The following is a 57,671-nucleotide window of genomic DNA, read 5'->3' as shown; positions in this document are numbered from 1 at the left end:
AGCAAAATATTCAAACCAACCTCACTTTATTATTCTCTTTTGCCCAAGCTGCAGCCTGCGCTGATGCTGGAGTATTTTTGATCTCGCCTTTTGTTGGTCGCATTTATGACTGGTATAAACAAGCTCAAAAGCGTGACTATACAGCAGCAGAAGATCCAGGTGTGCAATCAGTATCGCGAATCTATCGTTACTACAAAGGTAATAACTACCCTACCATCGTCATGGGTGCGAGTTTTCGTAACCTAGGGCAGATCGAAGCATTGGCCGGTTGTGATCGTTTAACCATCAGCCCTGAACTTTTAGCACAGCTCAATCAAGATACGTCCTCACTGGAACGCCAACTCCATGCGAATGAGTCAGGAGAAAAGCCTCTAATCATGAATGAAAACAGCTTTCGCTGGGCTCACAATGAAGATGCCATGGCCACGGAAAAACTCGCTGAGGGTATCCGCTCTTTTGCGCAAGACCAAGAGAAATTGGAAAGACTCTTCAGTTAAACCGCTAACAATCTAATAAAATCGCGCTATTTAAAAAACAGCTTAACAGCGCGATTTTTACGAATGAATCAAGCCTGCGCACTTTGATTTTGTAAAGCACTCACCAAGTCACGAAACTCATTGCGATTGGAGTCATTTAAGCTCATTAGGATTTGATGCGCTTCTAAAACACGCTCCTTAACCACATCCTCAGACTGATCCTGCTTAGGCAAGTCATTCAAGCATTCAGGACAAGGGGCCGGTGTATGCACCAAGTTAAAAACCTGATTAAATCCCATAGAATCCAGCACTCGATTCACATCTGGATTGATACTAGCCAAAGTGGGCAGCATGCCAAATTTGCGCTTGGATAAAATTGATAGCTTAGCTAATAACCCTAAAGTGGTGCTGTCAATGCTAATCACTTCAGTTAAATCAATCACTATGGATTTTAACAAGTTTGCTTTAATAATTTTTGTAATGGTTTCATTAAGCGCCGAACAAAAAGTTAAACGCACATCACCACTGCATTTTAAAACAAATGTATCATTGTATTCAGCGTATTGAATTTGACCATCACTCATGCAAGGTTCCTACTTAGCACCAGTATGGCGATATCATCAGGCATATTAATGCAGTTAGCTAGCCCTAGACAATCGATCATCTTTTTATAATCACCACATACAGCGCTTACCAAGCTTGGTAAAGCAGCTTCACTGTCGACCAACCCCTCTTCGGGTAGCACATCAAACACACCGTCAGAAAACAAACTTAAACTAAACGCATGGGGTAAAGGCATTTGTTCATCATTGTACTGCCCATCCTCAAACAACCCTACGGGCTGCCCCTCTCCGAATAAAAACTGTGCTTTACCTTCACTGTACAATACAGGTAAAGGCAAATGCCCTCCAACACTCCACCGCAAGAGATTATGCTGAAGATCGATAATCCCACAGATTAACGTGATATGACGCTCCGCATGATACGTCAACAATCGTTGATTAATATGCCTGAGAATCGCTGCTGGAGTCACATCAATCGGTACAGGCTGAGCATAGAGATACTCTCGCGTAATACTCTTGAGTAGCATGCTTAATAAGGCCGCTGAAGTACCACTACCTGCAACATCTGCTAGGTAAAAAAAGATGCGCCCATTATCTAAAACAAAGTAGTCTAGCGAATCCCCTGACAAATGTAAGGCAGGCAGAAAATAGCTTTCAAATTTAATCCCTTGATATTGCCAAGGACTAACTGGGCGAATTTGATCTTGCATCACTCGCCCAGCAAGCTGGTCTTTAAGTAATACTGTATTGTGTTTCTGCAACAACTGTAACGCTTCAGCGGCTGACTTTGGGTGAGCTTGCTGTGACATAAAAATTTATTCGCAATAAGTTCCTAGGCGCAAAAGGTACTCTCATCATCCTAGTGATTCAAGCACAGCTCTGTCAGACAATAGTTTGTAAATATGTCTACGCGCACTTTTGAAGATTTTTCTTGCAGGTCTATAAACAAAATAGGGCTGAAGATTTTACAACCTTCAGCCCATGGTATACGGATAAAACAACCGCTTAAAAGTCATCCACAACTTCGCCGTCACGCACTTTAAACTCGCGATTTTGCAAATATGCATTACGTACAAAACGGTATTTATCACCAATCACTAAACGCTCTGCTGATAATAATTTTGCCCGTGCGTCCACTATCTCGAGCGCAAACATACTGTTACGCACTGGAACATCGCTGATGTAACGGTATGGTCTAGAAAAATGATCCGGATATATTGCAGCAGTATCACGCACCGTGCTTGGCCCTAGAAATGGCAAGACCATATAAGGCCCGCTGTTAATGCCCCACGCCCCTAATGTTTGACCAAAGTCTTCATCATTACGCTGCAACCCCATCTTGGTTGCCACATCAAAGAAACCAAACAAACCAAAAGTGGTATTAAACAGAAAGCGTGCAGTATCAATTCCCGCATCATGCATTTTAAATTGTAAAAGGTTATTAGTAAGGTTACGAGCTTCGCCTAAGTTACGAAGCACATTGTGTACACCATCTTCTACTACATCTGGCGTAACTTTTTGATACCCTTTAGCGATGGGTTTTAATGCCCAGCGATCAAGCACATCATTAAAGCGGAAAACACGGCGGTTAAACGCTTCCCATGGGTCTTCCTCAACACCATAGTCGTCCCACTGCTCATCGTAGTTGTCGTATTCAGCATCTTGCGCAACAGCATAGGTTGGCAAAGCTAAGCAGCCAGCGACCAGTACACTGCCAAGCATGAAGCGCACAGACTTACTTTTAATATGCTGCATCATGTTCTCCAGTCTAAAACAAACAGCACTCTTAATATAATAAGTGCTGTTTTCTTGAGTAACGTTAAGATGCTTATTGGATCATTATTGATCCGCAAAGCGCCAACCGGTTTTGCCTTGACCGTCTTCTAATACGATGCCCATAGCAGTTAATTCGTCACGAATACGGTCTGATTCAGCCCAATCTTTATTTTTTCGAGCGGTGATCCGTTCTGCAATTAAAGCTTCTACTTGTTCAGTATCAATCCGCCCTTCTGAACCCGCCTGTAAAAACGCATCAGCTTCTAATTGCAAAATGCCTAATACGCCGCCCAACTCTTTCATACGTGCAGCTAAAGCTGCTGCTGCTACAGAATTACTTACCTTAAGACGATTCACTTCACGAGCCATTTCAAATAGCACTGAGCAGGCTTCTGGCGCGTTAAAATCATCGTTCATAGCCTTGTTAAAGCGCTCTACATAAGCATCGCCGCCTGCTGCAACAGCTGTTTCAACACCCTTTAAGGTTAAGTAGAAACGCTCAAGAGCCGAACGGGCTTCGCGCAAGTTATCTTCCGAGTAGTTAATCGGACTACGGTAATGACTTGATACCAATAAATAACGCACCACCTCTGGGTGATATTTTTCTAACACATCGCGAATAGTAAAGAAGTTCCCTAAAGATTTGGACATCTTTTCGCCATCTACACGTACTGCACCGGCATGCATCCAAGTCGTAGCATACTTCTGCCCAGTTGCAGCTTCACTTTGTGCAATTTCATTTTCATGATGAGGAAAAATCAAATCTGGGCCACCACCATGAATATCAAAGCTATCACCTAAGCAACAAGTGGACATTACTGAGCACTCAATGTGCCAACCTGGGCGACCCTTACCCCATGGCGATTCCCAACTAGGCTCACCTGGCTTTGCAGCTTTCCAAAGTACGAAATCTAAAGGGTCTTCTTTAGCTTCATCTACTTCAATACGTGCACCAATCTTTAAATCACTGATTTTACGACGCGATAATTTGCCGTACTCAGCAAACTTAGCAACACGATAGTACACATCACCATTTTCAGCAGCGTAAGCATAACCTTTATCTATTAAGGTCTGAATCATCTTAAACATGCCATCGATGTGCTCGGTCGCACGTGGCTCTTGGTCTGGACGCAACACGTTTAAACGACTTTCGTCCTCATGCATTGCGGCAATCATTCGTCCGACTAACACTTCAAACGGTTCATCATTTTCTTCTGCACGACGGATGATTTTGTCGTCAATATCGGTGATATTACGCACATAAGTAACCTCATAACCACTATGGCGTAACCAACGAACCACTACATCAAACGCCACCATCACACGGGCATGCCCAATATGACAAAAATCGTAGACAGTCATGCCGCACACATACATGCGTACATGATTACCTACTAAAGGCTTCAGTGGCTCTTTCTGTTTAGTCAAAGTGTTATAAATCGTTAAACTCATGCTTTCCCCCAAGAATCACGCAGGGTTACTGTACGGTTAAACACCAATGCATCAGGCTTACTGTCCACACTGTCTAAGCAGAAATAACCTTCACGCTCAAACTGAAAGCTATCACCCACCCTTGCTTGCAACAATGAAGGCTCAGCACGACAACCTTTTAACACCACTAAAGACTCAGGGTTGATGTTATCAAGGAAAGACTCACTGTTTTCACCGTCTTCGTCTTTATCTGGATTAGCCGTTTTAAACAAACGATCATACAGGCGTACTTCACACTCAACACTTTGTGCCACTGGCACCCAGTGAATAACACCTTTAACCTTACGACCTTCAGGATTCTTACCTAAAGTGTCTGGATCGTACGAGCAGTGCAGCTCAATAATGTTGCCCTGTTCATCACGAATTGCTTCATCTGCACGAATTACATAGCTGCCACGCAAACGCACTTCAGTTCCAGGCATAAGGCGACGGTAACCTTTTGGTGGGTTTTCTTCGTAATCACTAGCATCAATATAAATTTCACGCGAAAACGGCAAAGAACGAAAGCCCATATCACGTTTCGGGTGACGTGGTAATTGCAATGTTTGTTCTTGCTCTTCTGGGTAGTTGGTGATCACAACCTTCAAAGGTTTAAGCACACACATAGCACGACTTGCATTCTGATCTAAGTCTTCACGAATGCAAAACTCCAACATGCTCAGATCCACAATACCACCCGCACGATTCACACCTATCATATCGCAGAAATTACGGATAGATGCGGGAGTAAAGCCGCGACGACGGAAGCCACTGATCGTGGACATACGTGGATCATCCCAGCCACTAACGTGATTTTCATCTACCAACTGCTTGAGTTTACGCTTACTAGTCACTGTGTAATTTAAGTTCAAGCGGGCGAACTCATACTGTCGCGGCTGAGCAGGTACTGGTAATTGTTCTAAGAACCACTCGTACAAAGGTCGGTGATCTTCAAACTCTAAGGTGCAGATCGAGTGAGTGATTTTTTCAATTGCATCAGATTGACCATGCGTAAAGTCATAGCTCGGGTAGATGCACCACTTATCACCAGTCTGATGATGATGGGCATGACGGATACGATACAAAATAGGATCACGTAGATTCATGTTCGGTGATGCCATGTCAATCTTAGCTCTTAAAGCACGAGTTCCATCAGGGAACTCACCAGCACGCATACGGGTAAATAAGTCCAAGTTTTCACTGACACTACGCTCACGGAAAGGGCTATTTTGACCAGGTTCAGTCAAGCTACCACGGTACTCACGCGCTTGTTCTGGCGATAAATCACAAACATAGGCTTTACCCTGTTCAATCAAGTAAACGGCCCACTCATATAACTGCTCAAAATAATCCGAAGCGTAACGTACAGGGCCGTCCCATTGGAAACCTAACCAATTGACATCATGTTTAATGGCATCGATGTATTCCTGTTCTTCTTTAGCAGGGTTGGTGTCATCAAAGCGCAAATGACATACACCATTATATTCTTTAGCTAAACCAAAATTAAGACAAATGGATTTAGCATGACCAATGTGCAAATAACCATTGGGTTCAGGAGGGAAACGCGTAACAATACTGCTGTGCTTGCCTGACTGCAAATCAGCTTCAACAATAGGACGAAGAAAGTTCGCAGCGACATTTACGTTAGATTCAGACATGCTCATGGGCTCTTAAATACTCAATTACTGGCTAATATGGGTAGGCTGGCTCAAATAAAGTGCTTATCATACCCGAACCTGCCACCTCTCTGACAGGTCTATGACTTTTTAGCTTCTATGGATCGATTTAATGATTAAATTACATACAAACTACGGTGTTATTACTCTAAAGATGTTTGCGGATAAAGCGCCCGAGACTGTTGCCAACTTTGTTCAGTATGTGAAAGATGGACACTATGACAACACTATCTTTCACCGTGTGATCAGCAATTTCATGATCCAAGGGGGCGGCTTTGACACCGATATGAATCAAAAAAGCACCCGTACAGAAATCAAAAACGAAGCCAATAACGGTTTATCCAACAAAAGAGGCACTGTAGCTATGGCTCGGACTATGGAGCCTCACTCTGCCTCAGCACAGTTTTTTATTAATGTGCAAGACAACGATTTCCTAGACCATACCGCGCCGACTATTCAAGGCTGGGGTTACGCTGTATTCGCTGAAGTTATTGAGGGTATGGAGGTTGTGGATGCTATCAAAGCTGTCACTACAACCAGCAAAAACGGCCATCAAGATGTCCCTCAAGACGCTGTCATCATTGAAAAAGCCGAGATCATCGAGTGATTCTACTGATTTCTGATCTGCATCTGCACGAGGAGCGCCCGGATATTACCGGCGCGTTCCTCGCGTTTCTTGAACAATATGCCCAGCAAGCACAAGCTTTATATATTTTAGGTGATTTTTTTGAAGTATGGATTGGCGATGATGCCATGACCCCATTTCAACACTCAATTGCTGCTGCACTGCATCAAGTTGCAACACAAGGTACCCAAATTTATCTGATGCATGGTAACCGTGATTTTTTAATTGGCAAAAAATTCTGTCAACTGGCTCAATGCAAATTACTTCAAGATCCAAGTTTGGTGAGCCTAGCAGGCGAGCAAGTCCTTCTAATGCATGGTGACAGCCTATGCACCAGTGATCACAGTTATATTCGTTTGCGCAAAGTGCTGCGTAACCCGTTAGTTTTATTTGTTTTACGCCACCTGCCTTTACGCACTCGACAACGCTTAGCTGGTGACTTAAGACAAAAAAGCAAAACCAGTACACGCATGAAAGCCATGAATATTACTGATGTGAACCCCGAAGCCGTTGAGCAAGTGATGCAACAACATCAAGTGCGCACTTTAATCCACGGTCATACTCACCGCCCTGCTGTACACAATCTCACTGACAATAAACGGCGTATTGTCCTCGGTGACTGGGAAAATCAAGGCTGGTTTCTCCAAGTCACTCAAGCAGATTTTGCGTTAAAAACGCTGTCTTTCCCTAAGAGTAAATTCAAGTCCGTATTGTCTGAACCTGACGCTTAGAGCCTTTTCGCGGCTGCGGGATGCCACTATGGAATCGAAACTCAGCATCTTCTGTTAGAATTGCTTCTTTCTCTATTTGCGCAAAAAAAGCCACTCGTTCATCAATGGGCTTTTTCGCATAGCGCTTAGCCATATCTAAGTAGCCTTCAAAATGACGCGATTCTGCTTTCAATAATGAAGTATAAAAACGGCTAAGCTCCTCATCAAGAAAAGGTGCGATACGATAAAAGCGCTCACAAGATCGCGCCTCAATAAATGCCAATACGATTAAAGTATCAATCAATTTATCTGGCTCTTGCGCAGCAATATGTTTCTGTAAGCGCTTTGCATAATTGGATGGACTGAGCTGACGGTAGCGCATACCTCGCTTTTTCATTAATGCCGTCACTTGCTCAAAATGACGCAGCTCTTCTCGCGCCAAACGAGACAAGTACTGCTGCATGTCTTCACGCTCAGCATATCGAAACATGAGACTTAATGCCGTGCCTGCGGCTTTCTTTTCACAGTTCGCATGATCAAGCAAGAGCTCTTCAGGATGCCCAAGTGCACAATCAATCCAACTTTGTGGTGTCTGACACTGTAAAAAAGCTTCAACTTCAGGTATTAACATAGATACACACTAGAGACAGTCATAAATGTGCGGCCATTATACGGAGCAACTGCAGAACAGCTAGCCTTAGAATTGATAAGTATCAACACTCTATAGTAAGCACACTGGCATCCTTGTGACTTAAAATCTCTATACTCGAAACAACAGGGAGAGACACATGCAAGCTATTGGTAGCATTTTGGTCGTTATGAACCCCAGCCAGTCAGAAGAGCTCGCTCTTAAACGTGCCAAGTTAATTGCTGGAGTTACACAGTCACGCTTACACCTTTTAGTATGTGATAAGCGTGGCGAGCATGGCCAATACTTAGAGCGAGTTAGTCAAGAATTAACAGAGGATGGCTACGAAGTCACGAGTCAGCAAGCTTGGCATGAGTCTTTCTACGAAACCATTATTAAAGTGCAACAGGCTGAAGGCTGCGGCTTAGTAATCAAACAGCACTTTCCCGAAAACCCTTTCAAGCGAGCTTTATTGACACCCGATGACTGGAAGTTATTACGCTACTGCCCATCCCCAGTACTGATCGCCAAAACCAAACGCCCTTGGACTGAAGGGACTGTCTTAGTAGCTGTCGATGTCGGCAACAGTAGCTCAGAGCATAAGGCACTCCACGCCAACCTAATCAGTAGCGCCTATGAAGTAGCCAGCATTGCCAAAGCAACGATGCATATTTTTAGCGCCCACCCTTCTCCAATGCTTTCAGCCTCTGACCCAACCTTCCAATTGCGTGAAACTATTGAAGCGCGCTACCGTGAGCAATGTGTCAATTTTGTTAAGGAATTTGAGCTAGAAGATGAGCAAATGCACATCAAAGAAGGCCCAGCAGATATATTGATTCCGGAAATGGCAAAGCAACTTGATGCGGTCGTCACTGTCATTGGCACAGTTGCACGCACAGGTATTTCAGGCGCACTAATCGGTAACACCGCTGAAGTAGTATTGGATGCAGTTGAAACAGACGTACTGATTCTTAAGCCACAATCAGTGGTCCAACATTTAGAAAAACAGCTTGAAAAGTAAAATCATCGAAACCACCTTTACTGCACCGCCATGCAAATCCTACTTGCATGGCAGTGATCAGTACTGAATTCATAGCATGTCTAGTCATAAAAGTGCTGAAAATTCATGCTAGCCCATGGTCTAACATGTAAAACTCTAGCTAAAATGCTTATTGCCCTTAACTTTAGCGCGCTTGTGGCATAGAATAAGCGCGCCATTTTAGGCAACCATGTCCAACTATGGAGGCTGTTTTCAAAGCGTAATGGGCTACAGCCCTCGGCGCTGCAGCGTAAATAGCAATGAAAATCAAACATTGCTTTGTTTATGTGAACTTTGAAAACAGCTTCCAGATAAGCGCCCCTTCCTGTTTAGGGGCCAATGATGAGGATAAAATACTGTGCTTGAAGCCTACCGCAAACACGTAGCAGAACGCGCTGAACAGGGCATCGTCCCTCAGCCTCTCGATAGCGAACAAACCTCTGGTTTAGTTGAGCTACTGAAAAACCCACCTGCAGGCGAAGAAGAGTTCCTACTGGACCTCATCACGAACCGCGTACCAGCGGGTGTTGACGAAGCCGCTTATGTTAAAGCTGCTTTCTTGTCTGCAATTGCTAAAGGTGAAGCCACTTCACCACTGATTGACAAAGCACACGCCGTTAAGTTGCTAGGCACCATGCAAGGTGGCTACAACATCGAAACTCTAGTTGGTCTATTAGATAACACTGAGTTAGCTGAGTTGGCCGCTACTGAACTCAAGCACACCCTGCTGATGTTTGATGCGTTCCACGATGTTGCTGAGAAAGCTAAAGCAGGCAATGCTAACGCTAAAGCTGTAATGCAGTCTTGGGCCGAAGGCGAGTGGTTTAAAAACCGTCCTGCACTCGAAGAAAAAATCACTTTAAGCGTATTTAAAGTACCTGGTGAAACCAACACCGACGACCTGTCCCCTGCTCCAGATGCATGGTCACGTCCTGACATTCCTTTGCATGCATTAGCCATGTTAAAAATGGAGCGGGATGGCATCAACCCAGACGTTCCTGGTTCAATTGGTCCAATCAAGCAAATGGAAGAGCTGAAAGCAAAAGGCTACCCTGTTGCTTATGTTGGTGACGTTGTTGGTACAGGCTCTTCACGTAAGTCAGCAACCAACTCTGTATTATGGTTCTTCGGTGATGACATCCCGAACGTCCCTAACAAGCGTGCTGGTGGTTTCTGCTTTGGTACTAAAATTGCTCCAATCTTCTACAACACCATGGAAGATGCAGGCGCACTACCAATCGAGTTCGATTGCACCGACTTAAACATGGGCGATGTTATTGACGTTTACCCATACAAAGGTGAAGTACGTCGCCACGGTTCTGATGAACTGGTTACGACTTTTGAATTAAAAACTGACGTTCTGCTTGATGAAGTTCGTGCCGGCGGCCGTATTCCATTGATCATTGGTCGCGGCTTAACTGAAAAAGCTCGTGCAGAATTAGGCATGGGCCCATCAGACTTATTCAAAAAGCCTGTTCCACCTGCAGGTAGTAACAAAGGCTTTACGCTTGCGCAGAAAATGGTTGGTCGCGCATGTGGCTTAGAAGAGGGTCAAGGTGTACGCCCTGGCACTTATTGTGAGCCGAAGATGACCACCGTTGGCTCACAGGACACTACAGGTCCTATGACCCGTGATGAGCTAAAAGACTTAGCATGCTTAGGTTTCTCAGCAGACCTCGTCATGCAGTCATTCTGCCACACTGCAGCCTACCCTAAGCCAATTGACGAAATCACGCACCACACTCTGCCTGACTTCATCATGAACCGTGGCGGTGTCTCACTGCGTCCTGGCGATGGTATCATCCATAGCTGGTTGAACCGCATGTTACTGCCTGATACCGTTGGTACTGGTGGTGACTCTCATACCCGATTCCCATTGGGTATCTCTTTCCCTGCAGGTTCAGGCTTGGTTGCTTTCGCAGCAGCTACTGGTGTTATGCCGCTGGATATGCCTGAGTCAGTACTGGTTCGCTTTAAGGGTAAAATGAAGCCAGGAATCACTTTACGTGATCTTGTTCACGCGATCCCTTACTATGCAATCAAAGAAGGTCTGTTAACTGTCGAGAAGAAAGGTAAGAAAAACATCTTCTCCGGCCGTATTCTAGAAATTGAAGGCCTTAACGATCTAACCGTTGAGCAGGCGTTCGAGCTATCTGACGCATCTGCAGAGCGTTCTGCTGCTGGTTGCACCATCAAGCTGCCTGAAGATGTGATTGCCGAGTACCTACGCTCGAACATCACTATGCTGCGTTGGATGATCAGTGAAGGCTATGGTGATGCTCGTACAATCGAGCGCCGTGCACAAGCGATGGAAGCATGGCTAGAAAATCCTGAGCTACTAGAAGCTGACGCTGATGCTGAGTACGCTGCTGTCATTGAAATCGACTTAGCTGAAATCAACGAGCCAATCCTGTGCGCGCCAAACGACCCAGACGATGCACGCCTTCTCTCTGAAGTTCAAGGCCGTAAGATTGATGAAGTTTTCATCGGCTCATGCATGACTAACATCGGTCACTTCCGTGCAGCGGGTAAATTATTACAGAAAGTTGATACTAAGATGCCAACTCGTCTGTGGTTAGCTCCACCAACCCGTATGGATCAGTACCAGTTAACTGAGGAAGGTTACTACGATATCTACGAAAAAGCTGGCGCTCGCATGGAAATGCCAGGCTGCTCATTGTGCATGGGTAACCAAGCTCGTGTTGAAACAGGTACTACTGTAGTCTCTACTTCTACGCGTAACTTCCCTAACCGTTTAGGTGATAACACTGACGTGTTCTTAGCATCTGCTGAGCTTGCGGCTGTTGCCTCAATCATTGGTAAGTTACCAACAGTTGAAGAGTACCTTGAGTACGCAAAAGACATCGACAGCATGGCTGCCGACGTTTATCGCTACTTGAGCTTTGACCAAATGGCTAATTACACAGAAGCTGCCGCAAACGCGTCAATTCCTGTGCTAGAAGTTTAATTTAGAGTCAACGCACTAAAAAATGCCCCACCATATGTGGGGCATTTTTGTTTCTACATAACTTCATTCCTCCCTCCAGACCACCTCCCAGTTGTTCTATTACCTTAGAGTCTCGTACACTCAATGAACAATACAAAAGAGATCTCTAGAGTCATGCCGACACAACACAAAGCCCAACAAGAACTTATGATGGCGTGGCGCGCGCAAGCTCGTGACCGACCCTGGCTGAGCTTAAGCTTTGCCACCATCATCTTGATCATCACCGGACTTTTAGTCGTGTCCACCTATAAAGGTGTTCACCTCCAGCACTTCTATTATGCCCTCAGTGGTGGGTTCGCAGGATTGATTGCCACTACTCTAGGTGCAGCGGTAATTTTCTTTACCCGTACAAGCAGCCTACGTACGCAAGATAGCCTGTTGGGATTCGCTGCAGGAATGATGCTCGCGGCCAGCGCCTTTTCTTTAATTTTACCGGGTATAGAAACAGCGCAAGAAATACTTGATCAACGCTTTTTAGCGGCAGGTATTGTCGCCACAGGTTTAGGCCTAGGCACTATCATGATGTTAGGCTTAGACTATTTTACACCGCATGGCTCAACCAATGAGGTTTTGTGTGGGGCTGAATGTCAACGACTCAGCGGAGTTTGGCTGTTTGTTTTTGCCATAGCACTACACAATTTACCAGAAGGCATGGCCATTGGCATTTCCTTCACTCATGGTGAATTAAAAATTGGCTTACCCTTAACTCTAGCTATTGTAATTCAAGATATTCCTGAAGGCTTTGCTGTTGCTCTAGCCTTGCGAAGCGCGGGATTAACATCAAGAAAAGCTTTTTTAATTGGCGGCACATCAGGCTTGCTCGAACCACTAGGGGCAGTACTAGGTTTTACTATATCAAACAGTATTGTCTTAGCTTACCCCTTAAGTATGGGTTTAGCCGCAGGCGCGATGATTTTTGTTGTCTGCCATGAAGTAATTCCAGAAACTCATCGCAATAACCATCAAGCCGTAGCTACTACAGGCTTAATGCTTGGTTTTGCAATGATGATGTTTCTAGATACAGCACTGGGCTAAGAATAAGGTTACTTACTCTTGTTTCGAATGATTTTAAGTTTATGGGTAAACTCCGTACTGATGCCTTTATGGTTCATCGTATCAATCGTTATGTTCCAGTTAGCCGTACTGGGCACTTTAATACGCGCAGGAAAATCCTCAAAAGCACCACCGTAATAGGTATGGCGTCCACCATTTTTATAGCTTCGGAAATTACGATCATTCATAAGACGGATATTGCATGTTTTCGAGCAATGAATCACAACAGTGTCGTCTTCATTTAAAAACTCGCGATGATGTACAAACTTCATAATACTTATCACAGTTAAATTATTTGGGCGTAATATAGCATGTTAGCTCTAATGAATTACATGGCAAACCTGCTCATCCCTTCTATTCTTTGGCTACAAACTGAATGATAAAGAACATGCACACATTTCACTCCATGCAGCACGCCTGGCTGCCGAGTAATTTTGACCACGGCATTCTGTATTTATGGTGATTGCTCTTTTAGGAAACTATTTATTCACTTTCTAAGAGTTATGACGCCATGTCTGCTACAAAAGCACATCCTGATTCACTGCTGTTAAATATTATCGCATCACGTATTGGTTATTTTATTGTTGGTATAGGCTTATCTGTCTGGGCACCCTTGGTACCTTATGTTCGGTTAAAAACACCAATGAACGATGCCACTTTTGGCTTAATGCTGCTATGTATTGGTATCGGTTCGCTCACTTGCATGCCGACCTCTGCTGCCCTGACCAATCGCTGTAGCATACGGCATTGCTTAGTGGTCATTACATTAATTTTACTCAGTGCTTTATTAACTGTAGCCACAGCTACATCCCTTTGGATACTCGGATTTGCGTTATTTTTATTTGGTGGTTCGATGGGTGTACTCGATGTTATTTTAAACGTCCAAGGTTTAAGCATTGAGCACCGCGCTAACCGCAGCATGATGTCGAATTTTCACGGCATGTTTAGCTTGGGTACTATTGTTGGCTCAATCTTAATGACCGCCCTACTCATGCTTGGGCTATCAGCTTTGCTCAGCACTTTATGTGTCATAAGTCTGATGCTCATACTTTCACTGTTTGCCTTTAAAGGTTATTTAGATGAGCGCACCTTACGCAGTCAAGATACATTTATCTGGCCTAACAGCTGGATTTTTTTAGTTGGTTTGATGTGTTTTATTGTCTATTTAGCTGAAGGAGTAATTTTAGACTGGAGCGCATTATTTTTAATTGAAGAAAAACAGATTGCCACAGCACAAGCCGGCTTGGGTTATGCAAGCTTTGCAGTATTGGTAGCTACCGGCAGGTTTTTAGGTGATGCCATTGTAGAATCTTTAGGGCGCGTACGTGTCTTAGTTGGAGGTGGTTTAATTGCTGCCAGCGGCATTGTTTTAAGTATTGTAAGCCCACATTGGAGCATTGCTTTAATTGGCTATGCTCTATGCGGGTTGGGCAGTGCAAATGTTTCACCAGTATTAATTTCTACCTTAAATAAGCAAACCCATATGCCACCTCATTTAGCCATCACCGCAGCTACCACTATCGGTTTTGCTGGCGTACTAGCCGGCCCTGCAATGATGGGTGTGGTAGCTCATTATAGCTCGTTAAGTATTGCATTTACTGTGGTGGCCGGCGCCTTGCTCGTGGTGGCAGCTTGTGGTCCTCGCTTTAAATAAACATTTTCCTCTCGCTCAGAAGCGATGCTAGGCGTAACTTGATCAGCTTGACTCACCCTTGGGTCAACGTCGCTCAGACGGTTCTGGGCGCTTACGTTTCTGAGGTTTTTATGACAGATGTTCACCTACCACGACGCTTTTCACGTATCGATCGCTTACCTCCTTATGTATTTAATATCACAGCCGAATTGAAGATGGCAGCACGCCGGCGCGGTGAAGATATTATTGACTTCAGCATGGGAAATCCCGATGGCTCCACTCCACCCCATATTGTCGACAAGCTAGTACAGGTCGTGCAGTGTGGTGATACTCATGGATACTCTACTTCCAGAGGCATCCCTCGTTTGCGTCGCGCTATAACCAATTGGTACAAAAAACGCTATGCGGTGGAGCTGGATCCAGAAAATGAAGCTATTGTCACGATAGGCTCTAAAGAAGGCCTAGCACACTTGATGCTCGCTACTCTAGATCAAGGTGATATGGTGTTAGTACCTAACCCAAGTTATCCGATTCATATTTATGGTGCAGTTATTGCCGGTGCACAAGTACGCTCTGTGCCGCTAATTTCTGGAGTAGACTTCTTTGCTGAATTAGAAAAGGCCATTAGCGAATCCATTCCCAAACCCAAGATGATTATTCTTGGGTTTCCATCCAACCCTACAGCCCAGTGTGTCGAATTAAATTTCTTTGAACGTGTAGTGGCTCTAGCACGGCAACACAATATTATTGTAATTCATGATTTAGCCTATGCCGATATTGTTTACGATGGTTGGCAAGCCCCCTCAATTATGCAAGTTAAAGGCGCGCGCGATGTAGCTGTTGAGTTTTTCACTTTGTCGAAAAGCTACAATATGGCAGGCTGGCGTGTAGGTTTTATGGTGGGCAACCACGAGTTAGTCAGTGCTTTAGCCCGCATAAAAAGCTATCACGACTATGGTTCTTTCACGCCCGTACAAGTGGCAGCTATTGCCGCATTAGAAGGTGACCAACAATGCGTATTAGATATTGCTGAACAATACCGCCAACGCCGCAACCTAATGGTCAAAGGCCTGCATGAGTTGGGCTGGATGGTCGATAAACCCAAAGCCTCGATGTACATTTGGGCAAAGATTCCCAAGTATTATGCACATTTAGGCTCATTGGAGTTTTCTAAAAAGCTACTAGCTGAAGCTAAGATTAGCGTATCACCAGGCATTGGTTTTGGTGACTATGGTGATGACTATGTGCGTTTTGCATTGATTGAAAATCTAGATCGATCACGTCAAGCATTGCGTGGCATTAAAGCAATGTTCCGCGCAGACGGCTTAATTGATTAAAACCACCCCGCTACATCGCTGAAACTGCGATGTAGCTCTCCTTCTCACTTCTTGTTTACTATCAATCTTTAAGTTAATGAAAGGATTTTAAAAAGGTTTATATATAAATGCACACCAGTGTATGATGGTTTAAATCAATATGTGCAATACATCTTTTCCATTGCCAGCAATCTTAGCGTGAATGGTTTTGATTTGAGCTTTATTCCTAGCCTGCTGCACTATAGTGAGTTTGCATCCAAGATCTCGGCAAAAATAGCTTACCTCTCACTTAGAACAGACCCAAGCAAAGTGTCTGACATCATTAAACCACGTTAATTTAAACGACTCGTTTTTAAGCCAATCATGGTGCACGACATACTCAATTGCGGTACATCGTACTGTCTGCCAAAAGTTGCCCCGCAAGTGCGCACGGAACACACTGCGGACAACCCACTAATCGCCGACCAAACTCCATTGCCTGCTTAAACGTTTATCTGAGACAGGTACTTGAGTACCTAATTGCTGAGCAAATAGCGAAACACGGTATTCTTCCAGCATCCACCGGTACAAAACTAGATGCTCATCAAACTTACCTTCCTTAGCATGCTTCTCTTGACGCTTTTTCAGTTGCTCCATATAACTGTTGAGCTCAAGAGTCCATACACGGTCCTGCTGTATCTGCCCAGGTAACTTCTGTAAGCGCTGCTCTACAGCCTTTAAATAACGTGGATACTCCTGCAACCAGCGCGCGGGTGTATTACGAATAAATCCACTGTAGAGTAATCCTGCAAGCTGTGTTTTAACATCATTGAGCGCAACTGCCATGGACAAATCAATGCGCCCTTTTAAACATTTTTTAATCTCATGCCAGTGCTGCAATATTAATAATACAGTGCGGGCTAAATGCTCTGCCACACCAACCAAATCACCTCGTTTACGCTGAGCCAACTCAGCAACAACCTCAGCACTTCTCGGCAGCACCTTTAAATCTTGCAACATACAACGATCAACACTGGCCAACAAAATATCTTCTGTCAGAGCTTCAATACTGCCTAAGTCACGGTAGAGTAAAGCCATTTCCGTTAGCATAGGCATCTTATTGCGCAAATATTTAGCTTGCTCCGGTAATTGCTTCACCAGTAATCGCTGCAAAGCTCGACGGTGCTCTTGTTCCGCCTGCTGCTGAGTGGAAAAACGCCCCTCTTGCACCTCACCATTACAATCAACCAAGGCTGGGTAAACCGTCATCGCCATACCCGCAATCTTATGAGTACTTTGTTCAGCAATCTCAAATGCCTCACCACTAACTTGCGTCTGCTCGCTTTGTGTTTGTTTGAGTTCAGCCAATGCTTTTTGACTAGCACCTGAAAAGCGTGCACGCAACTCATTGAGGTCACGACCTTCACCAAGATGCTTACCATTGGCATCCACCACTTTGATATTCATCTTCAAATGCTCATCGAGCTGAGCAATGGCTTCTTGCCAGAGTGCTTCACTGACTCGTACACCTGTCATACGCAGTAATTGCTGACCTAACTCTTCCGCCAATGTCCCTTGAGCAAAGGGCATTCCCTCAAGTGCTGCAGCAATAAAATCAGGCACTGGAACAAAATTTTTACGCACAGATTTAGGCAAATTTCGCACCATAGCAACGCAACGTTGCGCCAGCAGGCCCGGTACTAGCCACTGTAATGCTGCTTCAGGCACTTGTGCTAATAAAGGCGCTGGAATAGTAACCGTAACGCCATCACGTACATGTCCAGGCTCAAAATGATAAGTAAGAGGTAATTTAATATCTTGCCAAGTTAAAGTGTCAGGATACTGATTCTCCGTAATTTCTGTGGCATCCCGTGCTAGCACGTCCTCTTCGGTCATTAACAACAACCGAGGTTTTTTCTCACTATTACGCTTATACCACCGATCAAAACTAGCAGTTTGATAAATATTGTCCGGTAAATGTTTGTCATAAAAATCAAATAAAGCATCTTCATCCGCTAAAATATCGCGGCGACGCGCCTTAGCTTCGAGCTTATCTAAGGTTTTTAATAGTTGACGATTGGCTTTTAAACAATGAGCGCGACTGAGGATTTCATTCGCCACCAAACCTTCACGAATAAAGGTTTCACGACTCAAAGCAGGTTCGATTGGGCCATAATGTACCGCACGGCGACCAATAATAATCAGGCCGTACAAAGTCACTTGTTCATAAGCTACCACTTGACCGCGACGTTTTTCCCAGTGCGGCTCTAGATAAGCGCGCTTAATTAAATGTCCACCCAGTTTTTCCACCCACTCTGGTTCAATTTTTGCCACTAAACGAGCAAACAAACGACTGGTTTCCACCAGTTCAGCAGCCATCAACCATTGTGGACGTTTACGCCCTAAAGTACTCGAAGGATGAATGTGGAAGCGACGTTGGCGTGCACCTAAAAAGTCATTGTCTTCAGTTTTCTGCCCAATTTGACTGAGTAAGCCAGCCAATAATGCTTTATGCAGCTGTTCATAGCTACTCGGCTGCTCGTTAAAAGGCAGCTTCAAATCACGGCAAATTAAAGTCAATTGACGATGAGCATCGCGCCATTCACGCATGCGCAAATAGTTCAGAAAGTTCTGTCGACACCAACGGCGCAATGCAGAGCTACCCAAGGCTAAACGTTGTTCTTCAAAGTTACGCCAGATGTTAACCAATACGGCAAAATCTGAATCTGGATCTTTCCAGACTGCGTGAGCCTGATCCGCAGCTTGCTGTTGATCTGTTGGGCGTTCACGTGGGTCTTGCACAGATAAAGCACTGGCCACGATCAACATTTCGCGCAAGCTACCCTCATCTGCAGCAGCCAGCAACATGCGACCAACTCGTGGATCAATAGGCAAGCGGGCCAACTGTTTACCAATATCAGTCAGCTTACTGTTTCGATCGACCGCACTGAGCTCTTGTAACACATTAAAGCCATCACTGATGGCTTTACTTTCAGGAGGCTCGATGAAAGGGAAATTCTCAATGGCACCTAAGCGTAAATGCAGCATCTGCAAAATAACAGCGGCCAAGTTAGTGCGCAAAATCTCTGGATCGGTAAACTCAGGACGCCCTAAAAAATCTTCTTCGCTATAAAGACGAATACAAATACCAGCTTCAACACGCCCACAACGACCTTGACGTTGATTAGCACTGGCACGGGAGATAGCCTCAATCGGCAGGCGTTGAATTTTTGCCCGATAACTGTAGCGACTGATACGAGCTGTACCACTATCAATCACATAACGAATGCCAGGTACAGTTAGCGAAGTTTCTGCCACGTTAGTGGCTAAAATTACTTTACGCGCCGGACTGCTTTGGAAGATCTTTTGCTGCTCGCTCGGTGATAGACGCGCATATAGGGGTAAAATCTCAGTATGCTTAAGTTGAGCTTTACGTAAAACCTCTGCACATTCACGAATTTCCCGCTCACCGGGTAAGAACACCAATACATCACCAGGCAAGCGTTTCTGTTGACGTTCATAGTCAGTGATTTCTAATAAGCCATTGAGAATCCCCTGATCAATACTGAGGTCTTCTTCTAAAAAATTGCCATCTTCGTCTTTATTCGCCAGTAATGGACGGTACCAAGTTTCAACCGGATAGGTACGTCCTGACACCTCAATAATAGGCGCACCATTAAAGTGCTTAGAAAAGCGCTCTAAATCAATGGTCGCTGAAGTGATAATGACTTTCAAATCAGGACGGCGAGGCAAAATCTGTTTGATATAGCCCAATAGAAAATCAATATTCAGGCTACGTTCGTGCGCTTCATCAATAATGATAGTGTCATAACGCTGTAAAAAGCGATCGCGCCCCGTTTCCGCCAATAAAATGCCGTCAGTCATCAGCTTAATCAGAGTGCCTGCGTGACTCTGATCTTCGTAGCGCACTTGATAACCGACCAACTCACCTAAGGGCGTTCCCAACTCTTCAGCAATGCGTGAAGCAACACTACGTGCCGCAAGGCGTCGCGGCTGAGTATGTCCAATTAACCCATGAGTACCACGACCCAACTCTAAACATAGCTTAGGCAGTTGCGTAGTTTTACCCGAACCTGTCTCACCAGCAATCACTAAAACCTGATGCTGCTCTAACGCTTCTTTAATCGCTTCACGATGCTCAGCAATGGGTAAACTATCATCGTAAGTGATCCGTGGGATACTCAAGCGGCGATTTTCCACCTGCTGACAGGACCTCTCTAAATCCTGCTGCCACTTCATTAAGCTATCGGTGTGATCAGACTGTTTGAGCACTGCCAATAAACGCCTGCGCAACCGGTGCTGATCTGCACTTTTAGCCTGCTTAATTTGCTCAAGTAATAAATTCTGGTTAAATTGTTTGCTCATTAACGACTAATAAATATCCAATATTGAGCTGTCTATTGTCGCAGGTTTACATCATATTTGCTGCTCATTTGCATAGAGGTGCACGCCTATATTGCCGATAGCTAGTATACTCAAGCATATTATCCACCTATTAGCTTATTGACACTTTACTCAGCAGTCGTATTACAAGGATCTTAACTTTATGCTTATGGTCATTTCACCAGCAAAAACGCTGGATTATACAAGCCCCCTAACGACTAAAGAATACAGCCAACCCAGATTTCTAGAGCAGTCTGCTCAGCTCATCGAGATCCTACGCCAATACTCTCCTAACCAGCTAGCAGAGTTAATGAAGCTCTCTGACAAACTGGCTGGTCTTAATGTGGCACGCTTTACCGAATGGCAACCTAACTTCAGCCCAGACAATGCACGCCAAGCAATTTTAGCTTTTAAAGGTGATGTCTACACGGGCTTAGAGGCAGAAACTTTAACAGCTGAAGACTTTCAGTACGCACAAAAATATTTACGCATTTTATCTGGCCTATACGGTGTTTTACGACCACTAGACTTAATGCAGCCTTACCGCCTAGAAATGGGCACCAAATTAGAAAATGCCCAAGGCAAAAACCTATATGAGTTTTGGGGTGATCGTTTAACCCAGTCTCTCAACCAGTGCCTTGCTGAACAAAAAGCTAATGTATTGCTCAACTTAGCATCCAACGAATACTTCAAAGCAGTACAACCTAAGCTGCTTAAGGCGACTTTAGTTAATGTGGATTTTAAAGATTTTAAAAACGGACAATATAAAATCATCAGCTTCTATGCAAAAAAAGCACGTGGCGTTATGGCCCGCTATGTCATACAAAACAAAGTTGATTCACTGGAAGCACTTAAAAACTTTACCGAGCACGGTTATTACTTCAGCGCAGACGAATCCAAAGCAAACCACTTGGTCTTTTTGCGCGATCACCCCGAGGGTTAATTCATGCTACCGCCTGCTTTAATACCTTTAACTTGGCTTGGCTTACTTCTACGCTACCCTGCACGTACCTTAGCTATTGGCGTTCCTATATTAACTGTACTGGGTAGCATTGCCATCTGGTTAATTATAGATGAGCGCGCCAATCAGCAGCGACTCGATCGCTTGGAGATGGATATCAGCTATGCGCCCAATACATGTTCACCTGACACACCAATACTTGTGCAAATACGTAACAACAGTGATCGTGCATTAAAAGATTTAAAATGGCGTATCGCAGCCTATCGCCCCGGAGAAAGCATTAACCTCGTGCAAACACTGTACGCTGAATTCCATTACAGCAGCGCAAGTCCATTAGCACCTAATACCCAGTGGCAGTCCTGCCAACCATTACCAACATTGCGACCAGGCTACCGAGCTAGCACCCTTGAGTTCCGAATTGAACGTCGCCAAGGGCAATTCATTCGCTAGAATTACAAATTAACTGTGGCAGATTGCCACGTGCTTGGTTACCATCGGTGACGCTTAGTTATTGAGTGGTCACATGTATATTTACCGTTTGGTTCTTATTTTAGTTGTTGGTATTTATCTGTTTTCACCTGCCATTATGCAATGGTGGACGTCAGCAGATAGTCTTTGGTATCGCCCATACTTGTTATGGCTGATCCTCATTGGGATCACTTTCATCTTACAAAGCCGAGACGATGCTGATGAGCTTTAGTCTAAGTCAGCTGATTTTTATCAGCGCCACCTATCTACTCACACTCTTTGGCGTTGCCTGGGCCACAGAGCGTGGCTGGGTACCAGGATGGATCGTTCGCCACCCATTAACCTATATTTTGTCATTGGGTGTTTACGCCAGTGCTTGGGCTTTTTTTGGCTCAGTTGGTTTAGCCCACCAATACGGCTACGGCTTCCTCGCCATCTATTTAGGTATATCCGGTGCTTTTTTATTAGCTCCAGTGCTGCTTTATCCTATTTTGCGGCTCACGCGAACTCACCAGCTCTCCTCTTTAGCTGACCTGCTTGCATTTCGCTTCAGAAGTAGCTGGGTAGGTGCAATTACTACACTAGGCATGCTCTTAGCCGCTTTACCTTTACTCGCTCTACAGATTCAATCGGTGACTGATACCATCAGCATCATCACAGGTAAGCCAATTCAAGATCTTGTCGCTCTCGCCTTTTGTATTTTAATCACTTTATTTTCAATTTTATTTGGTGCTCGACATATAACCAATCGTGAAAAACACCACGGGCTCGTCTTTGCTCTTGCGTTTGAATCACTGGTAAAGCTTGTTGCATTATTAACTATAGGGGCCTATGCACTTTTTATAGTGTTTGATGGCCCCAGTGGACTCGATCACTGGCTGAACAGCAATCCAGATGTATTAGACAATCTTAGACGGCCTCTCGAAGAAGGCCCTTGGCGTACCTTATTGCTCTTGTTCTTCGCTTCAGCCATTGCCATGCCACACATGTACCACATGACATTTACCGAGAACCTTAACCGCCGTGCGATGATTACTGCAAGTTGGGGTGTACCACTGTTCCTACTACTCATGAGCCTACCCATCCTGCCTATTCTATGGGCCGGCTTAAAGTTGAGCGCACCAACCTCCCCTGAATATTTTACTTTAGGCATAGGACTCGCACTGGACAGTGAGCGCTTGACCCTACTTGGTTTTATGGGAGGACTCTCCGCAGCCAGCGGAGTCATCATTGTCCTTACTCTAGCCATGTCAGGTATGGTCATGAATCATATAGTATTACCCCTTTACCAACCTCCAGCAGAAGGCAATATTTACCGTTGGTTAAAGTGGGCACGCCGCATCTTAATTGTCGGCATAGTCCTCGCTGGTTATAGCTTTTATTTACTATTGCGCTCCGAACAAGACCTATCCAATCTCGGTCTAGTTGCCTTCTTTGCTGCACTGCAATTTTTACCTGGCGTTCTATGCGCTCTGTACTGGCGCAAAGCCAACCGCTATGGTTTTCTTAGCGGCACTATAGCGGGCCTTTTAATTTGGGCCGCAGGCATGCTATTACCCATGCTAAGCAATATCCAAGACGTTTACTTTCCAATCCTTGATTACACGCATGTATTCAATGGTGATAAATGGCACCTATCCATTACTGTTGCTTTAACAGTCAACTGCCTCCTGTTAACTCTCGTATCCTTATTGACACGCACCAGTGCTGAAGAAAAAAGTGCCGCACGAGCCTGCGTAGTCAGCAATACCCGTCAAGCAGAACATCGACACGAGCTGTATGCCAACAATCCACAAGAGCTTGCAACGGAATTGGCTAAGCCCCTAGGTGCTGTAACGGCGCAAAGAGAGGTAGAAAAAGCATTAAAAGATCTACAATTTCCATTTGATGAAAAACGCCCTTTTGCTTTACGTCGTATTCGTGAACGCATTAAAGCCAACCTATCAGGTTTAATGGGGCCCAGTGTCGCTCAAGATTTAGTCGACACTTTCCTCCCTTTCAAAACTGACACAAATAACTACATTAATAGTGACATTCACTTTATTGAGACGCGCCTTGAGGATTATAAGTCGCGTCTCACAGGTTTAGCTGCAGAGTTAGACACCTTGCGGCGCTACCACCGACAAACCCTCCAAGACTTGCCTATGGGCGTATGCTCACTGGCCAAAGACAATGAAATTCTTATGTGGAATCGTGCCTTAGAAGATCTAACAGGTATCGCAGCATCAAGAGTTGTTGGTTCTCGTCTGAATACAATTGATGAACCTTGGCGCGAGCTACTCACTCATTTTACCCAAGGCAGTAGCGCTCATTTATATAAACACGCATTACACAGCACCTATGAATCACGCTGGTTAAATTTACACAAAGCAGCCATTGGCGAAACAGCCTCCCCAGGCACCGGAGACTTAGTCTTACTTGTTGAAGATGCAACCAAAACCCGCATTCTTGAAGACAAGCTAATGCACTCCGAACGTCTTGCCTCCATTGGCCGCTTGGCAGCAGGCGTTGCTCACGAAATTGGCAACCCTATTACTGGCATCGCTTGCCTAGCACAAAATTTACGCTACGAACGTGATGCTGACCCTGAAATTGCCGAAATCAGTGATCAAATTGTTGAACAAACAAAGCGTGTGACTCGCATTGTTCAATCATTAATGAGCTTCTCTCACTCAGGTCAACAGCAGCAAGACACTCACGAACCTGTTAATCTATTTGAAGTCGCTAGTGAAGCTGTACATTTACTTAGTTTGAATAAGCTCGGTAAAAGCGTTAACTTTTTCAACCTATGCGATACACAATACTGGACCCTAGGTGATCCTCAACGCCTTGTTCAAGTCTTGATTAACTTACTATCGAATGCACGCGACGCTAGCCCAGAAAACGGGCGGATTTATATCCGTACAAGCGCCAGCAAATCTCAGGTAGAGTTATCGATTGAAGATCAAGGCACAGGTATTAGTCCGGCAAACTTAACGCACTTATTTGAGCCTTTTTTTACGACAAAAGATCCTGGTCAAGGTACCGGCCTTGGGTTGGCGCTAGTGTACTCGATTATTGAAGAGCATCACGGCGATATCCAAGTTGACAGTCCTGCTGATCTTGAGTTGCAGCGCGGCACACGCTTCCGTATCAGCTTACCTCGCCATACTCTAGCCTCCGCACCAATATCTAAAGGATCGCCATGAGCAAACAACTCGACTTACTGAATGTTTATAGAGAGTGACAATGCATCATATTTTGATTGTTGAAGATGAACCCATTATTCGCTCGGCTTTACGTCGTTTACTTGAACGCAGTCAATACAAAGTGAGCGAGGCAGGTTCTGTTCAAGAAGCACAAGAGCAACACGACATCACATCATTTGATTTAGTGATTAGCGATTTACGTTTACCAGGGGCTCCAGGTACAGAAATGATCCGACTCGCAGCGCCTCGCCCGGTGCTTATTATGACTAGCTATGCCAGTCTAAGGTCTGCGGTCGATACAATGCGGTTAGGTGCTATTGATTATATTGCTAAACCTTTTGATCACGCTGAGATGTTGCAAACTGTTGCTCGTATTATTCAAGACCACCAACAAAGCGTTGACATACCTAATGATGTGCAAACAAGCAACGCTGTCGAAGTCATTGATAACTCCGATATTGGCATCATTGGCAGTAGTGCCAAAATGCAAGCCCTATACAGTAAAATTCGCAAAGTGGCGCCCACAAACTCTAACGTTCTGATTCAAGGTGAGTCGGGTACTGGTAAAGAGTTGGTCGCCCGTGCCATCCATAACCTCTCAGATCGCGCTAAAGCACCAATGATTTCGGTAAACTGCGCAGCCATTCCTGAAACCCTTATTGAATCCGAGCTATTTGGTCATGAGAAAGGCGCCTTTACTGGAGCCGCCACTGCCCGTGCTGGTTTGGTGGAAGCCGCTGATGGTGGCACCTTGTTCTTAGATGAAATTGGCGAGCTTCCTCTCGAAGCACAAGCACGTTTATTACGCGTACTGCAGGAAGGTGAAATCCGTCGAGTTGGCTCAGTACAATCGAAGAAAGTCGATGTACGCTTAGTTGCCGCCACTCACCGTGACCTAAAAGGTTTATCAAAAACTGGAGGCTTTCGCGAAGATTTATATTACCGTTTACATGTTATTGCCCTGCATCTCCCAGCTTTACGTGACCGAGACAACGACGTCATTGAAATTGCAGAAACCTTACTGGCTCGTCAATGCGAAAGTATGGGTAAAGCACCTATGAGCTTTACCGAGCAAGCTAAAAAAGCGCTGCTCAAATACAGTTGGCCAGGCAATGTTCGTGAGCTCGAAAACTCTTTAGAACGCGCAGTCATTTTGTGCGAAGAAAACCAAGTAACCACCGAGCTCATGGGCATTGATGTGAACTTAGCTGAAGAAAAAGACGAGCGCGATGCTGCACACCAAGAAAAGAAAGCTGCAGAAGCAGAGGAGCGTAAAGCAGCTGAAACAGAGGCTGCCGCCAATGAGCTGTCGCTAGAAGACTATTTCCAGCACTTTGTACTTGAGCACCAAGATCACATGACAGAAACTGACTTAGCACGAAAATTAGGCATTAGCCGTAAATGTTTGTGGGAACGTCGTCAGCGTTTTGGTATTCCGCGCCGTAAAGCTTCCGATACCTAAAACTACCAGCCGATCAAGGAATGTCCATGAACCGTATCCTCAAAGACCTCTCGATTATGATCCGCGCTAACCTATGGTTAGTGCCAGTATTAGCTGCTTTGGTTACAGCACTATTTTACTTTGTAGCGCCCCCCCCTCCCATGCATGCAACCATGAGTACAGGAGCTGCTGGAGGCGGATATGCTTTGTTTGGCGAAAAACTCAAAGCCGAATTAGCTAAAGAAGGTTTTGAACTGAAGCTAATTAACAGCAGCGGCTCACGAGAAAATGCAGAGCGACTACTCGATGAAAATAGTGGTGTAAATTTAGCTCTGATGCAAAGCGGTCAAGAACTGGATATGACACTGCAAGAGCGCAAGGCTCTATACAACTTAGGCGCGATTTACCAAGAACCCCTTTGGTTATTTTCCCGCTCAGGCATCTATATCAACACCCTAAATGATTTGTTGGCACTTCGCACTGCAGTTGGCTCAAACCAAGGCGGTATCCGTATGGTAGTTGATCCACTGCTACAAGCCAATAAATATGATAGTCAAGAGTTGCCTGAACAATGGCAAACTTACAGTGGTAAAAAAGCATTGACACAACTACTGAACAATGAACTGGACGCTGCGTTTTTTTTGGGCTCTGCAGAAAGCGCATTGATTAAAGAAGCCGCCAGCCATCCCGAGTTGCAGTTAGTCAGTTTTAATCAAGCTGCAGCATACCGAGCTCGCCTCCCTTTTTTAAGTCAAATCGAAGTTCCTCAAGGCTTATTGAACCTTGCCACAAATCAGCCGCACCAAGATATCGTCACCTTAGGCCCAGCTGCAATGCTCATGGCTAATGAAAACTTTCACCCTGCATTAACCGCATTAATCTTAGCCGCAGCCCAAGAAGTCATGAGTGCTGGCACCTTGATTGATGCTCCAGGCACATGGCCACAAAATTTTCCTCACGAATTCTCAACGTTAACCGAAGCAGAATACTTCCATACTAAAGGCTTACCACTTCTGCAGCGCTACCTACCCTTTAGGATCGCTTCATTAGCAGATCGCTATATCATCTTAGTGATCCCTTTACTAATGTTGCTATTCCCTTTATTTAAAGTGGCAGGCCCTATTTACCGTTGGCGTATTCGAGCACGTATCTATCGCTGGTATAAATATCTGCGTGATGTGGACCAACGCTTCAATAACTTTACCTTACCTGAACATATTGATGAGGAAATTCAGCGCCTACACGACTTGCAAGAAGAGCTAGCTAAAGTGGAAGTGCCCCTGTCATATACTAACGAGCTGTACGAGCTTCATTTACATGTAGGTTTTGTCCTAAAACGTCTACAGAATCTAAAAGCTGCACACTCCACGGTCTAACTCTCCCTTGCTTAGCGCCTTACAACAATCTGCACGCAATATGGCGCGGCTTTATTATATAAAGTAAAGGTTATAAACAGCATGTCGATTCATAACTGCATAGTTCATTTTATTGATAAAAAACCTGATGACAGTCCAAGCACACTGAAAACCCGTGAAAACGTGCTCCCCAACTCCAGTGATGTGCAGCATGTATTGGCTGACTTAAATGACAACTACAACTCCAAACCTAGTAAAGCTTGGGGTTTTTTTCAAACTGAAAGTACTGAGTGGCCCATGCAAGGCTGGCTCCGTGACTACCTATCTGAAAAATTAGATTTCGCAAGTTTCACTCATCAAGCAATCGAACATCTAAAAAAACACCTTGAAACAGCCAATATCAGCTTGTCAGGCCACCTACTCTTTGCTCATTACCAACAAGGCACAACCGAGCATTTAGTCATCGCAGTATTACAGCATAATGAAGGTATGGCAGTAACACAGGATTTAGACATCCACACTGCACGCCACTTAGACTTCAACCAACTGCACCTCGCAGCGCGGATCAACCTATCTGAATGGAAAAACAACAGTCAATCCAAACAATATATTTCTTACTTAAAAGGTAAAAATGGCAAGAAAATCATTGATGGTTTTCGTAATTTTTTAGGCTGCCAAGAAGGCGTTGATGGCGCTAGCGAAACTCGTACTTTACTCAAAGCCTTCAGCGACTACGTTGAAACCGAAGACCTGCCAGAAGAACAAGCACGAGAAAAAACTGATACTTTAACCCGCTACGCCAACGAACAGTCACGCCGCGGTGAAGTGGTCAATATTGAAGGCTTATCTGAAGTCCTAGACGAAGACAATCCACAAGCATTCTATAACCACATCCGTAATAAAGATTACGGACTATCACCTGAGTTTCCTGCTGACAAACGCACATTAACTGCATTTCGTCGCTTTACAGGACGTGCAGAAGGACTTTCCATTAGCTTTGATTCACACTTATTGGGTTCTAAAGTTGAATATGATGAAGAGCGCGATATGTTGATCATTCGTCAACTACCGACCAAACTCAAAGATCAACTACTGCGAAATAAGGACTGATATGCGCTTAGCTGACACGCTACTTAATGAATGCATCTATAATCCCAAAACAGGATTGAATCTCGATCCTGGACGTAATTTTGGTTTGACTTTACGCGAGTGCGATAAACGTTTAAAAGCTTTACGCACGACCATGGACCGCCAACAACAATTACTTTGGGCCAACTCAGGCCCTGCTATTTTAATCTGGTTACAAGGCCCTGACTGCTCAGGCAAAGATGGCGTGATACGTAACAGTTTACGTGGGCTAAACCCTCAAGGTGTGCGTGTCAGTGATTTTCAAAAACCTACTGAGCAACAACGGCGTGATAACTTTTTAACGAGGTTTCGTGAAAAGCTACCAACTCCAGGGGTCCTTACCATATTTAATCGCACCCCTTATGAAGGTTTAGTGAGCGATTTAGCCGATGGTTATATTAACGAAAGCCAGGCTTCAGGACGGTTACAACAGCTCTTTGAGTTTGAAGATGAACTGTCCTCACGCCATATCCATCTCATAAAGATGTATCTACATGTCTCAAAAGACGAACAAAAAAGTCGTCTGCAACAGCGCTTTGTAAACCCAGAAAAACACTGGAAGATATCTGAAGCAGATCTTTCAGGCCATCAGCAGTTTGAATACATTCAAAATAACTGGAATCAAGCTTTTAAACACAGCTCAACCACTACCCACCCATGGTATATATTGCCAGCCAATAACAAACCCGTAAGAAATCTATTATTCTGCAGTCTCATTGCACAAAAGTTTGAACAATTAAACTTACATTGGCCACAACCAAAACTGCCCTTTAATGTAGAGGATCTCGACGAACCATGGTCACCCGCTGGCTAACTCATTAGTTTTCTCTCCCTCGCTAGACTTGGTGGCTGATTACTGGCGTTTAGAAGAACAACAAAAAACTAAAGAGGCGGTGGAAAAGCCTTAGAAGAATCATGCACTAGATGAACAGCATTTTTATAACAGGGTTTGTTTCGCTGATGACAGTACCCCTAAAAATCTAAAATAGGGTGATTGAAATTACGAATGCAGTCCTGTGATATCCCCGATAGTTGATACAACATTAATAGCGACGAATTAATTTGTGCTATGAACGTATCGTGCACTGTCAAAAACTCGTCCACAAACTACCTCGCTTAAATTAATCATCCCGACTCAAGCTCCAAATTTCTGTCCAAAAACTTAGGCAATATGCTGATAATCAGCACGCTCTTGTAGCTTATAAAGCCAGTTAAAGCCCTGCTCCCAGCGGTGAAACCCTGAATCCACATTAATATGCCCTGCTTGCGGCAAAATAACTGAATCACACCCCCACCAATGAGCAAACTGTAGAGCTCGCTGCGCAGTTGCTGCGTGATCATTACTGGAACCCACTACAAAGCCTGGAAAAGGCAGAGGCTTTTCTGTGATCGGAGCAAAGTTACGCAAAGGCTCGGGACAGTCTTGTCGCTCCACATCAGCAGGTGCAACTAATAAAGCACCTTGTACTTGCTGCAATAAAGCTGGAGCAGCCTGCGCCGCCCATAAAGCCACAGTAACACAGCCTAAACTATGAGCTATTAAAATCACTGGACGCCGATCCTTGGCTATTTGACACTCCAGCTCTGCAATCCATGCCTGACGATTAGGCAGCATCCAGTCCTTCTGCTCAACACGACTACAATCTGGCAAAACCTTTTGCCAATGAGACTGCCAATGCTCTGCTGGCGATCCTTGCCAACCTGGAACAATCAGATATCGAGTTGAATGAGGCATCAGTGCACTCCTTATCCATCCAGTGAGACCGCACAGCAAACAGTTACTCCGCAGTCAAAACCTGTTAACGATTCGGTTGTGGAGTTAAACGTAAATAAGGCTTCACCGCACGGTAACCTTTGGGAAAACGCTCTTCTAATTCAGCCTTATCTTGAATCGAAGGTACAATCACAACCTCCTCACCATCCTCCCAGTTTGCAGGTGTAGCAACTTTATAATTGTCAGTCAGTTGCAAAGAATCAATCACACGCAAAATCTCATGGAAGTTACGACCCGTACTGGCTGGATATGTAATGGTCAGGCGCACTTTCTTATTCGGATCAATAATGAAAAGTGACCGTACCGTTAAAGTATCATCTGCATTTGGATGAATCAGGTTGTATAGATTCGATACCTTGCGATCATCATCAGCCAAGATAGGGAAGTTCACTTGGGTGTTTTGTGTTTCGTTGATGTCTTTAATCCACTTATGGTGCGAGTCAACCGGATCCACAGACAATGCAATGGCTTTCACATTGCGTGCTGCAAACTCATCCTTAAGCTTAGCAGTGAAACCTAACTCCGTTGTGCACACTGGAGTGAAGTCTGCTGGATGTGAGAAAAGTACTCCCCAACTCTCTCCTAACCACTCATGAAAACGAATGACACCCTCACTGGAGTCTTGCTGGAAATCGGGAGCGATATCGCCAAGTTGAATTGCCATTGAACTATTCCTCAGTCATTAAGTTGTTGATGAGTACTATGCAACACATCTATAAAAACTAAAAAGAATATAAATCAATTTACATATTCAAAAAAAGAATATAGCGCAATCAAGTACTATAAACCCATACCAGCCGTCCCAACACTTAAACACATGTGTCAAGGCATAACTGCCATCTATACTTACCTACATCATTTAGGCATACAGTTGCCTGCATAAATCAACCTATTTTCCTGTGTAGAGAAATCCATCATTTTTACCGAGTTAATAGTGAATGAGCTTTGTGTAATAAACCACCGCCCACCAACCTTTTGGTAACCATCTAAATAGTAGCCACCTAACTCAATACTTGTTTTGTCTTGAGTATTGATGCTTTGAAAACGCATGCTGATTTTTAAACGTGCAGAGTTTTGAGTTAAATCAAGAAAAACTGGATTTTTCGCATGATGCATATCAATAATATGCTCATGGCAGCCTAAAGCTTTAAAAACACTGACAAAATCTTCGCGATTATCAAATTGGCCGATATGACCAAAATCAATATCGATCTTGCCTCTTTTAAAACACTCAGCAACTACGTCCGGCTGTTTTTCATCGCAAGCATTCAGGTAACGATATTTTAATTCCAAAACAGCTTGTTTATCTTCTAAGCGCTGCAGACGCTGTTCTAGGTTAGTCTCAAGTGTCATGTAGAACCTTTATTATTTTTATGAAGTGTGTCGACCATGATAAGACTTTATTTCTGCCCTGCAACTCGATTCGCTTTAGTGCCACTGCTATTGTAATTTAAGCCTTGGTTCAAAACCCTAATCAGTACTCACGTGCTTGCGCTCGTTGAGTCACACACCTGACACAGGATCAATAATGCAAACACAACAAAAACAAGTCGCAATTGTAACTGGAGCAAGTCGTGGTGCTGGTCGAGGCATCGCTTTAGCCCTAGCTAAAAAAGGTATGATTGTGTACGTCACCGGACGCAGCACAACAATGGGAAGCGCTATAGGATGGGATGGTTCTATTCTGCCCGGCACAGTATATGACACTGCTGAACAAATCAAACAAGCAGGAGGACTAGCTATTCCAGTGGTTTGCGATCACAGTGATGATGCTCAAACAGCAGCGCTCTTCGCTCAAGTCGAAAAAGAGCAGGGGCGTTTAGATATTTTAGTTAACAATGCAGCCTTTATGCATAACCAGCTCATTGAACAAAAACCATTTTGGGAAAAGGAAGTTCAAGCCTACAAAATATTAGATGTCGGCTTGCGTTCTGCCTATATCGCCAGTTGGCATGCTGCTCAGATAATGGTCAAGCAAGGAAGCGGATTAATTATGTTTAGCTCTTCGTTTGGTGCTAGCTGCTATATGCATGGTCCTGCGTATGGTGCACAGAAAGCTGGGGTTGATAAATTGGCTCACGATATGGCTATCGACTTTTCAGGAACAGGTGTGCGCACAGTATCCATTTGGATGGGCCCCTTACTAACCGAGCGCTCTGCCATTGCGGGTGATGTCAGTAAAGAACAATATGAACAATTTATGGCTAGTGCTGAATCACCTGAATTTATAGGTGAGATTATTTATGCCATTGCCCACGACCCTAAAGGCGATGAGCTTAGCGGGCACCGACTCATCTCTGCCGAAATTGCCCAGCGCTATCAGATTACTGACCGTGATGGCCTACAACCCCCATCCTACCGTAAACTTTTAGGCTCCCCTCCCCAGCCTAATCCAGCTAAAATCTATTGATTGTATTTGTTTACCCCATTACTTTTAAAGCAGAAGTGACGGGGTAACACTGCATCAAAGGCTATAAAGTCTGTTGCCTCTGCAGGTCAATACTGCCACTTCTCAAGCATAAAGTATCCTTCGCAAAAACTTCCACATCCTCTACATCATGGGTGATCAAGATCAAAGGTACAGCCAACTGTTCTTGTAATGCTCGCAACTCCATACGCATATGTGAGCGCAAGTCTGGGTCCAAGGCGGAAAAAGGCTCATCTAAGAGTAAGGCTCGCGGCTCTGTCACTAAAGCGCGCGCTAAAGCTGTACGCTGACGCTGCCCTCCCGACAGTTCATGAGGACGCTGAAACTGTACTTCTGTCAAAGCAAAATTATCCAACCAATGATCAACCCTTTTATCCACTATTTTCGTACTGGGATTGAATAAACCACGCTTCAAACTAAAAGCAATATTTTGGCGTACATTTAAATGCGGAAAAAGTGCGTAACTCTGGAATAAAAACGCAACTTCACGCTGTTGTGGCGTCAAATTAATACCTTGTGCTTGGTCGAATAAAGTTCGACCTGCCAACCTAACATAACCACGATCAGGCTTTAAAAGCCCAGCAATCATTTGCAACAGTAGACTTTTACCAGCTCCAGATGGACCAAGCACTACTAATCGATCATGACTTGAAGCGTAATCAAGTTCCAACTGAAACTTTTGCTGCGCTGAACGCATGGTTTTACTGATGTTTAACTCTAAAAACATAAGTTTACCTATTGCGCCCACTAACACGTCCAGGTGCTAAACGAGTCGCACCAAGCAACACTGCAACACATACTATAGAGATAATTATCACTAATAAATGGGCCGTGCCATCCTGCCCTGCCTGCACAGCTTCGTAGACAGCTATCGATAAAGTTTGCGTTTTTCCAGGAATGCTACCGGCAACCATTAAAGTTGCACCAAACTCACCCAAAGCCCGTGCAAAAGCCAGCAACAAGCCCGCCATAATCCCACGCCACGCCAAAGGTAAAGTTACACGAAAGAAGATTGCCAACTCCGACACGCCTAACACCCTAGCAGCTTGCTCTAGTTCATGTTCAACCGCTTCAAAAGCAGCTCGTGCAGGCTTAAACACCAAAGGAAAAGACACCACAGTGGCAGCAATCACTGCGCCTTGCCAAGTAAAAATCAAGTGAATACCAAAATTATCATATAACCATTCCCCCAAGACACTACGTCGCCCCATCAACACTAATAGGTAATAACCTAAAACAGTAGGTGGCATCACCATTGGCAACGTTAAAAGAGTATCTAATACATCACGCCCTGGAAAACGCATTCGGGCTAAGAAAAAACCAACGCCAACCCCTAAAAAAAGGTTCAGCGCTGTAGCCCAACCAGCCACCTTCAGTGATAAGCCTAGCGCAACCCAAGCAGCATCCATTGACTCACCCCTTATGGCTGACTAAAACCATACCGAGTCAACACAGCTTGACTGTCTTCACTCAAAATATAATCAACAAACTGCTGACTTAACGCCTTGTCATCACCATCTTGAGTAATTGCCAATGGATAGCTGATAGCTCTTACTAAAGGGACTGTAAATTGCACTTTAACTTTATCAGCCATAAGAATTGCATCCGTAGCATAAACAAACCCTGCATCCACCTCATCACGCGCTACATAATCAAGTGACTGGCGCACATTTTGCGTATTAATTACCTTATCACTTAAAACATCCCAAAGCTGATGGGTCAGCAGCGCTTCTTTACTGTACCGTCCGACCGGTACACTGCTTGGGTTGCTCACAGCTAAGCGTTGTACACTTTTATGTTGTAAATCACTCAGTTGAGTAAGCTTTAGTACGCTCGCAACTGGAGTAATGACTACTAGAGTATTTTGCACAAAATCTTTACGACTACCTTCCGTCAGTAAACCTTGTTCTTGGGCTTGATCCATAGTGGCTTGATCTGCCGACGCAAAAACATCAACAGGTGCGCCTTGAGCAATTTGTTGGAGCAAAGCACCCGACCCAGCAAAATTGAGTAGAATATGGTGCTCAGGGTGAGCCTCTTCAAAGTTAGCTGCAATTTCTTTAAATGCATTGGTTAAACTCGCCGCTGCAGATACAGTAATTTGTGCTGCTGCGATATGCCCTGAAGCAAAAAAAATCACCATGGCCAATACATTTTTTAGAATTTTTTTCAATATAGCTGACCTCACCCATTTCGTGATATATAACAAACCATAACGCTTTATAATTTAATAAGGTATATCAAGCTAAAGCACTAGGATACAAATCCCTGTACCTTAGTGCTAACAACGCTATGAGTTAATTCAGTAAGCTTGAAAAAGGAAAGAAGCGCAACAGATCACCTACTTCACACGTGCTGTATTCGGGTAATTCCAACAGTCCATGAGACTGCGTCGCACTGCGTAAAATACCTGAGCATTGGTTGTCAATTTTTTCCGCCCAGCCATCAACAATAGCTACACGGACAAACTCTCGGCGCGCCCCAGGAACAGGCATAGCAAAGTTTACTGGCACGTTATAATGCTGCGCTGTTACATCTGTCACACCCATACGACTCAAGAGATAGGGTCGAGCGAGTAGTAAAAAAGTCACCAAACTCGATGTAGGATTGCCCGGCAGCCCTAGCACAGGCACTCCCTGATAACAGCCCAAAGTAAAAGGCTTACCGGGCTTTAAGGCAAGCTTCCAAAATCTCAGCTCGCCTTCTTCACGCAACACTTGACCCAGAAAATCTGCCTCACCAACCGATACCCCACCGCTGCTGATCAACACATCGATACCTAGCCCTTGCAGCTCAGACAAGCGTTGACGCGTTTGCTCAAGATGATCTGGAAAAATCCCCATATCGATCACACAACAGCTTAAACGCTTCAAGCTCTGAATAAGCATGGTGCGATTACTGTTATATATCTGACCTGGCGCTAAAGGCTGTCCTGGTTCAACCAACTCATCCCCTGTTGACACTACAGCCACACGTAACTGGCGGCGTACTTTAACTGTAGCCGCTCCCATCGCTGCAGCCATTGCCAACTCAACAGGCCCTAGACGAATCCCTGCTGGCAATATTTCATCACCAGGCATAGCTTCTTGACCTTTAGGACGCACAAACTTCCCCGCAACAACCTCATGTGCAAAACGTACTGCACCATCGTCTAGCAGCTCGGTATTTTCTTGCATCTCAACGGCATCCGCCCCTTCAGGCATAGGTGCACCAGTAAAAATGCGTGCACAACTACCGATTTGGAGTGGTTTAGGTTGTTGGCCTGCAAATACTTTTTGACTCACAGGCAAAGCCTGTCCTGCTTCAATTTCAGAGCTTCGTACAGCATAGCCATCCATCGAGCTGTTCGGCCATGGTGGCATAGCAAACTGAGCCATCAAAGGTTCTGCAAGCACGCGATTCTCAGCCTTATCTAAGTCGATTTCTTCAGTCTCTAAAGGTAGAGCAGATTGCGCCTGCTCAAGCAGCACCTGCAAAGCTGCATCCACATTCAACAAGCTCATTTTATGCACGCCCTGAGCAAGCAGCTTTTCGACCGACATGAGGCGCAAAATTACAAGGTGTATGACATGAATCCAATTGCTCAGACAAAATACCTTCCCAAGCCGTGCGACACGCATTAGTAGATCCAGGCATACAGCACACTAGAGTATTGTTTGATAATCCCGCTAAAGCACGCGATTGAATAGTTGAAGAGCCAATTTCGGTATAGGAAATTTGCCGAAACAACTCACCAAAGCCCTCAACTTCACGGTCAAATAAACAACGAACCGCTTCCGGAGTGCTATCACGCTCAGTAAAACCAGTGCCACCTGTAATCAGCACAACTTGAATAGAATCACTCGCAATCCAACTCGCCACCTGCGCACGAATTTGATATAGGTTATCCTTCAAAATCAAACGCTCGGCTACAGTATGGCCGACATTGACCAATTGATCAGTTAAGTACTGCCCTGAAGTATCAGTTTCAAGTGTGCGTGTGTCACTGACAGTGAGAACGGCAACATTCAAAGGAACAAACTGCTGACTAGCATGACTCATGGAATAGCCTTCTTAATAATGAATTTCAATCAATCATATACCACAAAACCATTAAAATTTGGGACTAGCATGAGCAAAATACCTGAATTCACAAACTGTTCTATAGTTTTACTTGCGGGTGGTCGTGGTCAACGTATGGGCGGCCGAGATAAAGGTTGGATTACCTGGCAAGGTCGAGCCTTAATTGAACACATGCAGCTGATTGTACGTTCCCTGACTGATGATTTAATTATTTCATGTAATCGCAACCAGCAGCGTTATCAAGCCCTAGCTGACCAGTTGATCAGTGATCCTACACAGGACTTCAGCGGTCCATTAGTGGGTATCATCGAAGCCTTAAAAGTAGCAAAGCATCCACAATTACTCGTGTTACCCTGCGATGCACCGCGAATTGATCAGGACTTATTAACCCAGCTATATGCCGCAGCGAGTGATAGGCCGGCCATGTTCAAACATCAAGATCATTGGCAGCCTTTATTTAGCATCATCCCTAAAATACAGCTGCATGCTTTACAAGATTTATGGTGCAAGGGCGAACGCAGTCCGAAACAGGCCCTATTACAGTTAAACTCAGTTGCTATCCACTGCTGTGATGACGAACAACGCTTAGCTAACTTCAATGACCCTAGCATGTTACAGCAATCATTAATTAGTGTAAGGAATAATTATGTTAACTCACCTTGATGAGCACGGGCGCGCCAATATGGTCGACGTTACTGATAAAGCCAATACACAGCGTGAAGCCACGGCCGAAACTTGGGTGCGTATGCTGCCAAGCACCTTCAATATGATTATTGATGGTCAGCACCCTAAAGGAGATGTCTTTGCTGTAGCGCGTATTGCTGGTATCCAAGCAGCAAAGCGTACCCATGAGCTGATCCCTTTATGTCATCCTCTGCTCCTAACCAGTATTAAAGTCCATTTAACCCCTCATGCTCCAGACCAAGTGCAGATTACCGCGACCTGTAAACTTGCCGGACAAACTGGGGTAGAAATGGAAGCTTTAACCGCTGCCAGTATCACTGCACTGACCATTTACGATATGTGCAAAGCTGTAGACCGTGACATGGCGATTGAATCTACTCGGTTATTGGAAAAAAAAGGCGGCAAATCTGGCCACTATCAACTCAAGCACACAAACTCAAGCCGTTAATTGCTCATTTCGGAGACCTCTACTATGTTAACCGTACACTTCTTAGCCCGTTATCGCGAAGCATTAAACTGCGAGTCGGAGCAGCTTTCATTGCAAACAGAGTGGCAAACCATCGATGATGTGCGACAATTTCTAGTCGCCCGTAACGGTGCATGGAGTGTGCTCAATGATCCACGCCTCATGTGTGCACGTAACCAAGATGTCTGCTCACTACAAGAACCCATTCAAGCCGGCGATGAACTCGCTCTTTTCCCCATGGTTACCGGAGGTTAAACAGTATGAGCATTCGTGTGCAAACAGCGCCTTTTGATCCCGGTCATGAACTTAATGCAATCCATGCTGGCAATATGAACGTGGGAGCAGTGGTCACTTTTGTTGGTTATGTGCGTGACATCAATCAAGAGCAATCTATTCAGAAACTGTTTCTTGAGCACTACCCTGGTATGACAGAAAAAGCCTTAAATAAAATTCGTGAGGAAGCCATGCAACGTTGGCCTCTAATTGATGCACATATACTGCATCGAGTGGGCCCATTATCCTTAGCTGAGCCCATTGTTTTTGTCGCTACTTCCAGTATGCATCGTGACGCAGCTTTTACCGCTTGCGAATTCATTATGGACTATCTTAAAACCCGCGCACCATTTTGGAAAAAAGAACAAACCGACTCAGGATCACACTGGGTTGAAGGCCGTGATAGCGATACACTAGCTGCCTCACGTTGGAACAGCCACAATAAGGAAAACCAGTAATGTCAGTCTGCGAGCAAGGCAACCTGCACAGTATTGAACAAGCTATTAGCACGTTAAAAACTTTGCTAAGCCCTATAAAGAAGATACAAACACTCCCCCTGCAGGCAGCGCATCAGCAGATTTTAGCGTGTGCGATTGATGCTCGGTTTGATGTGCCACAGTGGGATAACAGTGCAATGGATGGTTATGCCTTACGAGCTGCAGATTTACAATCCCCAAATAACAGCCTGCCTTTGGCCGGACGCATTGCTGCCGGTGACTCACCCAATCAGCAGCTTCCACTAGGCCACTGCATGCATGTTCTAACTGGGGCCCCTATACCCCTTGGTGCTGACACTGTAGTAGCACAAGAAAATTGCAGCATAGCTCCTAAGCAAATTCAATTTAATAATTTTAAAACTGGAGAGCATATCCGTCGACGCGGCGAGGAAATTCAACAAGGTCAGATTCTGCTTGAAGCGGGAACCCGCCTCCGTGCTCAAGAAATCGGCTTGATTGCCAGTCAAGGCTATGCTCAAGTTGAAGTGTACACGCCCCTACGCATTGGCTTAATCAGCAGTGGCAATGAACTTGCACAATTAGGACACCCCTTGCAAGCAGGACAAATTTACGACATTAACAGTCATAGCCTTCATTCACTTTTTACTGGGTTAGGCTTCCAAGTAACTGCATACACCAACATGCCGGATGACCTGAAACAAAGCATCAAATGTCTAGCTCAAGCCAGCCAAGAACAAGATGTGCTTATCAGTAGCGGTGGTGTCTCTATCGGTGAGGAAGACCATTTAAAGCATGCTGTAAGCACACTTGGGGAGCTCAATCTCTGGCAGGTAGCTATACAACCTGGTAAACCTCTAGCTTTTGGTAGAGTTGGTCACACCCCTTGGATAGGTTTACCTGGTAACCCTGCGGCTGCATTAATCACTGCGCTCATCATTGCCCGGCCTGCCTTGCTTCATGCTCAAGGCGTAACCGATTGCAGACATCAAATCATGCATATTCCAGCTGCCTTCGATTGGGTTAAAACTCGGCCCCGCCAACAATACTTACATGCACGCTTAGTTCCACAAAACAATGGCCAACTGCATGCTCAAATCCACCCTAAGCAAAGCTCAGCCATGTTAATAGCTGCCAGTTGGGCCGATGGATTAGTGGAAATTAAGCCAGAGAAAACTGTAAAAAAAGGTGATTTAGTACGATTCTTAGGGTATTCAGAGTTGCTCAGATAACACACTACATGCCGTGAATTTAGTCCTACAAACCTAGCGGTTAGACTCCGCGAAGCATGGAAAGTACAAACGACTCACCATCACGGCAACCTTTATTATGGCTCTTCAATAATTAAATTACGCGACTACTAGCAAAGCATCTTATACCGCTTTTTTATAAACTTAATTATTTGTGAAATTGAGCCTACTTCAGCAATTTCAGGCAAAAAAGCCATATACTAGCTTGTTTAGCACACTTTAAAGTTATACCTACTGTCGTGGCGTCCAACTTAAAAAAGCCCAACGCAATGGTTCACCGCCTTGCTGTGCATACTCAGGATCACTCAAATACCACTGACTCAGCTTTGCAATGTCTTCAACACTGAGGTCTATAAAACTATTACGGACCTTTTCTATAAACTCAGAAAGGCTGCTACTGCCAGCTAAACGGTTAGTGGATTCAATATAATCTACGTTGGGATAGATGTGACGCTGATAAAGCATATTTATGATGTACATATGGTCTGGAAAACTACGGTCCTCACGTCCAAGAAGCGTTTCAATTTCCCGACTGCCAAAACGTCCGCCAACCAATTGGGTCATATATACTTTTTTACGTGCATGCAGATTCAACTTAGTCAACGCATCGTCCATATCAGCCACAATACTGGCGCGAGAAACAATAGCAATATCGCATACGGGAACATCCTCCCAGTCTTCCTCCCAAGACGCCAAGATTGGTTGCACATTATGCAGCTGCAGTTGTGCTGCATTTTTAAGCATTGCGTCAAGCATGCCCTGACTATAATCTAAAGCGTATACCCGTTTCACCTGCGGGGCTAAAGCCAACGCAATAGTGCCGGGACCACACCCAACATCCAACACTGTATCGCCAGCACTGCACTCTACTTTACTTACAAAAGCTGTGCGGTAAGCACTTTCTAATACAGTGGTCCGTATTTTTTCTGCTTTGACATCCCAGTCTTCCGGTGTTTTAAAACGACGACCACTACGTGCTAAATGATCACGGTATAACTGAGCAAAATCTATGGCTTTTAACATCAATACCCCTTTAGTTTGGATGGATTTCGCCCCAAATATTCAAGCCCAACCTGCTAACTGATACAGTTTTAATACATCTGCCGCACTTAAGACTAGTAACTCCTGAGCAAAAATAACAAGAAAATTTTATTTTAGCTCGCACACACTAAAAATGCATGATGGTTTAATGTGGTAATCAGCCATGCAAAACCTTACCGGATATGAACCGACTACAGGGCTTTATAAACTATAAAAATCACACCTAAAGCCCAACCTGTCCACCTCTGTATCATTGACATCCTCCCCGACCTAAAGGACGGGGATTCCTACTGCTAGACGACCATGCCCGGCCGCGAGAATGTTACGTGACGCGTTGATATCGCGATCGTGAGCGACACCACACCCACTGCACGTCCATTCTCTTATTCCAAGTCCTGCGATACCTTTCGGCCTCGACTCGGGTAAACTGCCGCAACTCGAGCAGGTTTGGGTGGTGTATGCCTCGTCAACTTCCGTTTTTTCAATATTAGCGCTCCACTCCCCGAACTGTTATAAGTGCTTATCATCAATACATTTAAATTTCCTATGCCACTATCGCAGCGCTAGACCTTAGCTTAAAGTGTCGAATATCAATTATTTACACATATTTATATAAAAATTCGGATCCAATACCTGAAAGTACAAAACTAAAAGGCTACAATCGCTACAACACTTACTCTACACAAAGCGCTGTTATAACAAACAATATTGGGAGTAAAGCCATGTCTTCAGAACTGATTGACGGCTTTGGTCGAAAAATAGACTACGTACGCTTATCAGTCACCGACCGTTGTGACTTTCGCTGCATCTATTGTATGGCCGAAGACATGACCTTTCTGCCGCGGCAACGTATTTTGACCCTAGAAGAAATTTTCCGCAGCGCACAAATTTTTGTTGCCAACGGTGTACGCAAAATCCGCTTAACCGGTGGTGAACCTTTAACACGTAAAGGCATCATTGGCTTGTGTGAACAGATCAGCGCCCTACCCGGCTTAGATGAACTGGTAATGACCACGAACGGTTCTCAACTTACCAAGTATGCTCAACAGCTAGCTGATGCCGGTGTAAAACGCTTAAATATCAGTCTCGATTCACTGTGTCCGAATAAATTTAAGGCCATGACTCGGGTTGGCAATTTAGAGCAAGTACTAGCTGGAATTCAAGCCGCGCGTCAAGCTGGCTTTACTAGCGTGAAAATCAACAGCGTCGTGATTCAAGGGCATAATGAAGACGAAATTATGGACCTTACGGATTTTGCTGTAGAAAACGAGTTAGATATCACTTTTATTGAAGAGATGCCCCTCGGCCATGTTGGTCGCAAACGTGAGCTTTTTACTAGCGATCAAGTTCGAGAACGTATTACCCAACGCTATACTCTAAAAGAAAGCAGCGAAAGTACGGGCGGCCCTGCACATTATATGCGCTTGCAAGATCACAGCTCAACTCGGATAGGCTTTATTTCTCCCCACAGCCATAATTTTTGCAGCAGTTGTAACCGTATTCGTTTAACTGTCGAAGGGAAGTTATTATTATGCCTAGGCAACGAAGACTCTTTAGATCTCTTGGCTTTATTGCGCCGCCACCCGACCAATAATGCCCCTGTACTTACAGCCATCAAAAAAGCCTTGAATTACAAACCAGAAAAGCACTATTTTAGCAGCGAAGGTGACGTACAAATCATTCGATTTATGAACGCAAGCGGTGGCTAAGCTTAACTAAATTAGGCCACCACTTCTGACCAACCACAAAACAATAAAATCAAAAAACTATTGCTTTGTGGCTGCCCTCCCCTCGCTGCCCCTCTTTCATCAAGATAACCTGCTGCATTCTTGGACAGCACTATGCTTGGCGTAGACGCTCAGGCTTAATTAAAAAACGCGCTAAAGCAGGCAACAGCCAAACGGCACCGAACATGTTCCACAAGAACATAAAGGTCAGCATGAGCCCCATATCTGCTTGGAATTTAATCGCCGAGAACATCCATGTTGCCACACCAATGGCTAAGCATACCCCAGTAAAGAGCACAGCTTTACCAGTCGATTTCAAGGTTTGATAGTAAGCTTCTTGCAAAGGCATTCCCAAGCGCAAGAAAGACTCTAAGCGACTATAAATATAGATACCATAATCAACACCAATACCTACACCTAAAGCAATCACCGGCAATGTAGCTACCTTCACTCCAATGCCCATATAAGCCATCAGTGCATTACCCAAAACTGAAGTCAACACTAGAGGTAAAATGATACAAGCCGTCGCTGCGAGAGAACGGAAAGTGATCAAGCACATAGTAATCACTGCAGCGTAAACAGCTAACAGCATCATAATTTCTGACGCAGAAATTACGTCATTAGTGGCCGCCTCAATACCTGCATTACCTGCTGCCAATAAAAACCTGTGCTCATCCATGTTGTTTTTAGCAGCAAACTCCTCAACCGCTTGTACTACCGTAGTAAGAGTTTCTGCTTTATGGTCCTCTAAGAAAACCAACAGTGGCGCCAGCGAGCAGTCCGAATTGTACAAAGAATCTGCACGTGCAATGGAGTTATTTAAAATATGCTGATTCCGAGACAAAGTTTCCCATTTCAAATTACCCTCGTTCATTCCTTTAATGACCTGCTTAGATACAGTCACCATAGAAACAACCGACTGCACTCCAGCTGTATTTTCCATACGCCAACTGAGATCATCCATAGCCTTAATAGCACTATAACTAGAACAGCCTTCAACTGGCGTTTTTACCATTACGACCAATACATCAGAGCTGGTTGAATAGTTATTAATAATAAAATCATTATCTAGGTTGTAACGCGAGTCAGCATGGAGCTCAGGAGCCCCTTGATCCAAGTCACCAACTTTTAAATTCTGCCCATACCACAACCCAAAACCTAAAGCCCCGATAGCAATAACAATTGAAATTGGAGCCACTTTGGCATTGGAAAAATTAGAAACAAAGCGCCATAAAGCACTATCTCGCTCAGCACTTTCACGACTGGCTTTAATTGATTTTTTACTAATACCAATATAAGAAATAAGCACAGGCAAAAAGATCAGGTTGGTCAGAATGATCACTGCCACCCCTACAGATGCACCAATAGCCAACTCACGAATCACTCCGATATCAATCAGCAATAATGTGATAAAACCCACAGCATCCGATGACAGCGCAACCAGGCCAGGAACAAATAATTGACGAAATGCCATACGTGCTGCAGTTAGTGAATCAATTGCTGTACTAGATGCCATAGCGATGCCGTTAATCTTTTGCACACCATGGGAAATACCAATGGCAAAGACTAAAAAGGGCACCAACATGGAGTATGGATCAAGACCAAAACCCAATAAGTTCAGCAGTCCTAACTGCCATCCTACAGCCACTAAGGTTGAAAAAAGCACCGCAAGGGTACTTTTCATACACTTGGTAAACCAAAGCAATAAAGCAAATGTGATAGCAATAGCAACGCCAAAGAACAATACGACGTTAACTAAACCATCAATCAAATCACCAACTTTTTTAGCAAAGCCAACAATTTGAATTTTGATATCAGGATTCTGCAACTGATATTTCTCACGAATTTTCTCTTCTAAGTTGTGTGAGAACTCTTGGTAATCCAGTTTTAATAACACACTGGGATTATCTGGATCTGGGAACTCTTCTAGAAGGGGTATTTCAACAATACTAGACTTAAAGTTATTACCAACTAAGCGCCCTACTTGTCCGGACTTAAGAATATTGCTGCGCAGCTCATCTAAACTTTCGGGTGACCCATCATAGGTTTGAGGTATAACCTCGCCGCCGGCAAATCCCTGCTCTGTTACTTCCGTCCAACGCACATTAGGGCTCCACAGTGAGCGTAAGCCCGAACGATCCACCCCTGGAATGTAGAAAGCCTCATCACTGATTTGACGTAAAGTTTCCATGTAATCTTTATCGAAAATATCACCCTTAGTATTTTCGACAGAAATGCGCACACTATTACCTAGATTCGCGAGATCGTTACGATGCTCCAACATAGTTTGGATATAGGGATGCTGTAACGGAATCATTTTTTCAAAGCTGGTTTCGGGCCGTACCTGTGCCGCATTCCAAAATAAGAAACCACTAATCAATGCACAAATTAGCACCACTATTGGACGGTTATTAAATATTAAACGCTCAAGCACTGCTGCTGGATTATTTCTTGCTTTAGTTGTCATTACGATGGCCTCCGGTCTTATTCTTATCAAGCATATCCTCGCCTTGCTCATCGGTCAGATAAATGCCATTTTGCCCAACTAGAATCAAACCACCGTCTTTACCATCAATCACAGCTGATAAAGAAGTGCGATCTGCACGACTAAAAACCTCAAAACTTTTACCTTCATCATGGCTTCGTAACAAAGACCCACCGTGCCCCACAATCAATATGTCTCCTTTATCACTCACCGCACTTCCAGCTAAACCAAACTGCAGCCGAGCACCTTCATTGAGCACAGTAACTTCTTCCCAGCTCTCGCCAAAATCTGTCGAACGAAAGACATGTCCACGTAAGCCATACACCACTAATGTATTCGACTCTGAACCCGCAACCACACCAAACAATGAACCTTGATATGGCTCTTCTAAAGCCTCCCAAGTCTCACCCCAATCGGTAGAACGAAACATCACACCCATTTCGCCAACAATAAAGATGCCGGCATTTCCCACAGCAGTAATAGCATTCAGGTGAAAAGCATCTTCATTGCCTAATTTTTCATCAATACGATGCCACTCTTGGCCACCATTGCGAGTCTCTAGCAGCATGCCGTACGCACCCACAGCATACCCTTGGTTTAAATCTTTAAACCAGATATCAAGCAAAGGCGATTCAGCTTCAAGATTGTCGTACTGGCGTATCCATGTCGCGCCACCATCACGCGTAGATAAAATCAAAGTATCATGCCCTACGGCCCAACCATGACGATCATCTACAAAATGCACCGCTGTGAGCAATTGCTGAGTCGGTACCCGTGCTTGCAACCAACTTTTACCCTCATTATCAGAGTAAAGAATATGACCTCGGTCACCCACAACCACTAAACGCTGGCCAGTACGTACCACATCCAATAACAAATTCTCTTTAGCTACACTGGACTCAATGGAATAAGCAGGCGCAGCAATACCTTCGGTTTGAACAGTCTGAGCAGTCGCTGCCACTGAGTAAAGACCTGTAAATAGCAATGCAGCACATAACGGTAAGGCTTTGAACATATCCATATAATTATGTAAAGGCATGCCCAAGCAGTTTATACCCGTATTGTCCACTATGGGTGGTAAGGGTTGACGCATATCGATTCCCCATTCTTTTTGTAATTGCCAACTTAATCTGGCTATAGCTATACGCCTCAATCCTATGAAATAGCACCAAACGCCGCAATCATTATCCATTATAGTTTTGTTAAGTATTGTAAAGCTTTGCAATTAGTGAAAAAAAAGCCGCTAACAAGAGCGGCTTTAAACAATCTCACAAAGCAATTTATAGCTGTATCTACGCCACTAGGCTTTTCTCCAATACTTCAAATAAGTCCGCAGACAACTCACCACTGTTTTTAATCCGCTTTAATTGCACCAACATCAACTCTTGATGATGCAAGTCATAACGCTGCCAACGGGTAAGCGGTGAGATAATGCGCGCGGCAATTTGTGGATTTAATGCATCTAGCTCAATTACTTTGTCGGCTAAAAATGCATAACCAGAACCATCTTCGGCATGGAAGTTAGGTGTATTTTGCATACTAAAAGCACCTATAACAGCACGCACTTTATTCGGATTCTTAATGCTAAAGGCTGGATGCTCAAGTAAGTGCGTAACGCGCTCCAAGCCACTGGGTACAACCGCTGCGGCCTGCACACTAAACCATTGATCCATAACAATAGGGTCTTCAGAAAAACGTTCAGCAAAACGTTTCAAGGCTTCTTGAGCCTCATCGGTAAAGGGTGAGTTCACCAAACATGCTAAAGCAGCCAGTCGTTCGGTCATGTTGTCAGCCACACCAAATTGATCTACACACTCATCAAGAATATCCAAATCATTCGTACGCATAAGGTACGCTAGTAGCATATTCTGCAATCGACGACGTGCAATATCACTCGCTTGCGCCACATATGGAGTCTCTAATGAAGTTTTACGTAACGCATCATAACGCACTCGCATCGGTTCTTTTAAAGCATAAGCCAGTTGATTACTGACATATTCACGCGCTTGATGGATAGCCAGTGGATCAGCTTGTTCATATTGCTCTATGATATAGCCCGTGCTTGGCAATGATAAAAACTCAGCTAGCATCGCCGGATCTAAATCATCCTGCGCCAACAAAGCAGTAAACACCTCGACCAAACGTGAATCCATCATCGGTTCATCCGTTTCATACAGCTGCCCCACCACATCTTCAATCACCTGCAGTGACAACTGCTGACCAGCCTCCCAACGATTAAACCCATCAGTATCGTGCTGTAATAAAAACACTAAATCATCGCGACTGTAGTTGTACTCCATAATCACCGGTGCAGAGAAACTACGTAGCAGAGATGGTAGCGGTTGTTCAGTCACCTTCTGAAAGATAAAGCTTTGCTCTGCTTCTGTAACTGCCAATACACGCTCACCTTTCATGGCGATGCTTTCACCTTGCAATTGCAAAGGTAAAGATTGACCTTGCTGACTAAGCAACGCCATGCGCAATGGAATCACAAAAGGCTTTTTATCGGTTTGATCTGGCGTGTCTGGGCAACTTTGCTTCACCTGTAAACAATATGTTTGCGTAGCAGCATCGTAACTATCAGTAATGACTAAACGTGGTGTGCCCGCTTGGCTATACCAAAGTTTAAACTGAGTGAGATCCATACCACTGACAGTTTCCATTGCCGCAATAAAGTCATCACAAGTTACAGCTTGACCATCGTGACGCTCAAAATATAGATCAGCCCCCTGACGGAAGACTGCTTCACCAAGCAATGTATGCAACATACGTACTACTTCAGCCCCCTTCTCATAAATGGTCAGGGTATAGAAGTTAGAAATTTCCATATACTCAGCAGGGCGCACAGGATGCGCCATAGGACCCGCATCCTCGGCAAACTGATGAGTGCGCAAGTACGATACATCTTCAATGCGCTTAACGACATCCGAGTTCATATCCGCAGAGAATTGAGTATCACGAAATACGGTAAAACCTTCCTTAAGTGACAGTTGGAACCAATCACGACAGGTCACGCGGTTACCCGACCAGTTATGGAAGTACTCGTGCGCCACAATACTTTCAACTCGCTGATGTGCTGCATCAGTGGCTGTTTCTGCTTTAGCTAAGACACAGCTAGAGTTAAAGATGTTTAAACCTTTATTCTCCATCGCTCCCATATTGAAGTCATTCACTGCAACAACCATAAAAATATCTAAATCATATTCACGGCCATACTTTTCTTCGTCCCAGCGCATACATTTCTTCAAGCTGTTCATCGCGTGCTGGCATTTATCAATATTCTCTGGCTCCACGTAAATACGCAGCGCCACTTCACGCCCACTCATAGTAGTGAAAGTATCTTCCACACACCATAAGTCACCTGCGACTACTGCAAATAAATAGGCTGGCTTTTTAAAAGGATCTTCCCAAGTCACCCAGTGACGGCCATCGTCATCTTCACCTTGCGCAATCGGATTACCGTTAGATAGCAAAATGGGATAGTTTTGCTTATCAGCAAAGATAGTCGTGGTAAAACGGCTCATCACATCTGGACGGTCGAGGTAATAAGTAATCTTACGAAACCCTTCAGCCTCACATTGCGTACAGAACATCCCCGACGACTTGTACAAACCTTCCAATTCAGTGTTATTTTGCGGCTCAATACGCACAGTGGTATCAAGCTCAAACTCAATAGTTGTTGGCTGTAAAGTTAGGTGTTTATCCGTCACTGTATATTCCATGGCAGATAAACGCTCACCATTGAGATTAATATCAATCAACTCAAGCTTCTGGCCATCCAACACCAAAGGTGGCAAGTGAGTATCTAAACTTGGATTACGCTGCATCACTAATCGGGCATGCACCAATGCATAACTCTCATGCAGCTCAAAGGTCAGATGAGTTTCTTCAATTAAATAGTCCGGCAAGCGGTACGCACTTAATTTAATCATTTTGGGGTGTTCGGTACGCATAGTTAAAACCTCGATTAAAACGCTCTGACCTCAGGAGTCGATATTTAAACAGCAACGCTATCATTGACGCTTAAGGCCAACTGATATGCAGTATATTTACGAATATTTATGACACCTGTATCAAAGAGCAAATATTGGCCTTTAATACCTATTAGTGTGCCTTCAGCTACCGGCTCTTTATCCAAGTTAAAACTGGTGATCTTACTTGGATAACTCTCTACCGGATAACTGATTTCTATCACATCAACACCACTGATGGGCTGGATTGCCTGTAAACCAAAACGCTGTTGCAATATTTGTAACTGTTGCGCACAGCTGTCTAGCAGATGCTCACGTCTTTCCACCAGATCTACTGGTTCAACATCACCCCGTAATAATGCACGCCAGTTGGTACGGTCATTTACTTGACTGCGCAACACGTCTTCAACAAAACCAGACTGTTGACGAGTGGCCACTCGGAAAATTGGCAATGCTTGAACTGCCCCCTGATCCAACCAACGTGTCGGTACTTGATTACCACGGGTAATCCCCACTTTAACGCCGGTTGAGTTGGCTAAATAAACAAAGTGATCCGTCATGCAATATTGCTGCGCCCATTCTGGTTCACGGCATGTGCCTGCATCATAATGACACTTTTCCGGACTCATGATACAGGTATCACACCGTGCCAAAGCCTTAAAGCATGGCCAGCAATACCCCTGCGCGTAGCTTTTTTTAGTCTGACGGTCACAGTGTGTACAATTGATTTCACCCAAAAACTCTAAGCGTAAATCCTTACCGATGAACCCATTTAGCTCATGCAGTTGATCGTCCAAGCGAAAGTGATATTGTGCTGGCTCACCCAAGGCAACCTGCATTTTACTGACGGCACCACGACCTAATTCCAACATTAGTGCAGTGTCCCTGCTGCAGGCGCAAAAAGTGCTGCCTGTTCAGGCGTTAATTCTTTCTTAGCTTTAGAACCACACTCTTGACCACCTAAATAACCAGTGCGCTCTTCCTCAGGTAAATTATCTTGCTCCCACAGAATCATCGCCTGTAAAGTTAGCTCTTTTTGCTCGGTCGTCAGTTTAGTACCATCGGCCCACTTACCAATTTCAACCGCCAACTTTAGAGTTTTATATGTTTCAGGTGTCATTTCTGCAATCACATCAGCAAAGCTTTTCATACTTTTGTCCTATCTAAAATAAATGTGTGGCTTACAGCACAGACTTTCGCGCCAGAGAAGCAAAGACCGCCCCACTTAAACAACCTACCAATAAGCCGCTCACGTGAGCCGTGTTAGCAATTTGTCCAAAACCCAGCGCCGTTACCACTCCAAATAAGCATAGCAGTAGCCAAATCAGCATCATAGCCACCACCCCTTTAGGCAGTGCATAACTTGCTTGTGGGTTAATACGCTGATAAATCCAACAGTGCCCTAATACGGCATAGAGTACCCCAGATAACCCACCAAACAAGGTAGGACCAGACATCACTACTTGACTTACATTGGAAACCAAAGCCGCCATTAGAGTTAAAAGCAAAAGAAATATTTTGCCTTGCTGATACTCAATCCGACGACCGATTTCCCAGTACCACATCATATTCATAGCCAAATGCAACAGTCCAAAATGCAACAATATTGGCGAAACCAACCGCCACCATTGCCCCTGTGCCAAGCTATGCTCAAGCGTCATAAAATAAAGGAGATCACCCTTGATCTGAAAATCATGAAAAGTAAACCAACTGACAGTTGTAATGTTATCGCCCAGTTGAGTGAGCACTGCAACCAATAAACACGCCAACAATATCGCCGCAGTCATGGAGCTACGACGTAACTGGGCGACAAAATCTGATTGACGAACTAATGACGGGGTTGTTTGCTGCTCGATAACCACATCCACTGCCTCAGTGGTCCATATCCCCTCCACAAAAGCTTGGTACAGTTGTTGCACATGCGCTATCTGCTCCTCGTCACCCACCCAGAGCACTTGCTCACCACTGGATTCAGTGACGCGATGAACAATACCCTGCTGCCTTAACTTCTGTACTAAAGGAGCCAAATCAACATCCAATGGCACCCTTATAACACTGCTCCACTTCATGATTGATTTTCCTTATTCTTGAGCATCGACCCAAACAAAATGAGCCGGAAGTAAATGACGCTCCTGCCCCAGCCGGTAAGCCACCAACTTGCCACCATTGACTGCACTGTAATCTAAACAGGCTAAATTTGGACGAATTAGATTTGGTTGACCTTGACGCCAATAATGCCCTACAAATAATAAGGGCTGCTGCTCATCATACCCTGTAATCTGTCGAATATATTGAGCCGGCAAGGGTTTCTGAGTGATATGTTCTGGTAAAGCATCGGGCTGAAAAACCACATCACCATAAGTCAGTACTGGAAGGTTTTCATGCCAAAATTTACTGCGAAACGAAGTGCGTTGATAACCGTCTTGACTGATTTGCGACATGCCATAAGGCAAAGGTAAATTAACACCGCGTAACAACCGATTAAAAGTTTGATCAGCAAGACTACCAACATGTGCTGATTGACGAATAAACTCGATATCCACTCGAGCATCAGGAAACTGTTCACGCAATGAACGGATGAGCCGCTGATCCCAACACGCATGCACTGCGCGAAAACGCTGCGCATCAATAAGCAGCGGCAAATCTAAAAACCAACGATTAAAATCTTTCCAGTCCTGAGGGTGCTGAGCGAACTGTTCTAGCGTTTCACGTTGCAACCGCTCATGTCGTTTATTATGTTCACGTACATAAGTGTGCTTTCCTTCACGCACAATAGACGTGCTCCAAGCTAAGGCATAATATTCATGATTCCCCATGATGCAATGTGCATGCCCTGCATCCACCATTGCATGCACTAAGTGCAGGGCTTCACGAATTTGCGGCCCGCGATCAATGATGTCACCTAAAAATATAGCTTGGCGTTTTTTATGTTGCCACACTCCTGCATGCTTTTGATAACCAAGCAACTCGAGCAAGTGCTCCAAAGTTTGCGCACAGCCATGTACATCACCAATGAGGTCATAACCGCGCAAAGGGTCCAACCACATTATTTATGGCCCTGCCCCAAGCGGCTCCCCCAGCCTAGCTTGTCACGACATACGCCATAAAAATTATGGCCCAACGGGTGAATCAAACGTAGCTTCTGCGGCTTACGCTGAATATGCAACGTGTCACCGGGCGTACAAGTCACATCATTTTGACCATCGCAGGATACCAACGGATAAATGGTCATATTTTCAGAAATCACCACTTTCAGCTCACTATCAGCATCAACCACTATAGGGCGGCTGGATAAAGTGTGCGGATACATAGGAACAATCACAATGGCATCTAAGCGCGGATGCATGATAGGCCCACCCGCAGACAATGCGTAAGCCGTTGAGCCTGTAGGGGTGGCAATAATAAGGCCATCGGCTTTGAGACTATACACAAACTGCCCATCAATAAAGAGCTCAAACTCAATCATCCGTGTGGACTTACCAGGGTGCAATACAATATCATTGAGTGCATCACCTTGACCAATAGGTGCTCCTTTTCGCCGAACTTCGGTCTCTAATAGAAAGCGCTGCTCAATAGTGTAGTTGCCTGCAAGCACCTCAGAGATCTGTGACTCCAAATGCTCTGGGAGGATATCAGTTAAAAAGCCTAGATTACCGCGATTAATCCCTAAGACTGGAGTATTGTACTTAGCTAAAGCACGTGCCGCTCCCAACATAGAGCCATCACCGCCCACAACAATAACCAAATCACAAACCTCACCCAACAACTTTCGCGAACTGGTTTGCAAATTATGGCCAGGCAACATTTCTGCGATTCGATCCTCTAGAATGACGTGCAAATGCCGCCCCAAAAGATAGCTTTTTAACCGACGAATCGTCTCTAAAACTTTAGCACTCCCCATGCGCCCAATGATGCCAATATTGCGAAACTGCTCCATAAGATTCCCGTTTTTATATATTTATAAAGTACTTGAAAGCGCGCTGAGCACTAGCCTTTTTTACGGATCAAATACGTATAAGTACCATCCTGTTCACTGCTGTCTAAAAGGTGATGCTCTAAAAAAGTGCAAAACTTAGGGATATCACGCTGAGTTGATGGGTCGGTAGCGATAACTTTTAATACTTCACCACCAGCCAACTCGCGCACCTTGGTATGTAGCATCATCACCGGCTCAGGACAAAATAAGCCACTAGCATCCAGTTCAGCATCAACCTGTATTAGCATGTCTGTCATGTTCATCTTACCTTTCGTTTAAATTACACTACAGCATAGCCACCTATACCAGCGCCAGCGGCCGAGCATCACTTTATTGTACGCTCGAAACAAAAACGACTTACAAGTCAGTTTTCGTGCTTTACCTCTGATCCAGAGCTGGATAGTGTGCGTCTCAATATTAACAATAAGGACTCTTAGTCATGAGCGAACTGATTCACTACAGCTGCACCGACGGTATTGCCACCTTAACCTTAAATAACGGCAAAGTTAATGCTCTTTCACCGGATATGATCGATGCTTTTAATAAGCGCCTTGATCAAGCCGAGCAAGACCGAGCTATTGTCATTATCACTGGGCAACCAGGTATTTTATCGGGCGGTTACGATCTAAAAGTCATGACATCTAGTGTTGATAATGCCTTTCACTTAGTTGCCTTAGGTTCAACTTTAACTCGACGCATGTTAGCACACCCCTACCCAATCATTGTCGCCTGCCCAGGCCATGCAATTGCTAAAGGTGCTTTCTTATTGCTAGCTGCTGACTATCGCATTGGTGCAGAAGGTGCTTTTAACATCGGTTTAAACGAAGTCTTGATCGGCATGACAATGCACTATGCTGGCATTGCTTTGGCCAAAGACCGTCTCACCAAGCCTGCCTTCCAACGATCTGTTATCAATGGTGAAATTTTTAATCCAACCGATGCTGTCAACGCAGGTTTTCTAGATCGTGTAGTACCCGCCGAGCAACTCATGGAGACCGCCCTCACTACCGCTGAGGAAATGAAGAAAATTAATATGCGCGCCCATCACAACACGAAACTAAAGGTTCGCAAAGAATTACTAGAGCGCTTAGATGCAGCCATTGAGTTGGATAAAACCATCCCCCTTTAACACCACCCTCTTCCCGCAGCACTGTCACACAGCTTGCGGGAAGATTACACACTAGCTGAGCGAATCTGATCAATTAAATAACTAATATCGTAACCAAACTCCGCTTCAAACATCCGCGCTTGCTCACGTAATAAAGCAAAAGGAGGAGACTGCGAAAAGCTTGAAGGTACTAGTAAAATTACATTACCTTCTTTAACTGGAATCTCCCAGTAATGTCGATAAAACATACCACGTAACAAAGCTGCACCTAAAGGTTTACCATCCAAAGTTGCCCACTGATTAATAATTAACCACCCCCCTAGGTTCAACTTATCTTGGCATTTAGATAAAAATGACCATGCCAAATGCCCAACAGAAGGACCAAGATCGGTATACATATCTAAATAAATTAAATCTGCTGTTTCTGCAGTATCAATTAACTCAAGTGCATCACCGATCCGAATAGTCATTCGTTGATCATCACGCATACCTAGATGCTCCATTGCTAAACGTGGTAACGGCTCACGCAACTCCAATATTTCAACATCTTGAAGCGGTAACGCAGCCAAACAGATCTGCGTCAAAGTACCTGCCCCTAAGCCTAAAAAAAGAGCTGTTTCTGGATAAGGATGACAGTAGCTAGCAAGTACCATAGCTCGCGTATAATCATATTTAAGCCACAATGGGTTATCATAAAGCACGCAACTTTGCTCCGCCCCCTCACCAAACTCCAAATATCGATATTTACCGCTTTCTACAACACGGATAACTCCAAACTCATCACGCTCTTCAGCAATGACCTGCCTAATCACTGACTGCTCAACTAACACACTTTCGCCCTTACTCTCTTGCCGATAGCAATACAGATGATGAACCGCCACCAACAACAGCACCCCTGCAGTTAAAAAAAATATAATCATAACCTATATCACCAGTTAACAACCGGCACATAAAAGCCTCAGTCTAAAATAACAAACACGACATAAAGTCCGCTTGAAAAAAAGTATTTCAACTATAATGAACACCTACAGCAGCATGGTATGACTCGTCTTAGCGACACCTGACACAGAAAATGCGATACGATCAACCTAACTATTGTTCTATTGGTACACCATCAATATCCATATGCCATTGATGTAACGCTTAAGTAGCTCATTAGCACAACACTGCACCTTTCAATGGTTGCTAAAAACATATTATTTTCAGGATTTAACATGAAACAATTTAAAAAACTGACTACGTTTGGAATAATTTTATCTGTAGCAACAATACTTACTGCTTGCAGTGATGGTGCCCCATCAGAAACAGAGGTACGCAAAGTATTAGAAGATCAAATGAAGGTGGATCTTGGACAGCTAGACAAAGACAACACTGGTATAGGCCAAATGGTCAACAACATGCTGCCAAAATTTAACAATATCTCTTTGCAAGGTTGTGAATCAGGAAGCAATGATATTTATACCTGCAGCGTGGAAGCAACAGTTACAATGTTTGGTCAAGAAAAAACCAGCATGGAAAATATTCGTTTAAAGAAAAACAAAGAAGGTCAATGGCGCCTAGTGCACTGATGGATTTATAAATATATGAAAGGGGCCCTCAGTAAAAGTGCCCCTCTATACAAATATACAAAACTACTGCGCTAATTCAGCAAAAATAGCATTCAGAGCAGATGCTGGATCTTCTGCTTGGGTAATAGGTCGACCAATCACTAAATAGTCAGAGCCGGCCTCAAGCGCCTGACTCGGAGTCAAGATACGTTTTTGATCATCCTGCATACTGCCGACCGGACGAATACCTGGCGTAACTAACTGACCTGATGGCCAATGCCGCTTAAGCATCTGTGCTTCTTTAGCAGAACACACCAAGCCATCTAAACCAGCCTGTTCTGCCAGCCCTGCTAAACGCAGCACCTGTTCTTCAGGACTGATATCTAAACCAATACCAGCCAAATCCTTTTGCTCCATGCTAGTTAGGACAGTCACACCAATCAATAATGGTTTTGGCCCCTCATGCAAATCCAATACTTCACGGCAAGCATGCATCATTTTCAAACCGCCAGAACAGTGCACATTCACCATCCACACCCCTAGCTCAGCTGCAGCCTTCACTGCCATAGCCGTAGTGTTAGGAATATCATGAAACTTAAGATCTAAAAAAACCTCAAAACCCATCGCATGTAAAGCTTTAACCACTTGTGGACCGCTACGGGTAAACAACTCTTTACCAACTTTCAAGCGGCACTGCTTAGGATTTAAACGCTCCGCCAAAGCTAATGCTTGAGCTTCACTGGGGAAATCTAAGGCAACAATAATTGGGCTTTGCATGGTCCACGTCTCATCTCAATAATAACTATTTATATTGTAGCCTTCATTCATACAAAACGCCTTACACAATTTCTTTGCTAGCTTAACCCAGACCCTATTTATAATCTGTACGCTACTGATCAACAGCCACAACCATGAAACGCTAATAACACATAGAAAAAACCTGTAAACTAACCATTAGTCTAAATAAATGGCATTTCAACACAAAATAATGTAACATTATTACTTATAGACTTGTTAGTCAGCCCTTAATATCTATAGTGCTTATAGCATTTGGAGTCATCCCCATGCCCTGGTATATCTGGTTATTAATCGCACTGGTCCTTGGCTCAATCCTTGGTAGCCTGCTTATGTTACGCAGCACCGCTAATAAAATGCCTATTGATGCTGATAAACTGGAAATAATGCGTAAGCGTAATGCCGAACTAGAAGCCCAAGAGCGTGCAAAAGAAAAGGCCGACAAATAAGCATCCTTTACATTTCTGGAGAGTATTATGTCAAGAACAGAAACTGATAGTTTAGGCGCCATTGAAGTTCCTGCCAATGCATACTGGGGCGCACAAACCCAGCGTTCTAAGCAAAACTTTGCCATTGGCTCTCAACCAATGCCCATAAGCGTGATCCATGCTTTAGCTCAAATAAAAAAGGCCGCAGCACGAGTTAACACCCGCCTTGGTGAGCTACCTAAAGATATTGCCGCTTTAATTGAACAAGCCGCAGACGAAGTCATTACGGGTAAGCTCGATGACCA

Annotated in this window: 55 protein-coding genes and 1 pseudogene (2 of these 56 cut by a window edge); 27 read left to right on the top strand and 29 right to left on the bottom strand. The window is 44.4% G+C overall.

All coding sequences use genetic code 11. From position 1 onward, the window contains the following. Positions 1–497, top strand: the 3' portion of a protein-coding gene (gene tal, locus TOI97_RS04900) for a transaldolase (protein ID WP_321552999.1). 421 nt of this gene lie to the left of the window's left edge; only the last 497 of its 918 coding nucleotides appear in the window; its start codon lies off the left edge, out of view; it ends in the stop codon at positions 495–497. A gap of 68 nt (positions 498–565) precedes the next feature. Here tal and TOI97_RS04895 read toward each other — a convergent pair whose 3' ends face one another. From TOI97_RS04895 to TOI97_RS04875, 5 genes are all read right to left on the bottom strand, one after another. Then, positions 566–1,060: an STAS domain-containing protein gene (locus TOI97_RS04895; protein ID WP_321552998.1), complete on the bottom strand. Its 495-nt coding sequence runs from the start codon at positions 1,058–1,060 to the stop codon at positions 566–568. Next, positions 1,057–1,848, bottom strand: coding sequence for a PP2C family protein-serine/threonine phosphatase (locus TOI97_RS04890; RefSeq protein ID WP_321552997.1), 792 nt, complete (start codon positions 1,846–1,848; stop codon positions 1,057–1,059). Before TOI97_RS04890 ends, TOI97_RS04895 begins: the two co-directional genes overlap by 4 nt. A gap of 196 nt (positions 1,849–2,044) precedes the next feature. Then, on the bottom strand, positions 2,045–2,794 hold the full coding sequence (locus tag TOI97_RS04885) for an MlaA family lipoprotein (RefSeq protein ID WP_407651318.1): 750 nt from the start codon (positions 2,792–2,794) through the stop codon (positions 2,045–2,047). Between the two features lie 84 nt (positions 2,795–2,878). Continuing rightward, complete coding sequence (cysS, locus tag TOI97_RS04880; RefSeq protein ID WP_321552995.1) at positions 2,879–4,267, bottom strand: cysteine--tRNA ligase; 1,389 nt, start codon at positions 4,265–4,267, stop codon at positions 2,879–2,881. Continuing rightward, positions 4,264–5,943 carry a glutamine--tRNA ligase/YqeY domain fusion protein gene (locus tag TOI97_RS04875; protein ID WP_321552994.1) on the bottom strand — a complete coding sequence of 560 codons (1,680 nt, stop codon included), beginning with the start codon at positions 5,941–5,943 and terminating at the stop codon, positions 4,264–4,266. Before TOI97_RS04875 ends, cysS begins: the two co-directional genes overlap by 4 nt. Positions 5,944–6,073: 130 nt before the next feature. Here TOI97_RS04875 and TOI97_RS04870 point away from each other — a divergent pair, with 130 nt between their 5' ends. Next, positions 6,074–6,568: a peptidylprolyl isomerase gene (locus tag TOI97_RS04870; protein WP_321552993.1), complete on the top strand. Its 495-nt coding sequence runs from the start codon at positions 6,074–6,076 to the stop codon at positions 6,566–6,568. Then, positions 6,565–7,317: a UDP-2,3-diacylglucosamine diphosphatase gene (locus TOI97_RS04865; protein ID WP_321552992.1), complete on the top strand. Its 753-nt coding sequence runs from the start codon at positions 6,565–6,567 to the stop codon at positions 7,315–7,317. The genes TOI97_RS04870 and TOI97_RS04865 overlap by 4 nt, the downstream gene beginning before the upstream one ends. Here TOI97_RS04865 and miaE read toward each other — a convergent pair. Beyond that, positions 7,286–7,927, bottom strand: coding sequence for a tRNA-(ms[2]io[6]A)-hydroxylase (gene miaE, locus TOI97_RS04860; protein WP_321552991.1), 642 nt, complete (start codon positions 7,925–7,927; stop codon positions 7,286–7,288). The genes TOI97_RS04865 and miaE overlap by 32 nt on opposite strands. 157 nt (positions 7,928–8,084) lie before the next feature. Here miaE and TOI97_RS04855 point away from each other — a divergent pair, with 157 nt between their 5' ends. The 3 genes from TOI97_RS04855 to TOI97_RS04845 all read left to right on the top strand — a co-directional run bounded on the left by TOI97_RS04855 (position 8,085) and on the right by TOI97_RS04845 (position 13,005). Next, positions 8,085–8,945 (top strand): universal stress protein, encoded by an 861-nt coding sequence (locus tag TOI97_RS04855; RefSeq protein WP_321552990.1) that lies wholly within the window; start codon positions 8,085–8,087, stop codon positions 8,943–8,945. Between the two features lie 376 nt (positions 8,946–9,321). Then, positions 9,322–11,931, top strand: coding sequence for a bifunctional aconitate hydratase 2/2-methylisocitrate dehydratase (acnB, locus tag TOI97_RS04850; protein WP_321552989.1), 2,610 nt, complete (start codon positions 9,322–9,324; stop codon positions 11,929–11,931). A gap of 153 nt (positions 11,932–12,084) precedes the next feature. Beyond that, entirely contained in the window at positions 12,085–13,005 is a 921-nt protein-coding gene (locus tag TOI97_RS04845; RefSeq protein WP_407651314.1) for a ZIP family metal transporter, read from the top strand. Positions 13,006–13,013: 8 nt separating this feature from the next. Here TOI97_RS04845 and TOI97_RS04840 read toward each other — a convergent pair whose 3' ends face one another. Beyond that, a complete protein-coding gene (locus TOI97_RS04840; RefSeq protein WP_321552988.1) occupies positions 13,014–13,295 on the bottom strand; it encodes a DUF1883 domain-containing protein in 282 nt (93 codons plus the stop codon). A gap of 239 nt (positions 13,296–13,534) precedes the next feature. On the opposite strand from TOI97_RS04840, the gene TOI97_RS04835 reads away from it, so the two are divergent. Both TOI97_RS04835 and alaC read left to right on the top strand, forming a co-directional pair. Then, positions 13,535–14,677 (top strand): MFS transporter, encoded by a 1,143-nt coding sequence (locus TOI97_RS04835; protein ID WP_321552987.1) that lies wholly within the window; start codon positions 13,535–13,537, stop codon positions 14,675–14,677. Between the two features lie 83 nt (positions 14,678–14,760). Beyond that, the gene (gene alaC, locus TOI97_RS04830; protein WP_321553070.1) at positions 14,761–15,993 is read left to right on the top strand and encodes an alanine transaminase; all 1,233 of its coding nucleotides are present in this window, start codon (positions 14,761–14,763) and stop codon (positions 15,991–15,993) included. 432 nt (positions 15,994–16,425) lie between these two features. Here the strand turns inward: alaC and hrpA are convergent, their stop codons facing one another. Continuing rightward, a complete protein-coding gene (gene hrpA / locus TOI97_RS04825) occupies positions 16,426–20,337 on the bottom strand; it encodes an ATP-dependent RNA helicase HrpA (protein WP_321552986.1) in 3,912 nt (1,303 codons plus the stop codon). 181 nt (positions 20,338–20,518) lie between these two features. Here hrpA and yaaA point away from each other — a divergent pair, with 181 nt between their 5' ends. The 8 genes from yaaA to TOI97_RS04785 all read left to right on the top strand — a co-directional run bounded on the left by yaaA (position 20,519) and on the right by TOI97_RS04785 (position 29,710). Further along, positions 20,519–21,298: a peroxide stress protein YaaA gene (gene yaaA / locus TOI97_RS04820; RefSeq protein ID WP_321552985.1), complete on the top strand. Its 780-nt coding sequence runs from the start codon at positions 20,519–20,521 to the stop codon at positions 21,296–21,298. Between the two features lie 3 nt (positions 21,299–21,301). Then, positions 21,302–21,766, top strand: a complete 465-nt coding sequence (locus TOI97_RS04815) for a multidrug transporter (protein WP_321552984.1) — start codon at positions 21,302–21,304, stop codon at positions 21,764–21,766. Positions 21,767–21,839: 73 nt separating this feature from the next. Next, on the top strand, positions 21,840–22,016 hold the full coding sequence (locus tag TOI97_RS04810; protein ID WP_321552983.1) for a hypothetical protein: 177 nt from the start codon (positions 21,840–21,842) through the stop codon (positions 22,014–22,016). Further along, on the top strand, positions 22,000–24,972 hold the full coding sequence (locus TOI97_RS04805) for a sodium:solute symporter family transporter (RefSeq protein ID WP_321552982.1): 2,973 nt from the start codon (positions 22,000–22,002) through the stop codon (positions 24,970–24,972). The genes TOI97_RS04810 and TOI97_RS04805 overlap by 17 nt, the downstream gene beginning before the upstream one ends. Positions 24,973–25,012: 40 nt before the next feature. Next, positions 25,013–26,434, top strand: coding sequence for a sigma-54-dependent transcriptional regulator (locus tag TOI97_RS04800; RefSeq protein ID WP_321552981.1), 1,422 nt, complete (start codon positions 25,013–25,015; stop codon positions 26,432–26,434). A gap of 26 nt (positions 26,435–26,460) precedes the next feature. Beyond that, the gene (locus TOI97_RS04795; protein ID WP_321552980.1) at positions 26,461–27,789 is read left to right on the top strand and encodes a TAXI family TRAP transporter solute-binding subunit; all 1,329 of its coding nucleotides are present in this window, start codon (positions 26,461–26,463) and stop codon (positions 27,787–27,789) included. A gap of 81 nt (positions 27,790–27,870) precedes the next feature. After that, the gene (gene yejK / locus TOI97_RS04790; RefSeq protein ID WP_321552979.1) at positions 27,871–28,878 is read left to right on the top strand and encodes a nucleoid-associated protein YejK; all 1,008 of its coding nucleotides are present in this window, start codon (positions 27,871–27,873) and stop codon (positions 28,876–28,878) included. Position 28,879: 1 nt separating this feature from the next. Further along, positions 28,880–29,710, top strand: coding sequence for a polyphosphate kinase 2 family protein (locus tag TOI97_RS04785; RefSeq protein ID WP_321552978.1), 831 nt, complete (start codon positions 28,880–28,882; stop codon positions 29,708–29,710). Positions 29,711–30,058: 348 nt separating this feature from the next. On the opposite strand, the gene TOI97_RS04780 is transcribed toward TOI97_RS04785, so the two are convergent. The 3 genes from TOI97_RS04780 to TOI97_RS04770 form a co-directional block, all read right to left on the bottom strand. Next, entirely contained in the window at positions 30,059–30,631 is a 573-nt protein-coding gene (locus TOI97_RS04780) for an RBBP9/YdeN family alpha/beta hydrolase (RefSeq protein WP_407651313.1), read from the bottom strand. 64 nt (positions 30,632–30,695) lie between these two features. Next, positions 30,696–31,334 (bottom strand): peroxiredoxin, encoded by a 639-nt coding sequence (locus tag TOI97_RS04775; protein WP_321552977.1) that lies wholly within the window; start codon positions 31,332–31,334, stop codon positions 30,696–30,698. Positions 31,335–31,525: 191 nt separating this feature from the next. Then, on the bottom strand, positions 31,526–32,023 hold the full coding sequence (locus tag TOI97_RS04770) for a nuclear transport factor 2 family protein (RefSeq protein WP_321552976.1): 498 nt from the start codon (positions 32,021–32,023) through the stop codon (positions 31,526–31,528). A 175-nt stretch (positions 32,024–32,198) separates the two neighbouring features. Here TOI97_RS04770 and TOI97_RS04765 point away from each other — a divergent pair, with 175 nt between their 5' ends. Then, a complete protein-coding gene (locus tag TOI97_RS04765) occupies positions 32,199–33,080 on the top strand; it encodes an SDR family NAD(P)-dependent oxidoreductase (RefSeq protein WP_321552975.1) in 882 nt (293 codons plus the stop codon). Between the two features lie 61 nt (positions 33,081–33,141). Here the strand turns inward: TOI97_RS04765 and TOI97_RS04760 are convergent, their stop codons facing one another. The 5 genes from TOI97_RS04760 to moaB all read right to left on the bottom strand — a co-directional run bounded on the left by TOI97_RS04760 (position 33,142) and on the right by moaB (position 37,139). After that, positions 33,142–33,825, bottom strand: a complete 684-nt coding sequence (locus TOI97_RS04760; protein ID WP_321552974.1) for a sulfate/molybdate ABC transporter ATP-binding protein — start codon at positions 33,823–33,825, stop codon at positions 33,142–33,144. 4 nt (positions 33,826–33,829) lie between these two features. Further along, positions 33,830–34,507, bottom strand: coding sequence for a molybdate ABC transporter permease subunit (gene modB, locus TOI97_RS04755; protein WP_321552973.1), 678 nt, complete (start codon positions 34,505–34,507; stop codon positions 33,830–33,832). An 11-nt stretch (positions 34,508–34,518) separates the two neighbouring features. Continuing rightward, the gene (modA, locus tag TOI97_RS04750; protein ID WP_321552972.1) at positions 34,519–35,271 is read right to left on the bottom strand and encodes a molybdate ABC transporter substrate-binding protein; all 753 of its coding nucleotides are present in this window, start codon (positions 35,269–35,271) and stop codon (positions 34,519–34,521) included. Between the two features lie 124 nt (positions 35,272–35,395). Next, complete coding sequence (locus TOI97_RS04745) at positions 35,396–36,601, bottom strand: molybdopterin molybdotransferase MoeA (protein WP_321552971.1); 1,206 nt, start codon at positions 36,599–36,601, stop codon at positions 35,396–35,398. A 1-nt stretch (position 36,602) separates the two neighbouring features. Continuing rightward, a complete protein-coding gene (gene moaB / locus TOI97_RS04740; RefSeq protein ID WP_321552970.1) occupies positions 36,603–37,139 on the bottom strand; it encodes a molybdenum cofactor biosynthesis protein B in 537 nt (178 codons plus the stop codon). 69 nt (positions 37,140–37,208) lie between these two features. Here moaB and mobA point away from each other — a divergent pair, with 69 nt between their 5' ends. From mobA to TOI97_RS04715, 5 genes are read left to right on the top strand one after another with little or no spacing between them, the layout of a single operon-like run. Further along, positions 37,209–37,823, top strand: coding sequence for a molybdenum cofactor guanylyltransferase MobA (mobA, locus tag TOI97_RS04735; protein WP_321552969.1), 615 nt, complete (start codon positions 37,209–37,211; stop codon positions 37,821–37,823). Next, the gene (gene moaC / locus TOI97_RS04730) at positions 37,807–38,292 is read left to right on the top strand and encodes a cyclic pyranopterin monophosphate synthase MoaC (RefSeq protein WP_321552968.1); all 486 of its coding nucleotides are present in this window, start codon (positions 37,807–37,809) and stop codon (positions 38,290–38,292) included. The genes mobA and moaC overlap by 17 nt, the downstream gene beginning before the upstream one ends. Positions 38,293–38,316: 24 nt before the next feature. Then, positions 38,317–38,565, top strand: a complete 249-nt coding sequence (locus tag TOI97_RS04725; RefSeq protein ID WP_321552967.1) for a MoaD/ThiS family protein — start codon at positions 38,317–38,319, stop codon at positions 38,563–38,565. 5 nt (positions 38,566–38,570) lie between these two features. Further along, complete coding sequence (gene moaE, locus TOI97_RS04720) at positions 38,571–39,041, top strand: molybdopterin synthase catalytic subunit MoaE (RefSeq protein ID WP_321552966.1); 471 nt, start codon at positions 38,571–38,573, stop codon at positions 39,039–39,041. Further along, positions 39,041–40,270 carry a molybdopterin molybdotransferase MoeA gene (locus TOI97_RS04715; protein WP_321552965.1) on the top strand — a complete coding sequence of 410 codons (1,230 nt, stop codon included), beginning with the start codon at positions 39,041–39,043 and terminating at the stop codon, positions 40,268–40,270. Before moaE ends, TOI97_RS04715 begins: the two co-directional genes overlap by 1 nt. A 249-nt stretch (positions 40,271–40,519) precedes the next feature. On the opposite strand, the gene TOI97_RS04710 is transcribed toward TOI97_RS04715, so the two are convergent. Both TOI97_RS04710 and TOI97_RS04705 read right to left on the bottom strand, forming a co-directional pair. Further along, positions 40,520–41,311, bottom strand: a complete 792-nt coding sequence (locus tag TOI97_RS04710) for a class I SAM-dependent methyltransferase (RefSeq protein ID WP_321552964.1) — start codon at positions 41,309–41,311, stop codon at positions 40,520–40,522. 288 nt (positions 41,312–41,599) lie between these two features. Beyond that, the gene (locus TOI97_RS04705) at positions 41,600–41,815 is read right to left on the bottom strand and encodes a transposase (protein ID WP_321553068.1); all 216 of its coding nucleotides are present in this window, start codon (positions 41,813–41,815) and stop codon (positions 41,600–41,602) included. A 236-nt stretch (positions 41,816–42,051) separates the two neighbouring features. Between TOI97_RS04705 and moaA the strand changes: the two genes are divergently transcribed. Then, on the top strand, positions 42,052–43,038 hold the full coding sequence (gene moaA / locus TOI97_RS04700; protein WP_321552963.1) for a GTP 3',8-cyclase MoaA: 987 nt from the start codon (positions 42,052–42,054) through the stop codon (positions 43,036–43,038). Positions 43,039–43,168: 130 nt separating this feature from the next. On the opposite strand, the gene TOI97_RS04695 is transcribed toward moaA, so the two are convergent. The 9 genes from TOI97_RS04695 to tusA form a co-directional block, all read right to left on the bottom strand. Then, a complete protein-coding gene (locus TOI97_RS04695) occupies positions 43,169–45,523 on the bottom strand; it encodes an efflux RND transporter permease subunit (RefSeq protein WP_321552962.1) in 2,355 nt (784 codons plus the stop codon). Then, positions 45,513–46,580, bottom strand: coding sequence for a WD40/YVTN/BNR-like repeat-containing protein (locus TOI97_RS04690; protein WP_407651317.1), 1,068 nt, complete (start codon positions 46,578–46,580; stop codon positions 45,513–45,515). Before TOI97_RS04690 ends, TOI97_RS04695 begins: the two co-directional genes overlap by 11 nt. Positions 46,581–46,833: 253 nt before the next feature. Next, positions 46,834–49,494, bottom strand: a complete 2,661-nt coding sequence (gene pepN, locus TOI97_RS04685) for an aminopeptidase N (RefSeq protein ID WP_321552960.1) — start codon at positions 49,492–49,494, stop codon at positions 46,834–46,836. Positions 49,495–49,538: 44 nt separating this feature from the next. Next, positions 49,539–50,384: a DUF2797 domain-containing protein gene (locus tag TOI97_RS04680; protein WP_321552959.1), complete on the bottom strand. Its 846-nt coding sequence runs from the start codon at positions 50,382–50,384 to the stop codon at positions 49,539–49,541. Beyond that, entirely contained in the window at positions 50,384–50,662 is a 279-nt protein-coding gene (locus TOI97_RS04675; protein WP_321552958.1) for a YeaC family protein, read from the bottom strand. The genes TOI97_RS04680 and TOI97_RS04675 overlap by 1 nt, the downstream gene beginning before the upstream one ends. 31 nt (positions 50,663–50,693) lie before the next feature. Continuing rightward, positions 50,694–51,581 carry a rhomboid family intramembrane serine protease gene (locus TOI97_RS04670; protein ID WP_321552957.1) on the bottom strand — a complete coding sequence of 296 codons (888 nt, stop codon included), beginning with the start codon at positions 51,579–51,581 and terminating at the stop codon, positions 50,694–50,696. A 12-nt stretch (positions 51,582–51,593) separates the two neighbouring features. Next, the gene (locus TOI97_RS04665) at positions 51,594–52,559 is read right to left on the bottom strand and encodes a metallophosphoesterase (protein ID WP_321552956.1); all 966 of its coding nucleotides are present in this window, start codon (positions 52,557–52,559) and stop codon (positions 51,594–51,596) included. Next, positions 52,559–53,449: an NAD(+) kinase gene (locus TOI97_RS04660; RefSeq protein WP_321552955.1), complete on the bottom strand. Its 891-nt coding sequence runs from the start codon at positions 53,447–53,449 to the stop codon at positions 52,559–52,561. The genes TOI97_RS04665 and TOI97_RS04660 overlap by 1 nt, the downstream gene beginning before the upstream one ends. A gap of 50 nt (positions 53,450–53,499) precedes the next feature. Beyond that, the gene (gene tusA / locus TOI97_RS04655) at positions 53,500–53,736 is read right to left on the bottom strand and encodes a sulfurtransferase TusA (RefSeq protein WP_321553067.1); all 237 of its coding nucleotides are present in this window, start codon (positions 53,734–53,736) and stop codon (positions 53,500–53,502) included. Positions 53,737–53,927: 191 nt separating this feature from the next. Here tusA and TOI97_RS04650 point away from each other — a divergent pair, with 191 nt between their 5' ends. Next, positions 53,928–54,617 (top strand): crotonase/enoyl-CoA hydratase family protein, encoded by a 690-nt coding sequence (locus TOI97_RS04650; protein WP_321552954.1) that lies wholly within the window; start codon positions 53,928–53,930, stop codon positions 54,615–54,617. Positions 54,618–54,780: 163 nt separating this feature from the next. On the opposite strand, the pseudogene TOI97_RS04645 reads toward TOI97_RS04650, so the two are convergent. Then, a pseudogene (locus TOI97_RS04645) lies at positions 54,781–55,408 on the bottom strand (spermidine synthase); the annotation flags it as partial. Between the two features lie 402 nt (positions 55,409–55,810). Here TOI97_RS04645 and TOI97_RS04640 point away from each other — a divergent pair. Next, positions 55,811–56,164, top strand: a complete 354-nt coding sequence (locus tag TOI97_RS04640; protein WP_321552953.1) for a hypothetical protein — start codon at positions 55,811–55,813, stop codon at positions 56,162–56,164. A gap of 63 nt (positions 56,165–56,227) precedes the next feature. On the opposite strand, the gene pyrF is transcribed toward TOI97_RS04640, so the two are convergent. After that, positions 56,228–56,920: an orotidine-5'-phosphate decarboxylase gene (gene pyrF / locus TOI97_RS04635; protein WP_321552952.1), complete on the bottom strand. Its 693-nt coding sequence runs from the start codon at positions 56,918–56,920 to the stop codon at positions 56,228–56,230. A gap of 287 nt (positions 56,921–57,207) precedes the next feature. Here pyrF and TOI97_RS04630 point away from each other — a divergent pair, with 287 nt between their 5' ends. Both TOI97_RS04630 and TOI97_RS04625 read left to right on the top strand, forming a co-directional pair. Continuing rightward, on the top strand, positions 57,208–57,387 hold the full coding sequence (locus tag TOI97_RS04630) for a DUF2897 family protein (RefSeq protein WP_321552951.1): 180 nt from the start codon (positions 57,208–57,210) through the stop codon (positions 57,385–57,387). 27 nt (positions 57,388–57,414) lie between these two features. Further along, positions 57,415–57,671 carry the start of a class II fumarate hydratase gene (locus TOI97_RS04625; RefSeq protein ID WP_321552950.1) on the top strand. Its footprint extends 1,186 nt past the window's final position, so the window shows 257 of its 1,443 coding nt (coding positions 1–257); it begins with the start codon at positions 57,415–57,417; its stop codon lies beyond the right edge, outside the window.

The sequence above is a fragment of the Denitrificimonas halotolerans genome, from assembly GCF_034259425.1.
Taxonomy (GTDB): domain Bacteria; phylum Pseudomonadota; class Gammaproteobacteria; order Pseudomonadales; family Pseudomonadaceae; genus Denitrificimonas; species Denitrificimonas halotolerans.
This window is presented reverse-complemented; position numbering and strand designations above follow the sequence as displayed.

Coding starts and splice junctions, on each gene's coding strand:
- TOI97_RS04895 (WP_321552998.1), bottom strand. CDS start 1,060: ATGAGTGATGGTCAAATTCAATACGCTGAATACAATGATACATTTGTT.
- TOI97_RS04890 (WP_321552997.1), bottom strand. CDS start 1,848: ATGTCACAGCAAGCTCACCCAAAGTCAGCCGCTGAAGCGTTACAGTTG.
- TOI97_RS04885 (WP_407651318.1), bottom strand. CDS start 2,794: ATGCAGCATATTAAAAGTAAGTCTGTGCGCTTCATGCTTGGCAGTGTA.
- cysS (WP_321552995.1), bottom strand. CDS start 4,267: ATGAGTTTAACGATTTATAACACTTTGACTAAACAGAAAGAGCCACTG.
- TOI97_RS04875 (WP_321552994.1), bottom strand. CDS start 5,943: ATGTCTGAATCTAACGTAAATGTCGCTGCGAACTTTCTTCGTCCTATT.
- TOI97_RS04870 (WP_321552993.1), top strand. CDS start 6,074: ATGATTAAATTACATACAAACTACGGTGTTATTACTCTAAAGATGTTT.
- miaE (WP_321552991.1), bottom strand. CDS start 7,927: ATGTTAATACCTGAAGTTGAAGCTTTTTTACAGTGTCAGACACCACAA.
- TOI97_RS04855 (WP_321552990.1), top strand. CDS start 8,085: ATGCAAGCTATTGGTAGCATTTTGGTCGTTATGAACCCCAGCCAGTCA.
- TOI97_RS04845 (WP_407651314.1), top strand. CDS start 12,085: ATGCCGACACAACACAAAGCCCAACAAGAACTTATGATGGCGTGGCGC.
- TOI97_RS04840 (WP_321552988.1), bottom strand. CDS start 13,295: ATGAAGTTTGTACATCATCGCGAGTTTTTAAATGAAGACGACACTGTT.
- TOI97_RS04835 (WP_321552987.1), top strand. CDS start 13,535: ATGTCTGCTACAAAAGCACATCCTGATTCACTGCTGTTAAATATTATC.
- hrpA (WP_321552986.1), bottom strand. CDS start 20,337: ATGAGCAAACAATTTAACCAGAATTTATTACTTGAGCAAATTAAGCAG.
- yaaA (WP_321552985.1), top strand. CDS start 20,519: ATGCTTATGGTCATTTCACCAGCAAAAACGCTGGATTATACAAGCCCC.
- TOI97_RS04815 (WP_321552984.1), top strand. CDS start 21,302: ATGCTACCGCCTGCTTTAATACCTTTAACTTGGCTTGGCTTACTTCTA.
- TOI97_RS04810 (WP_321552983.1), top strand. CDS start 21,840: ATGTATATTTACCGTTTGGTTCTTATTTTAGTTGTTGGTATTTATCTG.
- TOI97_RS04805 (WP_321552982.1), top strand. CDS start 22,000: ATGCTGATGAGCTTTAGTCTAAGTCAGCTGATTTTTATCAGCGCCACC.
- TOI97_RS04800 (WP_321552981.1), top strand. CDS start 25,013: ATGCATCATATTTTGATTGTTGAAGATGAACCCATTATTCGCTCGGCT.
- TOI97_RS04795 (WP_321552980.1), top strand. CDS start 26,461: ATGAACCGTATCCTCAAAGACCTCTCGATTATGATCCGCGCTAACCTA.
- yejK (WP_321552979.1), top strand. CDS start 27,871: ATGTCGATTCATAACTGCATAGTTCATTTTATTGATAAAAAACCTGAT.
- TOI97_RS04785 (WP_321552978.1), top strand. CDS start 28,880: ATGCGCTTAGCTGACACGCTACTTAATGAATGCATCTATAATCCCAAA.
- TOI97_RS04780 (WP_407651313.1), bottom strand. CDS start 30,631: ATGCCTCATTCAACTCGATATCTGATTGTTCCAGGTTGGCAAGGATCG.
- TOI97_RS04775 (WP_321552977.1), bottom strand. CDS start 31,334: ATGGCAATTCAACTTGGCGATATCGCTCCCGATTTCCAGCAAGACTCC.
- TOI97_RS04770 (WP_321552976.1), bottom strand. CDS start 32,023: ATGACACTTGAGACTAACCTAGAACAGCGTCTGCAGCGCTTAGAAGAT.
- TOI97_RS04765 (WP_321552975.1), top strand. CDS start 32,199: ATGCAAACACAACAAAAACAAGTCGCAATTGTAACTGGAGCAAGTCGT.
- TOI97_RS04760 (WP_321552974.1), bottom strand. CDS start 33,825: ATGTTTTTAGAGTTAAACATCAGTAAAACCATGCGTTCAGCGCAGCAA.
- modB (WP_321552973.1), bottom strand. CDS start 34,507: ATGGATGCTGCTTGGGTTGCGCTAGGCTTATCACTGAAGGTGGCTGGT.
- TOI97_RS04745 (WP_321552971.1), bottom strand. CDS start 36,601: ATGAGCTTGTTGAATGTGGATGCAGCTTTGCAGGTGCTGCTTGAGCAG.
- moaB (WP_321552970.1), bottom strand. CDS start 37,139: ATGAGTCATGCTAGTCAGCAGTTTGTTCCTTTGAATGTTGCCGTTCTC.
- mobA (WP_321552969.1), top strand. CDS start 37,209: ATGAGCAAAATACCTGAATTCACAAACTGTTCTATAGTTTTACTTGCG.
- moaC (WP_321552968.1), top strand. CDS start 37,807: ATGTTAACTCACCTTGATGAGCACGGGCGCGCCAATATGGTCGACGTT.
- TOI97_RS04725 (WP_321552967.1), top strand. CDS start 38,317: ATGTTAACCGTACACTTCTTAGCCCGTTATCGCGAAGCATTAAACTGC.
- moaE (WP_321552966.1), top strand. CDS start 38,571: ATGAGCATTCGTGTGCAAACAGCGCCTTTTGATCCCGGTCATGAACTT.
- TOI97_RS04715 (WP_321552965.1), top strand. CDS start 39,041: ATGTCAGTCTGCGAGCAAGGCAACCTGCACAGTATTGAACAAGCTATT.
- TOI97_RS04710 (WP_321552964.1), bottom strand. CDS start 41,311: ATGTTAAAAGCCATAGATTTTGCTCAGTTATACCGTGATCATTTAGCA.
- moaA (WP_321552963.1), top strand. CDS start 42,052: ATGTCTTCAGAACTGATTGACGGCTTTGGTCGAAAAATAGACTACGTA.
- TOI97_RS04695 (WP_321552962.1), bottom strand. CDS start 45,523: ATGACAACTAAAGCAAGAAATAATCCAGCAGCAGTGCTTGAGCGTTTA.
- TOI97_RS04690 (WP_407651317.1), bottom strand. CDS start 46,580: ATGCCTTTACATAATTATATGGATATGTTCAAAGCCTTACCGTTATGT.
- pepN (WP_321552960.1), bottom strand. CDS start 49,494: ATGCGTACCGAACACCCCAAAATGATTAAATTAAGTGCGTACCGCTTG.
- TOI97_RS04680 (WP_321552959.1), bottom strand. CDS start 50,384: ATGTTGGAATTAGGTCGTGGTGCCGTCAGTAAAATGCAGGTTGCCTTG.
- TOI97_RS04675 (WP_321552958.1), bottom strand. CDS start 50,662: ATGAAAAGCTTTGCTGATGTGATTGCAGAAATGACACCTGAAACATAT.
- TOI97_RS04670 (WP_321552957.1), bottom strand. CDS start 51,581: ATGAAGTGGAGCAGTGTTATAAGGGTGCCATTGGATGTTGATTTGGCT.
- TOI97_RS04665 (WP_321552956.1), bottom strand. CDS start 52,559: ATGTGGTTGGACCCTTTGCGCGGTTATGACCTCATTGGTGATGTACAT.
- TOI97_RS04660 (WP_321552955.1), bottom strand. CDS start 53,449: ATGGAGCAGTTTCGCAATATTGGCATCATTGGGCGCATGGGGAGTGCT.
- tusA (WP_321553067.1), bottom strand. CDS start 53,736: ATGCTAATACAGGTTGATGCTGAACTGGATGCTAGTGGCTTATTTTGT.
- TOI97_RS04650 (WP_321552954.1), top strand. CDS start 53,928: ATGAGCGAACTGATTCACTACAGCTGCACCGACGGTATTGCCACCTTA.
- TOI97_RS04640 (WP_321552953.1), top strand. CDS start 55,811: ATGAAACAATTTAAAAAACTGACTACGTTTGGAATAATTTTATCTGTA.
- pyrF (WP_321552952.1), bottom strand. CDS start 56,920: ATGCAAAGCCCAATTATTGTTGCCTTAGATTTCCCCAGTGAAGCTCAA.
- TOI97_RS04630 (WP_321552951.1), top strand. CDS start 57,208: ATGCCCTGGTATATCTGGTTATTAATCGCACTGGTCCTTGGCTCAATC.